The sequence below is a fragment of the Pseudomonas sp. S12(2018) genome, assembly GCF_024355235.1.
Lineage (GTDB): Bacteria > Pseudomonadota > Gammaproteobacteria > Pseudomonadales > Pseudomonadaceae > Aquipseudomonas > Aquipseudomonas palmensis.
The window spans coordinates 569574-626431 of the sequence record NZ_QLAD01000002.1 but is presented as its reverse complement, the minus strand read 5'-3'; the positions used below and the strand labels follow the sequence as shown (position 1 = coordinate 626431).

48 protein-coding genes (1 of these 48 only partly in view) are annotated in these 56858 nt (G+C 65.5%); 28 read left to right on the top strand and 20 right to left on the bottom strand.

Annotation, left to right across the window (positions count from 1 at the left end; translation table 11 throughout):
- From DN388_RS06715 to DN388_RS06685, 7 genes are all read left to right on the top strand, one after another.
- Positions 1 to 1698, top strand: the 3' portion of a protein-coding gene (locus DN388_RS06715; protein WP_054916227.1) for a LuxR C-terminal-related transcriptional regulator. It extends 1023 nt beyond the left edge of the window; 1698 of the gene's 2721 nt are visible here — the last part of the coding sequence; the start codon falls outside the window, past its left edge; the stop codon is at positions 1696 to 1698.
- Positions 1699 to 1949: 251 nt separating this feature from the next.
- Entirely contained in the window at positions 1950 to 3557 is a 1608-nt protein-coding gene (locus DN388_RS06710) for a tetratricopeptide repeat-containing response regulator (RefSeq protein WP_043864364.1), read from the top strand.
- The gene (locus tag DN388_RS06705) at positions 3554 to 4246 is read left to right on the top strand and encodes a sensor histidine kinase KdpD (RefSeq protein ID WP_054916226.1); all 693 of its coding nucleotides are present in this window, start codon (positions 3554 to 3556) and stop codon (positions 4244 to 4246) included. The genes DN388_RS06710 and DN388_RS06705 overlap by 4 nt, the downstream gene beginning before the upstream one ends.
- Positions 4247 to 4402: 156 nt before the next feature.
- Positions 4403 to 5710, top strand: a complete 1308-nt coding sequence (locus DN388_RS06700; RefSeq protein ID WP_254997863.1) for a carbohydrate porin — start codon at positions 4403 to 4405, stop codon at positions 5708 to 5710.
- Between the two features lie 130 nt (positions 5711 to 5840).
- Positions 5841 to 6245 carry a hypothetical protein gene (locus DN388_RS06695; protein WP_078481528.1) on the top strand — a complete coding sequence of 135 codons (405 nt, stop codon included), beginning with the start codon at positions 5841 to 5843 and terminating at the stop codon, positions 6243 to 6245.
- 52 nt (positions 6246 to 6297) lie between these two features.
- On the top strand, positions 6298 to 6804 hold the full coding sequence (locus tag DN388_RS06690; RefSeq protein WP_054916224.1) for a GNAT family N-acetyltransferase: 507 nt from the start codon (positions 6298 to 6300) through the stop codon (positions 6802 to 6804).
- A 193-nt stretch (positions 6805 to 6997) separates the two neighbouring features.
- Positions 6998 to 7690 (top strand): OmpA family protein, encoded by a 693-nt coding sequence (locus tag DN388_RS06685; protein WP_254997858.1) that lies wholly within the window; start codon positions 6998 to 7000, stop codon positions 7688 to 7690.
- A 74-nt stretch (positions 7691 to 7764) separates the two neighbouring features.
- Here the strand turns inward: DN388_RS06685 and DN388_RS06680 are convergent, their stop codons facing one another.
- From DN388_RS06680 to DN388_RS06670, 3 genes are read right to left on the bottom strand one after another with little or no spacing between them, the layout of a single operon-like run.
- On the bottom strand, positions 7765 to 8658 hold the full coding sequence (locus tag DN388_RS06680) for an acyltransferase (RefSeq protein WP_054916274.1): 894 nt from the start codon (positions 8656 to 8658) through the stop codon (positions 7765 to 7767).
- 2 nt (positions 8659 to 8660) lie between these two features.
- A complete protein-coding gene (gene pta, locus DN388_RS06675; RefSeq protein WP_043864370.1) occupies positions 8661 to 10757 on the bottom strand; it encodes a phosphate acetyltransferase in 2097 nt (698 codons plus the stop codon).
- 33 nt (positions 10758 to 10790) lie between these two features.
- Complete coding sequence (locus tag DN388_RS06670) at positions 10791 to 11099, bottom strand: DUF3565 domain-containing protein (RefSeq protein WP_043864371.1); 309 nt, start codon at positions 11097 to 11099, stop codon at positions 10791 to 10793.
- Here DN388_RS06670 and DN388_RS06665 point away from each other — a divergent pair.
- The 3 genes from DN388_RS06665 to DN388_RS06655 all read left to right on the top strand — a co-directional run bounded on the left by DN388_RS06665 (position 11098) and on the right by DN388_RS06655 (position 13500).
- Entirely contained in the window at positions 11098 to 11583 is a 486-nt protein-coding gene (locus DN388_RS06665) for a peptidylprolyl isomerase (RefSeq protein WP_043864372.1), read from the top strand. The genes DN388_RS06670 and DN388_RS06665 overlap by 2 nt on opposite strands.
- A 164-nt stretch (positions 11584 to 11747) precedes the next feature.
- Positions 11748 to 12230, top strand: coding sequence for a glutathione peroxidase (locus tag DN388_RS06660; protein WP_254997853.1), 483 nt, complete (start codon positions 11748 to 11750; stop codon positions 12228 to 12230).
- Between the two features lie 166 nt (positions 12231 to 12396).
- Positions 12397 to 13500: an NADH:flavin oxidoreductase gene (locus DN388_RS06655; protein ID WP_104572941.1), complete on the top strand. Its 1104-nt coding sequence runs from the start codon at positions 12397 to 12399 to the stop codon at positions 13498 to 13500.
- Here the strand turns inward: DN388_RS06655 and DN388_RS06650 are convergent.
- The gene (locus DN388_RS06650) at positions 13469 to 14689 is read right to left on the bottom strand and encodes a glycosyltransferase family 1 protein (RefSeq protein WP_254997850.1); all 1221 of its coding nucleotides are present in this window, start codon (positions 14687 to 14689) and stop codon (positions 13469 to 13471) included. The two genes, DN388_RS06655 and DN388_RS06650, sit on opposite strands and share 32 nt — an antisense overlap.
- Before the next feature lie 175 nt (positions 14690 to 14864).
- Here DN388_RS06650 and DN388_RS06645 point away from each other — a divergent pair, with 175 nt between their 5' ends.
- Positions 14865 to 16181, top strand: coding sequence for a PAS domain-containing methyl-accepting chemotaxis protein (locus DN388_RS06645; protein WP_043864376.1), 1317 nt, complete (start codon positions 14865 to 14867; stop codon positions 16179 to 16181).
- 51 nt (positions 16182 to 16232) lie between these two features.
- Here the strand turns inward: DN388_RS06645 and cysZ are convergent, their stop codons facing one another.
- Positions 16233 to 16961: a sulfate transporter CysZ gene (cysZ, locus tag DN388_RS06640; RefSeq protein ID WP_054916276.1), complete on the bottom strand. Its 729-nt coding sequence runs from the start codon at positions 16959 to 16961 to the stop codon at positions 16233 to 16235.
- Between the two features lie 336 nt (positions 16962 to 17297).
- On the opposite strand from cysZ, the gene trxB reads away from it, so the two are divergent.
- Positions 17298 to 18260, top strand: coding sequence for a thioredoxin-disulfide reductase (gene trxB / locus DN388_RS06635; RefSeq protein WP_043864378.1), 963 nt, complete (start codon positions 17298 to 17300; stop codon positions 18258 to 18260).
- A 97-nt stretch (positions 18261 to 18357) separates the two neighbouring features.
- Here trxB and nadC read toward each other — a convergent pair whose 3' ends face one another.
- Positions 18358 to 19206 carry a carboxylating nicotinate-nucleotide diphosphorylase gene (nadC, locus tag DN388_RS06630; RefSeq protein WP_054916277.1) on the bottom strand — a complete coding sequence of 283 codons (849 nt, stop codon included), beginning with the start codon at positions 19204 to 19206 and terminating at the stop codon, positions 18358 to 18360.
- A 249-nt stretch (positions 19207 to 19455) separates the two neighbouring features.
- Between nadC and DN388_RS06625 the strand changes: the two genes are divergently transcribed.
- From DN388_RS06625 to DN388_RS06610, 4 genes are all read left to right on the top strand, one after another.
- Positions 19456 to 21630 (top strand): DUF1631 domain-containing protein, encoded by a 2175-nt coding sequence (locus DN388_RS06625; RefSeq protein WP_254997831.1) that lies wholly within the window; start codon positions 19456 to 19458, stop codon positions 21628 to 21630.
- 79 nt (positions 21631 to 21709) lie between these two features.
- Positions 21710 to 22270 (top strand): 1,6-anhydro-N-acetylmuramyl-L-alanine amidase AmpD, encoded by a 561-nt coding sequence (gene ampD / locus DN388_RS06620; RefSeq protein WP_043864381.1) that lies wholly within the window; start codon positions 21710 to 21712, stop codon positions 22268 to 22270.
- Complete coding sequence (gene ampE, locus DN388_RS06615) at positions 22267 to 23100, top strand: regulatory signaling modulator protein AmpE (protein WP_254997828.1); 834 nt, start codon at positions 22267 to 22269, stop codon at positions 23098 to 23100. Before ampD ends, ampE begins: the two co-directional genes overlap by 4 nt.
- Before the next feature lie 180 nt (positions 23101 to 23280).
- Positions 23281 to 25299, top strand: a complete 2019-nt coding sequence (locus DN388_RS06610; protein ID WP_054916280.1) for a methyl-accepting chemotaxis protein — start codon at positions 23281 to 23283, stop codon at positions 25297 to 25299.
- 41 nt (positions 25300 to 25340) lie between these two features.
- On the opposite strand, the gene DN388_RS06605 is transcribed toward DN388_RS06610, so the two are convergent.
- Complete coding sequence (locus DN388_RS06605; RefSeq protein ID WP_054916281.1) at positions 25341 to 26117, bottom strand: TatD family hydrolase; 777 nt, start codon at positions 26115 to 26117, stop codon at positions 25341 to 25343.
- A gap of 2 nt (positions 26118 to 26119) precedes the next feature.
- Positions 26120 to 27115 (bottom strand): catabolite repressor/activator, encoded by a 996-nt coding sequence (gene cra, locus DN388_RS06600; protein WP_054916282.1) that lies wholly within the window; start codon positions 27113 to 27115, stop codon positions 26120 to 26122.
- A gap of 284 nt (positions 27116 to 27399) precedes the next feature.
- Between cra and ptsP the strand changes: the two genes are divergently transcribed.
- The 3 genes from ptsP to DN388_RS06585 are packed head-to-tail and all read left to right on the top strand — an operon-like array spanning position 27400 to position 32950.
- A complete protein-coding gene (ptsP, locus tag DN388_RS06595; RefSeq protein WP_254997823.1) occupies positions 27400 to 30258 on the top strand; it encodes a phosphoenolpyruvate--protein phosphotransferase in 2859 nt (952 codons plus the stop codon).
- Positions 30258 to 31214, top strand: a complete 957-nt coding sequence (pfkB, locus tag DN388_RS06590; protein ID WP_196932705.1) for a 1-phosphofructokinase — start codon at positions 30258 to 30260, stop codon at positions 31212 to 31214. Before ptsP ends, pfkB begins: the two co-directional genes overlap by 1 nt.
- A complete protein-coding gene (locus DN388_RS06585; RefSeq protein WP_254997820.1) occupies positions 31211 to 32950 on the top strand; it encodes a PTS fructose-like transporter subunit IIB in 1740 nt (579 codons plus the stop codon). The genes pfkB and DN388_RS06585 overlap by 4 nt, the downstream gene beginning before the upstream one ends.
- On the opposite strand, the gene DN388_RS06580 is transcribed toward DN388_RS06585, so the two are convergent.
- Positions 32951 to 33181 carry a DUF3820 family protein gene (locus tag DN388_RS06580; protein ID WP_043864478.1) on the bottom strand — a complete coding sequence of 77 codons (231 nt, stop codon included), beginning with the start codon at positions 33179 to 33181 and terminating at the stop codon, positions 32951 to 32953.
- Positions 33182 to 33384: 203 nt separating this feature from the next.
- On the opposite strand from DN388_RS06580, the gene DN388_RS06575 reads away from it, so the two are divergent.
- A complete protein-coding gene (locus DN388_RS06575; protein ID WP_254997817.1) occupies positions 33385 to 33861 on the top strand; it encodes a PA2169 family four-helix-bundle protein in 477 nt (158 codons plus the stop codon).
- On the opposite strand, the gene DN388_RS06570 is transcribed toward DN388_RS06575, so the two are convergent.
- The 7 genes from DN388_RS06570 to DN388_RS06540 form a co-directional block, all read right to left on the bottom strand.
- Positions 33858 to 35360 (bottom strand): diguanylate cyclase, encoded by a 1503-nt coding sequence (locus tag DN388_RS06570; protein ID WP_043864390.1) that lies wholly within the window; start codon positions 35358 to 35360, stop codon positions 33858 to 33860. The two genes, DN388_RS06575 and DN388_RS06570, sit on opposite strands and share 4 nt — an antisense overlap.
- A 176-nt stretch (positions 35361 to 35536) precedes the next feature.
- Complete coding sequence (locus DN388_RS06565) at positions 35537 to 36862, bottom strand: OprD family porin (RefSeq protein ID WP_254997815.1); 1326 nt, start codon at positions 36860 to 36862, stop codon at positions 35537 to 35539.
- Positions 36863 to 37066: 204 nt separating this feature from the next.
- A complete protein-coding gene (locus tag DN388_RS06560) occupies positions 37067 to 37288 on the bottom strand; it encodes a hypothetical protein (RefSeq protein WP_043864392.1) in 222 nt (73 codons plus the stop codon).
- A gap of 208 nt (positions 37289 to 37496) precedes the next feature.
- Positions 37497 to 38879 carry a heavy metal sensor histidine kinase gene (locus DN388_RS06555; protein ID WP_253086819.1) on the bottom strand — a complete coding sequence of 461 codons (1383 nt, stop codon included), beginning with the start codon at positions 38877 to 38879 and terminating at the stop codon, positions 37497 to 37499.
- The gene (locus DN388_RS06550) at positions 38854 to 39528 is read right to left on the bottom strand and encodes a heavy metal response regulator transcription factor (protein ID WP_043864394.1); all 675 of its coding nucleotides are present in this window, start codon (positions 39526 to 39528) and stop codon (positions 38854 to 38856) included. Before DN388_RS06550 ends, DN388_RS06555 begins: the two co-directional genes overlap by 26 nt.
- 9 nt (positions 39529 to 39537) lie before the next feature.
- Positions 39538 to 42639: a multidrug efflux RND transporter permease subunit gene (locus tag DN388_RS06545; RefSeq protein WP_254997810.1), complete on the bottom strand. Its 3102-nt coding sequence runs from the start codon at positions 42637 to 42639 to the stop codon at positions 39538 to 39540.
- A complete protein-coding gene (locus tag DN388_RS06540) occupies positions 42636 to 43814 on the bottom strand; it encodes an efflux RND transporter periplasmic adaptor subunit (RefSeq protein ID WP_254997808.1) in 1179 nt (392 codons plus the stop codon). Before DN388_RS06540 ends, DN388_RS06545 begins: the two co-directional genes overlap by 4 nt.
- Positions 43815 to 44025: 211 nt before the next feature.
- On the opposite strand from DN388_RS06540, the gene DN388_RS06535 reads away from it, so the two are divergent.
- A complete protein-coding gene (locus DN388_RS06535; protein WP_058541383.1) occupies positions 44026 to 45609 on the top strand; it encodes a PAS domain-containing methyl-accepting chemotaxis protein in 1584 nt (527 codons plus the stop codon).
- A 7-nt stretch (positions 45610 to 45616) separates the two neighbouring features.
- Here DN388_RS06535 and DN388_RS06530 read toward each other — a convergent pair whose 3' ends face one another.
- The 4 genes from DN388_RS06530 to norR all read right to left on the bottom strand — a co-directional run bounded on the left by DN388_RS06530 (position 45617) and on the right by norR (position 49342).
- Positions 45617 to 46378 carry a YkgJ family cysteine cluster protein gene (locus tag DN388_RS06530; protein ID WP_254997806.1) on the bottom strand — a complete coding sequence of 254 codons (762 nt, stop codon included), beginning with the start codon at positions 46376 to 46378 and terminating at the stop codon, positions 45617 to 45619.
- The gene (locus DN388_RS06525) at positions 46357 to 46662 is read right to left on the bottom strand and encodes a hypothetical protein (RefSeq protein ID WP_043864399.1); all 306 of its coding nucleotides are present in this window, start codon (positions 46660 to 46662) and stop codon (positions 46357 to 46359) included. The genes DN388_RS06530 and DN388_RS06525 overlap by 22 nt, the downstream gene beginning before the upstream one ends.
- 151 nt (positions 46663 to 46813) lie before the next feature.
- Positions 46814 to 47713, bottom strand: a complete 900-nt coding sequence (locus DN388_RS06520; protein WP_043864400.1) for a chemotaxis protein — start codon at positions 47711 to 47713, stop codon at positions 46814 to 46816.
- Positions 47714 to 47794: 81 nt separating this feature from the next.
- Positions 47795 to 49342: a nitric oxide reductase transcriptional regulator NorR gene (gene norR, locus DN388_RS06515; protein ID WP_254997802.1), complete on the bottom strand. Its 1548-nt coding sequence runs from the start codon at positions 49340 to 49342 to the stop codon at positions 47795 to 47797.
- 155 nt (positions 49343 to 49497) lie between these two features.
- On the opposite strand from norR, the gene hmpA reads away from it, so the two are divergent.
- The 7 genes from hmpA (at position 49498) to cyoE (ending at position 56752) form a co-directional block, all read left to right on the top strand.
- Positions 49498 to 50679: an NO-inducible flavohemoprotein gene (hmpA, locus tag DN388_RS06510; RefSeq protein ID WP_254997800.1), complete on the top strand. Its 1182-nt coding sequence runs from the start codon at positions 49498 to 49500 to the stop codon at positions 50677 to 50679.
- Positions 50680 to 50860: 181 nt separating this feature from the next.
- Positions 50861 to 51367: a disulfide bond formation protein B gene (locus DN388_RS06505; RefSeq protein WP_043864403.1), complete on the top strand. Its 507-nt coding sequence runs from the start codon at positions 50861 to 50863 to the stop codon at positions 51365 to 51367.
- 562 nt (positions 51368 to 51929) lie between these two features.
- Complete coding sequence (gene cyoA / locus DN388_RS06500; protein WP_043864404.1) at positions 51930 to 52871, top strand: ubiquinol oxidase subunit II; 942 nt, start codon at positions 51930 to 51932, stop codon at positions 52869 to 52871.
- Positions 52872 to 52874: 3 nt separating this feature from the next.
- Complete coding sequence (cyoB, locus tag DN388_RS06495; protein ID WP_043864405.1) at positions 52875 to 54893, top strand: cytochrome o ubiquinol oxidase subunit I; 2019 nt, start codon at positions 52875 to 52877, stop codon at positions 54891 to 54893.
- 3 nt (positions 54894 to 54896) lie between these two features.
- Positions 54897 to 55520: a cytochrome o ubiquinol oxidase subunit III gene (cyoC, locus tag DN388_RS06490; RefSeq protein WP_043864406.1), complete on the top strand. Its 624-nt coding sequence runs from the start codon at positions 54897 to 54899 to the stop codon at positions 55518 to 55520.
- Positions 55521 to 55853 (top strand): cytochrome o ubiquinol oxidase subunit IV, encoded by a 333-nt coding sequence (gene cyoD / locus DN388_RS06485; protein WP_043864407.1) that lies wholly within the window; start codon positions 55521 to 55523, stop codon positions 55851 to 55853.
- Positions 55854 to 55864: 11 nt separating this feature from the next.
- Positions 55865 to 56752: a heme o synthase gene (gene cyoE, locus DN388_RS06480; RefSeq protein WP_043864408.1), complete on the top strand. Its 888-nt coding sequence runs from the start codon at positions 55865 to 55867 to the stop codon at positions 56750 to 56752.
- The last annotated feature ends 106 nt before the right edge of the window (positions 56753 to 56858 follow it).

The window sequence follows — 56858 nt, the reverse complement described above, 5'->3', positions numbered from 1 at the left end:
CACCACCTGTTCTCCGACCTGCTGCGCACCCGCCAGGCCAGCCAGCCGCTGGCCAGCCTGCACCTGCGCGCGTGCCGCTGGTTCCACGCCCAGGGCCTGCTCGACGAGGCGGTGGAGCAGGCCCTGCGCGCCGGTCACCTGGACGTGGCGGCCAACCTGGTGCAGAACCTGTCCGAAGAGCAACTGCTGGCCGAACAGAACGTCGGCATGCTGCTGCGCTGGAAGATGGACCTGCCCGACAGCCTGCTGATCAGCACCCCGCGCCTGATCGTGCTGTACAGCTGGGCGCTGGGGCTGGCCTGCCAGCTGGATGCGGCCGAGGAACTGGTCAGCCACCTCAGCCGGTTCCTGCCGGCGCCTTCGGCCACGGCGCAGAAGTCCATGCTGGCGCAATGGCTGGCCCTGAGCGGAATCATCGCCCGCGGTCGCGGCGACCGTCTGAAAACCCGCTCGTACTGCCAGCAGGCGCTGCGCAGCCTGCCCACCAAGCGCTACGGCCAGCGCCTGATGTGCCTGTCCACGTTGTCCAACCTGGCCATCGCCGAGGGCGATTTCTGGCACGCCCGTGGCTGGAACCGCGAGGCGCTGGAGCTGGCACGGCGGGTCGGCAACCCGTTGTTCGAGGCCCTGGCCCACTACGATCGCGCGCGGGTGCTGCATGCCCGTGGCGAGGTCCTGCGTTCGATGGAGGAGGTGCGCCACGGCCTGCAACGCCTGCAAGGGCTGTCGGCCCAGCGCCTGTACGCGGCGCGTGCGCGCCTGGCGCTGTACGAAGGCTACCTGCTGGTCGCCGGGCTGCAGCCCCAGGAAGGGCGTGCGCGCTTGCGCGCCGGGCTGGTGGAAGCGCGTGCCTGTCGCGACATCAGCGTACTGATCGGGCATTGCGTGCTGGCCACCCTGGACGGACGCGAGGGGCGTTTTACCGAGGCCTTCTGCGAGCTGGCCGAGGCCGAGCGCCTGATGCATATCTGGGACGTGCCGCCGGTGTTCTACCTGGCCATGATCACCCTGGTCAAATGCGAGCTGTGGCTGGCCCAGGGGCGCATGGACCTGGCCGAATCCTGGCTGCTGCGCCTGGGCCAGACCTACGGTGGCGAACGTGCCGCCGCCGCACCGGAGTTCCACCCGCTGCTGCCTTTGCACATCGAACTGCAGCAGGCCCTGCTGGAGCAGGCCCAGGGGCGTACCGCACAGGCCGCACAACGCCTGCAGGCGCTGACCGAGCACGGGCGCAGCAATGGCGGCCAGCTGCTCGGCACCACCGCAGTGTGTCAGCATATCGGCCTGTTGCTGGCGAGCGGTGCTGCAGAGGCGGCCGTGGTGTTGCTGCCCCAGGCCCTGGAGGCCGCGCAGGGGGGCGTGCTGCAACCCTTCCAGCGGCTGCTGGAAGATCACCCCGAGTGGATACGCGAGCAGTTGCTGGCCCAGCCGGCGGGGCCGGTGCAGGCGCGCCTGCTGTCGCTGTTGCCGGTGGTTGATACCCCGCCGGCCCCCGGGGCGGGCACCGAGGCCCTGAGTGCGCGAGAGATGTCGGTGCTCAAGCTGATCGCGCTGGGGTGTTCCAACCAGCAGATCAGCGAGCAACTGTTCATTTCGTTGCACACCGTCAAGACCCACGCCAGCCACATCAACAGCAAGCTCGGCGTCGAGCGCCGCACCCAGGCGGTTGCCCGGGCCAAGGCGCTGGGCCTGTTGTAGCACGGCAGTCGGCCAAGTATGATGGCATCGCGCCATCACGCTTGGCGCGTTGGCTTCGTGCCGCATGCTTGCGGCGCCTCAAGCAAAGTGCACGTGCTGCCGATAGCCTTTCCGAGGCCTGCAGCCGTTGACGTTGCTTGCCAAGCAGCATGCGCTGGCGATGATCGTCGCGCTGCTTGCGTCCTGAAGCCGAGCCTGTCCCTGTAGGCGCCTTGGCGCCGCTCTTCTTTCTTCCAAGTCAGGTTTTGTGGATGTTGGTGTATAGCCAAAAAAGTTTTCTGATCGTCGATGACTTCACCGACTTCCGCACGTCCGTGCGTTCGATGTTGCGGGAAATGGGTATACGCGACGTCGATACTGCCGAGAGCGGCGAGACGGCGATTCGCATGTGCGGGCAGAAGCGCTATGACTTCATCCTGCACGACTTCCACCTGGGCGACGGCAAGAAGAACGGCCAGCAGGTGCTGGAAGACCTGATGATCGACAAGCTGATCAGCCACGAGGCGATCTTTGTCATGGTGACGGCCGAGAGCAGCCAGGCGGTGGTGCTCAGTGCCCTGGAGCACGAGCCGGACGCCTACCTGACCAAGCCCTTCAACCGCCTGGGGCTGACCCAGCGCCTGGACAAGCTGGTACAGCGCAAGACCCTGCTCAAGCCTATCTTGCAGGCGTTGGACCGTGGCCGACCGGCCGAAGTGCTGCTGGCCTGCGACAACCTGTGCAAGCAGGACCCGCGCTTTGCGCCGCTGTGCCTGCGCTACCGTGCCGACGCCCTGGGTGCCCTCAACCGGCATGAAGAGCTGGAGCGCTTTCTCAAGGCGATCCTGGCCAATCGCCCTACGCCATGGGCATACGCGGCGCTGGGCAAGCTGCTGTTCAAGCGCGGCCAGGCCGTCCAGGCCAAGGAAATCTACGAACAGGCGATCAAGGCGTTTTCGATGATGCCCGGCCTGTACGACGGCTTGGCCGACGTGCTGGCTGCCGCAGGTGAAACCCGCCGTGCCCAGTCGGTGCTCGAAGAGGCCGTACGCCTGTCGCCGCTGGCGGTCCGCCGGCAGATGCAACTGGGCAAGCTGGCCCTGGGCAACGCCGACTTCGACACCTCGTCGCGGGCCTATCGCCAGGCCGTGAGCCAGGGCCAGAATTCGCGTTTCAAAGACCCTGAAAGCAACCTGGGCCTGGCCCAGGCGCTGATCCAGAAGAACGTGGGCAACGGCCTGGATGCACGCACACGGGTGGAGCTGAACCAGGTGCTGGGCGATGTGGCCAAGGAGTACACCGACGACCAGGGCCTGCAGGTACGTGCGCGCTTGATCAAGGCCACCGGCCTGGCGCAGGCGGGCGATGCCGAGACGGCCGCCAAGCTCACCGAGGCGGCGGTTGCGCGGCTGGAGAACATGGACCAGTTCTTCTCGGCCGAAACCGCCCTGGCAGTGGCTGCGCAGTTGCAGCAACTGGGCCAGGAGGCGGCGGGCACGGCCATCCTCAAGAACTGCGTGGAAGTCTACGGTGACGACGCGAGCGTGATGCAGAGCATCGCCAAGCTGACCGACGACCCGACGATTCTAGGCGCCGGCAACGAAGCCGTCGACCTCAACCGCCAGGGCGTGCGCAGCTATCAGGCCGGCAAGGTCGGCGAGGCGCTGGAGCAGTTCCGTCGCGCGCTGGCGTTGCAGCCCAAGAACATCAGCATTGCGCTGAACACTGCCCAGGCGCTGCTGCGCATGGCCGGGGAAAACCCCTCGAGCGCCGCGCTGGAGGAATGCCGCGCGTGCCTGGCCAAGGTGGCGGGCATTCCCAATACCGATCCGCGCTACGAGCGCTATCGAAAACTGCGTATCCGGGCGGTGGGCTCATGAGCAACGATTCCCAGGGGCTGGATTTTTCCACGGTGATCGCCTCCACCGTACACGACATGAAGAACTCCCTGGCGATGCTGATGCAGGCGCACAGCCAGTGGCTGTCGCGCCTGCCGGCCGCCCAGGCGCAAGGCCCGGAGCAGGCGGTGGTGGAGCACGAGTTCGCGCACCTCAACGGCATGCTCGTGCAGCTACTGGGGCTGTACAAACTCGGGGTCAATCAGTTGCCCATGTGCCCCGACTACCATGACCTGGACGACTTCATCGGCGGCCTGCTGGCGTCCAATCAGCCGATCATCGACAGCCGCGAGATCATTGCGCGCTACGAGATCGATGCCTTCAACCCGCTGGGCTTCTTCGACCGCGAGCTGGTCGGTTCGGTGATCTCCAACGTGATCAACAACGCCATCCGCTATGCCGGGCACGCCTTGCTGGTCACGGTGGCGGAGCAGGGCGAGCAACTGGTGCTGAGCATCAATGACGACGGCCCGGGTTATCCACAGGGCATGATCGACCGTCAGGCCGACTACGTGCAGGGCATCAACCTGCACACCGGCAGCACCGGGTTGGGCCTGTACTTCGCTGAACGCATTGCTGCGCTGCACGAGCGCAACGGTGTGCGCGGGCGCATCGAGATCGCCAATGGCGGTGCCCTGGGCGGCGGCCTGTTCCAGCTGTACCTGCCCTGAGCCAGCCGCCGGTCGGCCAGGGCGTTGCACCAAAGTCTACAAATTAAACGGTTAGTACATAAAATCCCGTAACATAGGCCACCTGCATTTCTTGTGTCCCGGTTCGCGTCTTCGTCGCTGACCGGGTGGTGATCTATTGTCTTTCGGGAGGGCCGTTTGAGCCTCTTTTCGCGTTTTCCGTTCAGCCCCCTCGCGTTTGCCGTGGGCCTTTCTTCCAGCCTGCTGGCGTGTGCGGTGCAGGCCGATGCATTCGACAACCTTGTCGACAGCCCGACCCTGACCGGCGACTGGGGCGGCAGCCGCTCACGCCTGGAGGCGAGCGGCGTCAAGCTCACCGGCGAATATGTGTCGGAAACCATGGGCCTGGTCAGCGGTGGCCTCAAGCACGGTGCGCGCTATGCGCAGCAGGTCCGCCTGGGCGCCACCTTTGACCTCGAGACATTGCTGGACGAGGCGGATGCAGGCACGGTCCAGCTGACGATCAATGACCGGCGCGGCAACAGCGCCTCGCAAGACCTGGTGGGCAACCGGCTGCCGGTGCAGGAGATCTATGGCGGGCTGTACACGCGCCTGAGCGAACTGAGCTATGCGCGCAGCCTGTTCACCGACGACCTGAACATCAAGCTCGGCTGGATGGCCATGGGCAATGACTTCGGCGGCATGGGCATCCTCACCAACTTCGTCAACGCAGGTTTCTGCGCGCACCCGCTGAGCATGTCCGGTGGCAGTGGCTGGGGCAACTACCCCACGGCGCACTGGGGCATGGAGCTGAAATACCGCATCAGCCCCGAGTGGACGGTGCAGACCGCCTGGTTCAACGTGAACCCCGAGACCAACAGCGCCTCGTCCAAGGCCTTCGACCTGACCTCCAGCGGCACCACCGGGGCCATCCTGCCGGTGGAGCTGATCTACAACAACCTGGCTACCTATGACGGGCAGTACAAGTTCGGCTGGTATTACGACACCTCCGACACTGCGCGCATCGGCCAGCCCGACAGCAAGGCGGCGGGGCGTCACGGTGCCTATGTCCTGGTCGATCAGATGGTATGGCGTTCGGATTCGACCCGGGGGCGCAGCGTACGCCTGTTCGCGCAGGCCACCGACACCGACACGGCCACTTCGCCGTTCTCGCACTGGTACGCGGCCGGAGCGGTGCTGAGCCGACCGTTCGCTTCGCGCGAGCATGACAACGTGGGGTTGGCATACGGCCGTGCGGTGTTCAACTCGCGCAGCCGCGATGTCCAGATCGCCAACCTGGAGCGCGGTGGCGACCTGGCCCAGGCGCAGAGTGTCAGCAACCTGGACATGGGCGAGCAGTTGGTGGAACTGAGCTACACCGCCCAGGTAACCCGCTGGCTGACGGTGCGCCCGAGCGTGCAGTACGTGATGGAGCCGGGTGCATTTTCCGGCAAGGACACCCAGGACGCGTTGCTGGCCGGCGTACAGGTGAAGGTGCAGTTCTGATGGAGTGAGCGCGATGCGCTTGTTCGCCGGGAGGCTGACCCCTGCACAGGACTGTAGGAGCCAGCCTTGCTGGCGAAGAGGGGTGCATGACATCATCCCGCGCCCAGATCGCCCAGGATGGCCTGCCTTCATGCTTCGCACTTCACTGCTTGCCCTAGCTCTGTTCTCCTTCCCGGTTTTCACCTACGCAGCCCCTTCGGCCTCGGACAAGAGTTGCAGCGGTGACGATTATGTCTGCCCCGACTGGATGCCGACCCAGGGCCAGGTGCAAGACGCCATGGCTGACTTCACCCGCAAGCTTCACGCCAGTGGCCGGATGACGTCGCCGATCAAGGTGCTGGGCCGCATAGAAGTCTCCACTGTCTCTTGCGCATCGATGGGCCCGGACCGCGATTCGAACTTCATCTGCGGTGCCGAAGTACGCCTGCTCGGCGACGGCGGGCAGACCCACCACGTGCAATCGTCCTACACCATGCGGCTTTCCGAGTCGAACCGGTTCAGCGTCTACTCGCAGGGCGAATGGGTTGAGTTGTGACGCGAATCGTGGCTGACTGCGCGCTCTTTTTCATCGAGCCCCTGCCGTAGCCATGAGTGAACTCACCGTCGAACTGATCCCGACCGGCCCTGAACACATCGAGCTGATCCGCAACCTCTACCAGTTCTATGCCTACGAGTCCTCGGACTGGGAGCAGGAAGACGTCGAGGTGGACGGCCGTTTCTACATCCACGACGAACACCTGGCCCGCTACTGGCAGGAGCCGCAGTGGAGCGCCAACCTGATCCTGGTCGATGGCTACATCGCCGGCTTCCTGCTGGTCGAGCGCAGCGAACTGGCCGGGCTGGACGCACAGGAGCTGGCCGACCTGTTCATTCTCAAGCGCTACCGGCGCAAGGGCATCGGCCAGGCATTGGCTACCCAGGTGCTGATGAGTGGGGAAGGGGACTGGCTGGTGCGCTTCTATGACCAGGATGAAACCTCACAGGCGTTCTGGCGCAGCGTGCTCGACAACCTGCCGCGGCCGGTGCAGGCCATCGAACTGGATGATGAGGGCGAGTTGCTGAGCTTTTTGATTACGCGGGCGGTCATGCACTGAAGCCGCTGATAGCCTGGTCCGACACGGTGGTGCCTGTTGCCTTCGACCAGCAAGGGCGCGCATTGCTAAAACCAGGGCTCCTGCAATGAACTACAGTTTGTCCCGAGGGAATTTTTATCGCAGCTCGCGTTCCAAGCCTGGCAGGGAACCGCCGTCGGTCCGCTGCATACACGAATTCTGTAGGAGCTTGTCCATGTTCACCATGCGTCGTCTGATTATCGTCGCTTCTGCTGCTGCCCTGATGACTGGCTGCGCCAGTCAGAACCCCTATGACAACCAGGGCCAGGCGCAAGGCTCCACCGGGATGAGCAAGACCGCCAAGTACGGCGGCCTGGGCGCATTGGCCGGTGCCGTTGCCGGTGCCGCCATCGACCACAACAACCGTGGCAAGGGTGCGTTGATCGGCGCCGCCGCGGTGGGCGCCGCCGCCGCCGGCTACGGCTACTACGCCGACCGCCAGGAAGCGGCACTGCGCGAGAGCATGGCCAACACCGGTGTCGAAGTGCAGCGTCAAGGCGACCAGATCAAGCTGATCATGCCGGGCAACATCACCTTCGCCACCGACTCGGCGAGCATTGCACCAAGCTTCTACGCGCCGCTGAACAACCTGGCCAACTCGTTCAAGCAGTTCAACCAGAACACCATCGAAGTGGTCGGTTTCACCGACAGCACCGGCAGTCGCCAGCACAACATGGACCTGTCGCAGCGTCGTGCACAGGCCGTGAGCACCTACCTGACCTCCCAGGGCGTCGACCCTTCGCGCGTGAGTGCGCGTGGCCTGGGCCCGGACCAGCCGATCGCGAGCAACGCCGATGCCAACGGGCGTGCGCAGAACCGTCGGGTGGAGGTGAACCTCAAGCCGATTCCTGGGCAGCAGTACCAGTAAATCTTTTCGCCAGCAATGCTGGCTCCTACAGGGGGCTCACGCCGTTGTAGGAGCCGGCCTTGCCGGCGAAGGGCTCACTGCTGGCGCATCCGCTCCAGCCGTTCATCCTTCTCTTCCCACAACCGGTTGATCCACTGCTGGAACGCCAGCCTGTAGGCTTCATCCTGGTCGTAGCTGCGTCCCAGGAATTCCTTGGGAATCGCCAGCGCCTCGAACGTCACCTCCACCCGCGCCACTCGCCCGCACAGCAGGTCCCAGAAGCCCGGTGTGCCCTGCGGGTAATGGATCGTCACGTTGATGATCGACTCCAGTTGCTCGCCCATCGCATCCAGCACGAAGGCAATGCCGCCCGCCTTGGGTTTGAGCAGGTGCCGGAACGGCGAACCCTGTTCGGCATGCTTGGCGGGGGTGAAACGCGTGCCTTCGGCAAAGTTGAAGATCGCCGTGGGCTTGCCACGGAACCTGGCGCAGGTACGGCGCGTGGTCTGCAGGTCCTTGCCCTGTTTTTCTGGGTGCTTGGCCAGGTAGGCCTTGCTGTAGCGCTTCATGAACGGAAAGCCCAGCGCCCACCAGGCCAGGCCGATCACCGGCACCCAGATCAGCACCTGCTTGAGGAAGAACTTGAGCGGTCGGATACGCCGGTTGAGCACGTATTGCAGCACCATGATGTCCACCCAGCTCTGGTGGTTGCTGGTCACCAGGTAGCTGTGCTGGTAGTCCAGCCCGGCCAGCCCCTCGATGTCCCAGCGGGTGCGCCCGACCAGGTTCATCCAGCCCTTGTTGTTGCTGATCCAGGCTTCGTGGATGTGCCGCATCAGTTCGTCGGTGACGCGCTGCGCGGCGGCAAAGGGCAGGCACAGCTTGAACAGGCTGACGATGAACAGCGGTGTGCAGCACAGGATGGTGTTGGCGGCCAGCAGCAGCGAGCCGATGACTCCGCGCACGGGCGCGGGCAGAAAAGCGAGCATGGTCAGTTATCCAGCGAGCGGTTGGCCTGAATCGCGGTCAGGGCAATGGTGTAGACGATGTCGTCGACCTGGGCGCCACGCGGCAGGTCGTTGACCGGCTTGCGCAGGCCCTGCAGCATCGGCCCCAGGCTCACGCAATCGGCGCTGCGCTGCACGGCCTTGTGGGTGGTGTTGCCGGTGTTCAGGTCGGGGAACACGAACACCGTTGCGCGTCCGGCCACCTTGCTGTTGGGCGCCAGCTGGCGGGCGATGTCCTGGTTGGCGGCGGCGTCGTACTGCAACGGCCCATCGATCTGCAGGCCACGCTGGGTTTCCTGGGCCAGCAGGGTGGCCTCGCGCACCTTCTCGACCTCTTCGCCGCTGGCCGAATCGCCACTGGAATAGCTGATCATCGCCACCCGCGGGGTAATGCCGAAGGCTTCGGCCGAATCGGCGCTTTGCAGGGCAATTTCGGCCAGCTCGCCGGCAGTGGGGTGCGGGTTCATCACGCAGTCGCCATACACCAGCACCTGCTCGGGGAACAGCATGAAGAACACCGACGACACCAGGCTGCAGCCGGGGGCGGTCTTGATCAGTTGCAGGGCCGGGCGGATGGTGTTGGCGGTGGAGTGCACCAGGCCCGAGACCAGGCCGTCGACCTCGTCCAGGGCCAGCATCATGGTGCCGATCACCACCGGGTCTTCTAGCTGCTGCTCGGCCATCGGCGCGTTAAGGCTCTTGCTCTTGCGCAGGCTGACCATAGGCTCGACGTAGCGCTCGCGGATCAGGTCCGGGTCCAGAATCTCCAGCCCCTCGGGCAGGCTGATGCCCTGGGCGCGGGCCACTGCCTGTACGTCCTCGGGCCTGGCCAGCAGCACGCAGCGGGCGATGCCACGGGCCTGGCAGATGGCGGCGGCCTGCACGGTCATCGGCTCGGCGCCTTCGGGCAGCACGATGCGCTTGTTGGCCTGCTGGGCACGCTGGATCAGCTGGTAGCGGAACACCGCAGGCGACAGGCGCATCTCGCGCGGGGTGCCGCAGCGCTGGTTGAGCCAGTCGGCATCCAGGTGGCTGGCCACGAAGTCGGTGATGATCTCCGCGCGCTCGCGGTCGTCCACCGGGATTTCCTTGTTCAACTGGTTCAGCTGGTTGGCGGTGTCGTAGGAGCCGGTACTCACCGACAGCACCGGCAGGCCGGCCAGCAGGGCGCCCTGGCACAGTTCGAGGATGCGCGGGTCGGGCTTGCTGTCGCTGGTCAGCAGCAGGCCGGCCAGTGGCACACCGTTGATCGCCGCCAGGCTGACGGCCAGGATGATGTCGTCGCGATCACCCGGGGTCACCACCAGCGTGCCGGGCTTGAGCAGCGGCACGGTGTTGGCCACGGTGCGGGCGCAGATGATGATCTTGTTCATGCGCCGGGTTTCGTAGTCGCCGGCGTTGAGTACCTGGGCACCGAGCAGCTCGGCCACGTCGCGGGTGCGCGGGTCGTTGAGCCCGGCCTGGAACGGGATGCAGCCCAGCAGGCGGAACTCGCCGCTGCGCAGCAGGGGCGAATGCTCCTGCAGGCGGCTGGCGAAGGTGTCCATCGGTTCGTCGCTGCGCACCTTGTTGAGGATCACGCCCAGCACCTTGGGGTCGCGCGGGCCGCCGAACAGCTGAGCCTGCAGCTCGACACGGCCCGACAGCTCGGCCAGCACGTCGTTTTCCGGCGCCGACACAAGGATCACCTCGGCGTCCAGGCTCTTGGCCAGGTGCAGGTTGACCCGTGCGGCGTAGCTGGCATGGCGGGTCGGCACCATGCCCTCGACCACCAGCACGTCCTTGCCGATGCAGGCCTGCTGGTACAGGGTGATGATCTCTTCGAGCAGTTCGTCCAGCTGGCCATCGCCGAGCATGCGTTCCACATGCGCCAGGCTCAGCGGTTGCGGCGGCTTGAGGCCGTGGGTGCGGGCGACCAGTTCGGTGGAGCGTTCCGGGCCGGTGTCGCCGGGGTGGGGCTGGGCGATCGGCTTGAAGAAGCCGACCTTGAGTCCGGCGCGTTCCAGTGTGCGCACCAGGCCCAGGCTGATGGAGGTCAGGCCGACACCAAAGTCGGTCGGCGCGATGAAAAATGTCTGCATGCGAGCTTCTCGAAGTGAGCTGTTGCAAAAGAATCAATTGCCAAGGGTAGCGCTATCGACCCCCTGAGCGCACCAGCCGCAGGCAAATGGCTGGCCGATTCGTTGCTGGCGCAGGTCTGCGTCCAGCACCCAGCCACGCGACTGCCACGGCGGTTCGTGGCGCAGGTGCTGGGTATGCCCGCACGACAGTTCGACCACCCAGTGGCCATGCTCGTCCTGATGAAAACCCAGCACCCGGCTGGGAAAAGCGGCTTCCCGTTTGTCCGGGTTGCGTTCGCTTTCAGGCGATGCGTTGGTTACACTTGTTCGTTCTACATTCTTATGCAAAAGGTCTCGCCCCATGCCGATCGCCGCCAACAAGGCTGTCTCCATCGACTATACCCTGACCAACGACGCTGGTGAGGTCATCGATAGCTCCAACGGCGGCGCGCCGCTGGTTTACCTGCACGGTGCAGGCAACATCATTCCGGGCCTGGAAAAAGCCCTGGAAGGCAAGGATACCGGCGCCGAGCTGGACGTTGCCATCGAGCCGGAAGACGCCTACGGCGAATACCTGGCCGAACTGGTCAGCACCCTGAACCGCAGCATGTTCGAAGGTGTCGACGAGCTGGAAGTGGGCATGCAGTTCCACGCGTCCGCGCCTGATGGCCAGATGCAGATCGTGACCATCCGTGACCTGGACGGCGACGACGTGACCGTCGACGGCAACCACCCACTGGCTGGCCAGCGCCTGAACTTCAAGGTCAAGGTCGTTGCCGTGCGTGATGCCAGCGAAGAAGAAATCGCCCATGGTCACGTGCATGGCGAAGGTGGCCATCAGCACTGATTTCTGCGCTAAGCTCAGAAGGTCGCTAAGGCGCCCGGGCAAGTCTGTCGTGTTCTCCCAGGAGGCAGACGGCTTGGCCGGGCGCTTTTTTAGTGGGCAGCATTTGTTGCGCCAGCCGGGACCGATGCCGGTAACTGGCCGGGAACTGGAAAGGGGAGTACGTCATGAGTGCATTTCACGACCTGAAATTGCAGGCGCTGGATGGCCAGGAGTTGCCATTGGCGCCGTTCAAGGGGCAGGTGGTGCTGGTGGTCAATGTCGCCTCCAAATGTGGCCTGACCCCGCAATATGCGGCGCTGGAGAATCTCTACCAGCAGTACAAGGACAAGGGCTTCAGCGTGCTGGGCCTGCCGTGCAACCAGTTTGCCGGGCAGGAGCCGGGCAGCGAGCAGGAGATCGCCCAGTTCTGCAGCCTGAACTACGGGGTGAGTTTCCCGCTGGGCAGCAAGCTGGAGGTCAACGGCCCGGAGCGGCATCAGCTGTACCGCCTGCTGGCCGGTGAAGGCGCCGAGTTCCCGGGGGATATCACCTGGAACTTCGAGAAGTTTCTGGTAGGCAAGGACGGCCGCGTGCTGGCGCGCTTTGCGCCGCGTACTGCGCCGGATGATGCCACGGTGGTGCAGGCTATCGAGAAAGCCTTGGCCTGACGTGCCCCTTCGCCGGCAAGGCCGGCTCCTGCAATGGATGCACCGTCGTATGCAGGAGCCGGCCTTGCCGGCGAAAAATCCACCCCGATCACCGCTATCAATAGTACTGGGGTCAGCGACAATCCCGCCCTATGCTCAGGCGCCATCCCTTTCCCAGGAGCGCCGAATGCCTGCTCAAGCCCTGTTCACCCCCTTCAAGCTGGGCGCCCTCGAGCTGCCGACCCGTGTGGTCATGGCACCGATGACCCGAACCTTCTGCCCCGGCGGTGTGCCTCATGCGCAGGTGGTGGAGTATTACCGCCGCCGCGCCGCTGCCGATGTCGGCCTGATCATCACCGAAGGCACTACCGTCGACCACCCGGCCGCCAACGGTTACCCCAACGTGCCGCGCTTTCATGGTGAAGATGCCCTGGCGGGCTGGAAGAAGGTCGTCGATGCCGTACACGCCGAAGGCGGCAGGATCGTGCCGCAACTGTGGCACGTGGGCAGCGTGCGCCGCCTGGGTACCGAGCCGGACGCCAGCGTGCCGGGTTACGGCCCCAGTGAAAAACTCAAGGATGGCCAGGTGGTGGTGCACGGCATGAGTCATGCCGACATCCGCGACGTGATCGAGGCGTTCGCCCAGGCTGCCCGCGATGCCAAGGCCATCGGCATGGATGGCGTCGAGATACATGGCGCACACGGCTACCTGATCGACCAGTTCTTCTGGGCCGCGAGCAACCAGCGCAGCGATGAGTACGGCGGCGACCTGGCCGGCCGCTCGCGCTTTGCCATCGAGCTGGTGCAGGCGGTACGCGCCGCCGTAGGCCCGGACTTCCCGATCATCCTGCGCTTCTCGCAATGGAAGCAGCAGGACTACAGCGCCCGCCTGGTCGACAACGCCGAGGCGCTGGGCGAGTTCCTGCGCCCGCTGGCCGACGCCGGCGTGGATATCTTCCACTGCTCCACGCGTCGCTTCTGGGAGCCTGAGTTCGAAGGCTCGGAGCTGAACCTGGCTGGCTGGACCCGCCTGCTCACCGGCAAGCCCACCATCACCGTGGGCAGCGTGGGCCTGGATGGGGAGTTTCTGCAGTTCATGGTCGACACCGACAAGGTGGCGCAACCGGCCAGCCTGGAGAAACTGCTGCAGCGCCTGGACGACCAGGAGTTCGACCTGGTGGCCGTAGGGCGTGCCTTGCTGGTGGATGCCCAGTGGGCGGCCAAGGTGCGTGAGGGGCGCGAGCAGGACATCCTGCCGTTCAGCCGCGAGGCGCTGACGAGCCTGGCTTGACCAGCAGCGCCGCATCGACGCGGCGCTGAGACGGTGCCGGTGCCTGTTCGCAGGCGCCGCGCAGGTGCGCCTCGAACTGTTCGACGATGGCCGGCCAGCCCTGGCGGCTGGCATGCTGGCGGGCATTGAGGCGCACCCGGCGCAAGGTCTCGCTGTCTTCCAGCAGCCAGCTGGCGGCATCGATGAAGGCCTCTGCATCTCCCGGCATGGCCAGTGCGCCACTGTGCCCATGACGAATGTGCTGGGCTGCTGCGGCCTCGTCGTAGGCCACCACCCCAAGGCCGGAGGCCAGCGCCTCCAGCACCACGTTGCCGAAGGTTTCGGTCAGGCTCGGGAACAGGAAGATATCCCCCGAGGCGTAGTGTTCGGCCAGGCATTCGCCGCGCTGTACCCCGCAGAACACTGCACCTGGCAACTGCTGCTCGAGTGCGCCGCGCTGCGGGCCGTCCCCCACCACGATCAGGCGCAGGTTGCGCAGGGGGTAGGCCTTGCGCAGGGCGTCCAGGCACTGGCCGAGCAGGCCCAGGTTCTTCTCGCTGGCCAGCCGCCCCACATGCAGCAGGGCGATGTCGTCGGGCCCAAGGCCCCACTGGTCGCGCAAGCTCTGGCGGCGCCGGGCCGGGTTGAACAGGCTGCTGTCGACCCCGCGCGACAGCAGGGTCAGGCGTTCGAAGCCGCGCCGCTGCAGCTCCAGGCGCTGGCTGACGCTGGGCACCAGGGTGCTGTGGCAGCGATGGTGGAAGCCGCGCAGGTAACGGGTGACCAGCCGCGTGAGCAGGCCGAAGCCGTACTGGCCGGAGTACTGCTGGAAGTTGGTGTGAAAGCCGCTGACCACCGCGATGCCCAGGCGCCGCGCCGCCCGCAGTGCACTCAGGCCCAGTGGCCCCTCGGTGGCGATGTACAGCACGTCCGGGCGGTCGCGGCGCCAGCGGCGCAGCAGCTTGTGCATCGACACCTGGCCCCATTGCAGGCCGGGGTAGCCGGGCAGGGGCCAGCCACGGCACAACAGCAGGTCGGCCTGCGCAGGGCCGGCGGCATCGCCGGCCTGGCGCGGGCGCACCAGCTCCACCCGGTGGCCGCGCAGGCGCAGGCCTTCGTGCAGGCGGCCAAGGGTGTTGGCCACGCCATTGATTTCGGGTGGGAAGGTTTCGCTGACAAGGGTTATGTGCAGGGCGGCGGGACTGGTCATGGGAGGATTTTCCGAGGTGCCGATTGCGCCCGGATGACAGCAAAATGACGGATACATGACGCCCGATCATTGGCGCTTTTGCGCTGTGAAAATAAGCTTGGCCAGCGCCTCAAGAATGCCGCATCGCCAGCCGATGAAGTTGCATTCGAATGAGACTTTCGCTCCAGGAGCGGTGATGTTCAACAGCAAACTGAAACAAGAAAATGCCAGGCTGCGCGAAGAGCTGATGACCATGGAGCAGGTCAAGTGCAGCCTGGACAGCGAGATGCTGGTGCTGCAACTGGACCCCCAGGGCCGCATCGAAGCGGTCAACGGCAACTTCGAGAAAGAGATGCGCTATAGCAGCCAGCAGCTGCTGGGCCGCAACATCGAAGAGATCGTGCCGGCGCATGTAAAGCCGCTGGATTTCTACCAGCGCATGAAACAGGCGATCAACCGCGGCGAGCACCTCAACGGCGCGTTTCGCCTGCTGCGCGGCAACGGCGAGGAAGCCTGGCTGCGCTCGATCCTGCAGCCGGTCAAGGGCAGTGACGGGCGCCTGCGCTACTTCACCCTGCACTCCAGCGACCTGACCCGCACCATCGAGACGTCACGCGAGCACGAGAGCCTGATCAAGGCCCTGATGCGCTCCACGGCAGTGATCGAGTTCAACCTCAATGGCGAGGTGCTGGCTGCCAACGACCGCTTCCTCAAGACCATGGGCTATTCCCTGGAGCAGGTGCGCGGCAAGCACCACCGCATGTTCTGCGAGCCGGAAGAGTACAACTCGGCGCATTACCAGCAGTTCTGGGAAAAACTGCGTCGTGGCGAGTTCGTGGCCGAGCGCTTCAAGCGCATCGATGCCCATGGCCGCGTGGTCTGGCTGGAGGCGTCGTACAACCCGATCATCGACGCCCATGACGTGCTGTACAAGGTGGTCAAGTTCGCCACCGTGATCACCGACCAGGTCAACCAGGAAGCGGCGGTGGCCCACGCCGCCGACATCGCCTACACCACGTCCCTGGACACCGACTCCAGTGCACGTCGCGCCACCGAGGTGGTGACCCAGACGGTCGAGGTCATGCGTGGCCTGGAGACGTACATGCAGCAGGCCGCCGATGGCATCGAGGCGCTGGACAAGCAGTCCCAGGTGATCGGTTCGATCATCAAGACCATCAGCGACATTGCCGGGCAGACCAACCTGCTGGCGCTCAATGCGGCCATCGAAGCCGCGCGTGCCGGCGAGCAGGGCCGGGGTTTTGCGGTGGTGGCCGACGAGGTGCGGCAACTGGCCTCGCGCACCAGCACCGCCACCGAGGAAATCGCCCGGGTGGTGCAGCAGAACGCCCAGTTGGCCAAGGCGGCGGTCGACATCATCGACAACAGCAAGCGCCAGGCCGAAGAGGGCCTGTCGCTGGCCGGGCAGACCGGTACGGTGATCGTCGAGATTCAGGACGGGGCGCAGAAGGTGGTGGACGCGGTCGGCCAGTTCTCCAACCAGCTGGCGCCCTGACGGCGCGGTGGCGGCGGCCTTGCACCGTCGCCACCGTCGCCCCGGCAGCCGTCAGCCGCGTTCGCGTACCCAGAACAGCGTGGCACCGGCGATGGCGGCAGGCATCATCACGATGTTCACGAACGGGATCAGCAGCACCAGGTACACCGAGCCGCCAAAGCCCAGGCTCTGCCAGCGCTTGGCACGCAGCCAGGCGAGCATGTCCTGCCAGCTCATCTTGTTGTTGTCTGCCGGGTAGTCGATGTACTGGATGGCCATCATCCAGACACCGAACAGCAGCCACAGCGGCGCGGCCACGATGTTGACCACCGGGATCCACGACAGGATGAACAGCGCCAGGGCGCGCGGCACGAAGTAGCCCAGCTTGCGCAGTTCGCGGCTCAGGGTGCGCGGCACCATGGCGGCCAGTTCGCCCCAGCTGAAGGCCGGGAACGGGTCGGTGCCACGTACCACCACCTCGACCTTTTCGGCCAGAAAACCGTTGAACGGTGCCGCGATGATGTTGGCCAGCATGGTGAAGGTGAAGAACACCATCAGCACCACCAGCACCACGAACAGCGGCCACAGCACATAGTTGAGAAAGCTCAGCCAGCCCGGCAGGGTCGGGATCAGCGAGTCCACCCACAGGCTGAACTGGTGACCGGCAAAATAGATCAGGCCCACGAACAGCAGCAGGTTGACCGCCAGCGGCAGCAGCACGAACAGGCGCAGGCCCGGGCTCAGGACCAGTTTCAGGCCCTCGCGCAGGTATTGGGGGCCGGACAGGACAGGGGCTTGCATAAAAGGCTCCGAGCGGTGGTAAACGCGCCGACCTTACCGAGTTTGACGCCTGGGCGAAAGCGCGGCGAAATGCGCGCAACCCCCGGTAACAAAACCCTGTCGATCATTTAATAGGCAAAGCGGCCGGTGCTCGGCAGGTGAATAGAGGTCGTCTATAAGGTGGATTGTCTAAGGATATTTCCTTAATCTCTGCCTCCTCGTTACAGTCGCACCAATTTCACGGTTTCCAGAACCTGCGGCCAATAGCCTTCCCCAAGTGCTTCGCGGGTTCTTTTTTATTCCAGCCGGTGCCCCCGGCGTCATGTGGCTGGCTCGCCAGCTCGACAGGAGCGTTTCATGTCTGAAGTTCGTCATTCGCGAGTGATCATTCTCGGTTCCGGCCCTGCCGGTTACAGCGCCGCCGTGTACGCGGCCCGTGCCAACCTCAAGCCGCTGCTGATCACCGGCATGCAGGCTGGCGGCCAGCTGACCACCACCACCGAAGTCGACAACTGGCCGGGCGATGCACATGGCCTGACCGGCCCTGCGCTGATGCAGCGCATGCAGGAGCATGCCGAGCGTTTCGAGACCGAAGTGGTGTTCGACCACATCAACGCCGTGGACCTGGCCAACAAGCCGTTCACCCTCAAGGGCGACAGCGCCACCTACACCTGCGACGCACTGATCATCGCCACCGGCGCCAGCGCGCGCTACCTGGGCCTGCCGTCGGAAGAGGCGTTCATGGGCAAGGGCGTTTCGGCCTGCGCGACCTGTGACGGGTTCTTCTACCGCAACAAGCCGGTGGCCGTGGTCGGTGGTGGCAACACTGCCGTCGAGGAAGCCCTGTACCTGGCCAACATCGCCAGCAAGGTGACCCTGGTGCACCGCCGCGAGACCTTCCGCGCCGAGAAGATCCTGATCGACAAGCTGCACGCCCGCGTGGCCGAAGGCAAGATCGAGCTCAAGCTCAACGCCACCCTGGACGAAGTGCTGGGCGACAACATGGGTGTGACCGGTGCGCGCCTGAAGAACAACGACGGCAGCTTCGATGAAGTGAAGGTCGACGGCGTGTTCATCGCCATCGGTCACACCCCCAACACCTCGCTGTTCGAAGGCCAGCTGGCGCTCAAGGATGGCTACATGGTGGTCAACGGCGGGCGTGACGGCAATGCCACCGCCACCAGCATCGAGGGCGTATTCGCCGCCGGCGACGTGGCCGACCACGTGTATCGCCAGGCAATCACCTCGGCCGGTGCCGGCTGCATGGCGGCACTGGATGTCGAGCGTTACCTGGACGGCCTGCAGAACGCTTCGTTCTGAGGACTGTTGGGGCTGCTTCGCAGCCCTTCGCGGGTCAAGCCCGCTCCCACAGGGATCACTGCTGTCCTTGTGGGAGCGGGCTTGACCCGCGATGCTTTCAAAGGCTCAGGCGCATCGACAGGTCCACTGCCTTCACATCCTTGGTCATTGCCCCGATCGAGATGTAGTCCACCCCCGTCTCGGCAATTGCGCGCAACGTGCTTTCGCTGATCCCGCCGCTGGCTTCCAGCTTGGCCTTGCCGGCATTGAGGCGCACCGCCTCGCGCATTTCGTCCAGGTTCAGCTCGTCGAGCATGACGATGTCGGCCCCGGCCTCCAGCGCCTGCTGCAGTTCATCCAGGCTCTCCACCTCGATTTCCACCGGCTTGCCCGGCGCAATGCGGCGCGCCGCAGCGATCGCTTCGGCAATCCCGCCGCTGGCGGCAATGTGGTTTTCCTTGATCAGAAACGCGTCGTACAGGCCGATGCGATGATTGTGGCAGCCGCCGCAGGTCACTGCGTACTTCTGCGCCAGGCGCAGGCCCGGCAGGGTCTTGCGCGTATCCAGCAGCTTGACCTGGGTATCGGTCACCAGGTCGGCCAGGTGCCGCGCATGGGTGGCCACCCCCGACAGCAGCTGCAAAAAGTTCAGCGCGCTGCGCTCGCCGGTCAGCAGCGAGCGGGCCGGCCCTTCCAGGTGGAACAGTGCCTGATTGGCCGTGGCCCGGTCGCCGTCCTTGACCTGCCAGTGCACCGCCACCCGCGGGTCGAGCTGACGAAACACCGCGTCCACCCAGGCCGTGCCGCTGATCACGCAGTCGTCGCGGGTAATGATGGTGGCCTTGGCCAGGCGCTCGGCAGGAATCAGCTGGGCGGTGATGTCGCCGCTGCCGACATCTTCGAGCAACGCACGGCGCACGTTGGCTTCGATTTCGGCGGTCAGGTCGGCGAGGCGTAGATTCGGCATGGTGGGCTCCACAAGCTAGGTGGCCGCGATTATAGGGCAGCCCGGGGCGGGCGTGCAGCAATCCGCCTTTGGTCGCAGCAAATGAGCATTTGCGCCCCATGGCGGTCTATCCACAGGCTGGCCGAAACGTACTGCACAGTTCGCTGGCAGGCCGCGCGTTTTTGCCAGATAATGCGCGCCTTGTAATTGGCGTCATGACTTTGACAGCCATTCAATCCACTTCGTAGCCAACCCAGCAAGGAGACCGGGATGCCCAATGACGGGAAGGTGGTGCCGTTCAAGGCGGCCACCGATCAGGCGTCACGCACGCCGTTCGCTCGTCTGCCGGTCATCCTGCTGCAAGTGCGCGACAAGGCAGCGCAGCACCTGCGCCAGGCGCTGCAGGGGCTGTTCGACAACGCCGACGACACGCTCTTCGAAATGGCCGACACGGCCGCCGACAACCATGACCGCAGCCTGTTCTTCGAAGCGATGCGCGACCTGCGCCTCAAGCGCAAGAGCATCGAGCGTGCCTTGCTCGACCTGTTCTATGACGCCTTCATCGATATTGCCGGCAACGACCCGACCGCGCCGTTGGCGCGCCGTGGCTACGACAGGCAGGCGCTGATGGCCGACGATGCGCGTGAGCGGGCCCAGGCCGTGGAGACGATGGTGGCCCGCGTGGCCACGCGTGACGGCTTCGCCCTCGGCCAGCTGACCCTGCGCATGAACAGCCTGATCAGCCAGCGCCTGGACGATCGCGCCAACCCGCTGGGGCCGGCGCTGCTGTGCGAGTACTTTCTGCAGGCCGGGCGCAGCCTGGGCGTGGGCATCAAGGTCAAGCTGATACTGCTCAAGCTGTTCGAGCGTTACGTGCTGTGCGACGTCGGCCAGTTGTACGGCGAAGCCAACCAGCTGTTGAGCGCCACCGGGATCCTGCCCGACCTCAAGAGCGCGCCGGGCTGGCGCACCCCGGCGGCCGAACCGGCGCACCCGGCCGGCGATCCGGAGGTCAAGCCAGCCCCGCTGATGGCCGATGCCGGGGCGCAGGCCGCCTTCGCCTCGCTGCAGGTGCTGTTGTCCCCGGTGCGCGGTCGGGTGGCCCCGCGCCTGGAGCCCTATGACCGGGTGCAGCCGATCAGCAGGCAGGATCTGCTGCGCCTGCTCTCGCACCTGCAGCAGTTCGTGCCGGCAGCGGGGGAGGTGCAGGACTTCGACCTGCGCCACCAGCTGGAGCAGCTGCTGACCCGGGCCAGCGTGCAAAGTGGCAAGTACCGCAGGGTCGAGGTGATCGATGAGGATGTGATCAACCTGATCGCCATGCTCTTCGACTTCATCCTCGGCGATCGCAACCTGCCGCATTCGCTGCGCCAGTTGATCGCACGCCTGCAGATCCCGATGCTCAAGGTGGCGCTGCTCGACAAGAGCTTCTTCAGCCGCGCCACCCACCCGGCGCGCCGCCTGCTCGACGAGATTGCCGCAGTGGCGATGGGCTGGGGCGCGCGTGATGACGTGCAGCGCGACGAGCTGTACCTGCGGGTCGAGGCCATCGTGCAGCGCCTGCTCACCGATTTTGCCGACGACCCGCAGATCTTCGCCGAGCTGCTGGCCGAGTTCCTTGCTTTCAGTGCCGATGAGCGCCGCCGTACCGAGTTGCTCGAACAGCGCACCCGCGATGCCGAAGAGGGCCGGGCACGCACCGTGCTGGCGCGCCAGCAGGTTGAAAGCGAACTCAACCTGCGCCTGCTCGGCAAGTGCCTGCCGCAAGGCGTGGTACGGGTGATCGAGCAGGCCTGGAGCCAGGTGCTGCTGCTGGCCTGCCTCAAGCATGGGCGGGGTTCGACCCAGTGGCAGGGCGCGCTGGCCAACATGGACCTGCTGCTCTGGAGTGTCGAGTCACACACAGGCGACGACCGTGCACGGCTGCTGGAGCAGGTGCCGGGCCTGCTCAAGGCCCTGCGCGAGGGGTTGACCCGGGTTGCCTACGATCCCTTTGCCACCAGCGAGTTCTTCGCCCAGCTCGAAGCGCTGCACCTGCAGGCTGTGGAAGGGGCAGGGCACCCCGGCCAGGCGCGTATCGAGCGGGTGTTGGTGCGTGATCGCATCGTGCTGCTGGGGCCGGAGTCGGTGGCGGCGGGCGGACTGTGCTCCAGCCTGCCCGACGACGACCCGGCGCTGCACCAGGTGCGCGACCTGCGCCCGGGGGCCTGGATCGAGCTGCGCGACGAGGATGACGAGCCGGTGCGCGGCAAGCTGATCGCGATCATCGACAGCACTCACACCTATGTGTTCGTCGACCGTACCGGGCGCAAGCTGCGCGAATGGTCGCAGCAGGGGCTTGCCGGGGCGTTGAGTCAGGGCCAGGTACGCCTGCTCGATGCCACCCAGCTGTTCGAACGTGCACTGGGTTCGGTGGTCAGCCAACTGCGCCAGCGCCAACCCTGAGCGCCCGCACTTTTTAACGATACAACCGTCGATTCCTCGGGGCATACTGCGCCAGAGCCCTCATGCTTCAGGATCTTCTATGCAACTTGACCACGCTACTGGCTGGGTCGCTGGCGTCACCCATTGCCCTTCCCCCAACTTCAACGCGCGCCCCGAGGGCGAAGCCATCAGCCTGCTGGTGATCCACAACATCAGCTTGCCGCCCGGGCAGTTCGGCACCGGCAAGGTGCAGGCGTTCTTCCAGAACCGCCTGCCCATCGCCGAGCATGCGTTTTTCGAGCAGATCAAGGACCTGCGTGTATCGGCGCACTTTCTGATCGAGCGTGACGGCAGGGTCACCCAGTTCGTCTCGTGCCTGGACCGGGCCTGGCATGCCGGGGTATCGCGCTTCGAGGGCCGCGAGGGCTGCAACGACTTTTCCGTGGGCATCGAACTCGAAGGCACCGATCAGACGCCGTTCACAGACGCCCAGTACACTGCCCTGCAACACCTGACCCTGCAACTGCAGGCTGCCTGGCCCATCGCGGGGCGAATCCGCGGCCACAGCGACATTGCGCCGGGGCGCAAGACCGACCCGGGGCCGGCGTTCGACTGGGAACGCTATCGCGCCAGCCTGCACGTCAACGAGGACAGATCATGAGTTTTCTGGTGTTACTGCTGGTGCTGTGGGTCGAGAAGTTCTCGGCGCTGCGCCAGCGCCTGCAACGCGACGGCTTTTTTCTCACCGAACTGGCCCGCCTGGAGCGCAGGCCCAAGGCCGACCCCTGGTGGGTGCTGGGCATTCTGGTGCTGTTGCCAGTAGTGGTACTGGCGCTGCTGCTGCACGTGCTCGACCCGGTCGCCTATGGCCTGCTGGCCCTGCCGGTGCACCTGCTGGTGCTGATCTACAGCCTGGGCCGGGGCGATGTGAAGGCGGCGCTGGGGCCGTTTCGCGATGCCTGGCGACGCGGTGATGAACAGGCGGCCGTGCACGTGGCCGAGCGCGATCTGGGGGTGACGGCCGACGACAGCCAGGGCCTGATCCAGAAGGTGCAGGGGCACCTGCTGTGGCAGGCCTACCAGAGCTTCTTTGCGGTGATCTTCTGGTATGTGCTGCTGGGCCCGGCTGCAGCGCTGGCTTACCGGCTGCTGGCGCTGACGGGCGAGCGGGCCGGCAACCCGGCGGTACAGGAACGCGCCCGGCAGTTGCGCCACGCCTTCGACTGGGCGCCGGTGCGGGTACTGGCCGCCAGTTTTGCACTGGTGGGCAACTTTGTGGCGGTCAGCCGCATGATGCTGCACGAGCTGCTCAACTGGCACATCGGCGCGCCGCGCCTGGTGGAGCAGGCGGGCACGGCAGCGGCGGAGATTCCCGCCGACGTCGAGGCCGGCCCGCAAGGCCTGGCCGGGCTCGACAGCCTGTGGGAACTGCTGCTGCGTGCCGCAGTGCTCTGGTACGCGGGCTTTGCCCTGTGGACCGTGCTCGGCTGACTCACAACGTGTAAACGGGCTGCCGCAACGGCGGCTCGTTCCTACAGGCCGCCGCTACTGGTGGTTAACCTTAAGTTACAAAACTTCCCTTCGATATGCGCTATACAGAGGCTGCTGACGATCGCCAGTGGCCTAGTGCTATTGCGCAGAAAACAATAAGAAATCGAAAGGAGACGACCCTTGAAGCGCCTCTTGTATCCGGCAATCGCATTGATGAACCGGCTGAGCTTCGGCATGAAGTTCAGCCTGATCAGCGTGCTGTTCTTTCTGCCCATGCTGGTCACCAATTTCTATCTGGTGCGCGACGCCTATGCCAAGTTCCACGCCACCCGTGTGGAGCTGCACAGCCTCGGCCTGCTGAGCGAGAGCCTGGCCGTGCGCGGTGATCTGGAGAGCCTGGGCAACCTGGTGCAGATCAACGCGGTGCTGGGGCAGTCCGGCAAGGCCGACGACCTGGAGGCGCGCATCGATGCGCTGGAACAGCAGGTGGCAAAGCGCGTGGCCGCGCTGGCCCCGATGACCGAGGACCCGGCCCAGGTGCAGGCCTTCACCGCCCGGCGCGACGAGTTGCTGGCAGGGCTCGAGGCGGCGCGAGCCGACTCCTCGCTGCAGACCCGTGCAGCCCTGTACGACGCCCTGCTGGCGCAGGCGCAGCTGCTTGGCAAGCTGGTGGTCAGCCAGTCGGGCCTTGGCCAGGACAGCGATGCCGGCGTGCGCCAGATGGGCGAGCTGCTGACCACGGTCACCGCCCAGGTCACCCAGACCCTGGGTGAAGGCCGCGCAATCGGGGCTTACTCGCTGGGCCAGGGGTTTCTCAACTCATCGGCCAGTACCCGTTTCGAAGAACTGCTCAAAAGCCTCGACAAGCTGTCGGCCGACTACGCCATTCGCCTGCAGGACGCCCTGGGCGACGAGCCGCGGCTGGCCAGCCAGGCCGCCAGCAGCCAGGCGTCGCTCAAGCAGGCCAGCGAGCTGCTCGAAGACCAGGTGGTGATGGCCGATACCCTCGATGCGCCGTGGCCGGCGTTCTACCAGCAGGTCAGCGGCCTGATCGAGCAGACCTACCTGCTCAATGGCGCCACCCTGCAGGTACTCGAACAGCAGTTGCAGGCGCGCCTGGGCGACTACCGCCAGCACATGGTGCTGCTGGTGCTGGCCCTGGCGGCGGTGTTCATGCTGATCGGCTACCTGTATGGCGGCTTCTATGCCTCCACCCGCAGCACCCTGCGTACCCTGGGCAAGGTGATGGACAAGGTGGCCGGGGGCGACATGACGGTGACCTTCCAGGCCCGCAGTCGCGACGAGCTGGGCGAGCTGGGCGAGGTGTTCAACACCACGGTGCGGCGCATCCATGACCTGATCGAGCGGGTCGGGCAGACGGTGGCCGAGGTGGAACACCAGGCCGAGCAGGTGCATGCGGTATCGGCGCGCAGCAACCAGGCGGTAAGCGGCCAGCGCGGGCAGATCGAGCAGGTGGCCACGGCCATGAACCAGATGTCGGCCACTGCCCAGGAAGTGGCGCGCAGCGCTGCGGCAGCCGTGAACAGCGCCCACGGGGTCAACCGCGAGACGGTCAGCGGGCGCGAGCTGGTGGAGTCGCAGCAGGGCAGCATTGCCGGGCTGGCGGCCGAAATCGACCAGTCGGTGGGGGTGATCAACCAGCTGGTCAGCGACAGCCAGCAGATCAGCCAGGTGCTGGAGGTGATCAAGAGCATCGCCGGGCAGACCAACCTGCTGGCGCTCAACGCCGCCATCGAGGCGGCGCGGGCCGGGGAGCAGGGGCGTGGCTTCGCGGTGGTGGCCGACGAGGTACGCACGCTGGCCAAGCGCACGCAGCAGTCGACCGAGGAAATCGACCAGATGATCTCACGCCTGCAGGGCGGGGTGGAGGCGGCGGTGCGGGCGATGGACAGCAGTCACCAGATGGCGGCGGGCACCGTGGGGCAGTCGCAGCAGGTGCAGCAGGCGCTGGTCAACATTCTGGGGGCGATGGGCAGCATCGTGGAGCAGAACCAGCAGATTGCGGCGGCGGTGGAGCAGCAGACGGCGGTGGCGCATGACATCGACCTGAACATCGTGCAGATCAATCGCGCGGCCGAGCACACCACCGAGGGCGCGCACCAGACCGAAGATGCGAGCCGGCAGCTGTCGGCGCAGGTGATGGAGTTGAAGCAGTTGATCGGGGCGTTCAGGGTCTGAGCGAGGGCTGGGCCCTTCGCCGGCAAGGCGCAGGGGCGGTATTACCAGCCAAACAGCTCGCAGGCATTGCGCGTGCTGGCCTCGGCCAGCACCTGGGGCGCAACTCCCATCACCTCAGCCAGTGCCACGGCAATCTGCGGCAGGTGCACAGGGCTGTTGCGCACCCCGGCGTACATCGCCGGGGCCATGTCCGGCGAGTCGGTCTCCAGCACCACGCCGTCCAGCCCCAGGCGCGGCAGCACCTTGCGCAGGCGCAGCGCCTGGGGCCAGGTGGCCGCCCCGCCCAGCCCCAGCCTGAACCCGAGGCGGCGGTACTCGCGGGCCTCCTCGTAGCTGCCGGCAAACGCATGCACGATGCCGCCACGCGCCAGCTTGAAGCGCTTGAGCCGGGCGATCACGTCGGCATGGCTGCGCCGTACATGCAGCAGCGCCGGCAGGTCGAAGTCCACCGCCAGCTGCAACTGGGCCTCGAACAGCGCCTGCTGGCGCTCGCGGTCCAGCTCGGCCACGTAGTAGTCCAGGCCGAACTCGCCCACCGCGCACAGCTGCCGGTCGCCACGCAGGCGGCTCAGCCAGTCGCCCAGCGCCAGCAGGTGTTCCGGGCGATGCTGTTCCAGGTACACCGGGTGCAGGCCGAACGCCGCATACAGCTGCGGATCGCTCTTGACCAGCTCCCATACCCGCTGCCAGTTGTCCTGGTACACCCCCAGCACCACCATGCGCTCGACCCCGGCGCGGCGCGCCTGCCCCAGCACTTCGCTGCGGTCGGCATCGAAGTCGGGAAAGTCCAGGTGGGTGTGGGTGTCTACCAGGCGCATGGTCAGGCCTTGAAGAGGCGTTGCTTGAAGGTGCGCGCCACCGCGTGCACACCCGGCGTGTAGTGCTGCTTCTCCACCGCCTCCAGCGCCAGGCGCAAGGCGGTTTCGGCCATCAGGCCGTGCTGCTGGGCCATGGCGTTGACCGGCAGGGGCAGGAAGTCCAGCAACTGGTTGTCACCGAAGGTGCCCAGGTGCAGGCTGCGCGATGCTGGCGGGCGGGTCTGCAGCACATCGAACACGCCTTGCAGCAGCACATAGGAGGTGGTCACCAGCGCGTCGGGCAGGCGCCCCAGGTCGGCCAGCAGCTCGCTCATCAGGCGACGCCCGCACTCGCGGCTGAAGGCTTCGCCCTGGTGCTGGCTGGCCCGTCCGTCGAAGCCTTGCAGGGCCTGGTCGAAGCCACGTGCGCGAGCGCGGCTGACGCTCAGCTCAGGGCGTGCGCCAATCAGTGCGATATGCGCCGGGGCGCTGTCGAGCAGGCTGCGGGTCAGGTGCAGGCTGGCATGCTCGTCGTCGCTGACCACCGAGCAGAACTGCGCCGGGTCCAGGCTGCGGTCGATGCCGATGATCGGCAGGCCGTTGGCCTGCAGCGTGCGGTAGCTGTCGTCGTCTTCGGGCAGGCAACTGGCGACGAACAGGGCGTCGCAGCGCCGTGCGCGAAACAGCTGCTGCAACTGGCGCTCGCTGTCGGGCTGGTCGTCGCTGCTGGCGATCAGCAGCTGGTAGCCCTGGGCCCTTGCGCCTTGCTCCAGTTGCTTGGCGATGCGCGCATAGCTGGGGTTTTCCAGGTCTGGCAGGATGAAGCCAAGGGTGCGCGTGTGACGGCTGCGCAGCCCGGCCGCCTGCGGGTTGGGCGTGAAGCCATGGGCCTCGACCACCGCACGCACACGCTCTACCGTGCTGCTGCTGATGCGTTGCTGTTCGGCCTTGCCATTGATGACATAACTGGCAGTGGTAACGGACACACCGGCCAGACGGGCGATATCGCTGAGTTTCACCGAATTTTCCTTGTTATTACCGGGGTTGGCTGCAGAGCCTGACCGGGTATTGTCGCCGATTGCGAAGCATCGGCGCAGACGACCATTGTCGCAATTGTCCGACAAAATGGGGCTTTCATTGTTCGCAGGTTATCGAGTAACGTGCACGCTATTCTAGGTTAAACGATTCAGCAGGCGATTTTTCTGCCGTGGCCTTCGCCTGCGCCCGGCCCTGCGAAGTGTCGGGTGCTGCTAAATTCACAACAATACCTCGGCGCCGGCCCGGCGCTGCAAAGGAGAGGTTCATGCTCGAGCTCACCATAGAGCAGATTTCCATGGGCCAGTCGGCCGTGGACAAGACCGCCGCGCTGCAGCTGCTGGCCGAGCGCCTGGTGGCCGACGGGCTGGTGGCCGAGGGCTACCTGGCCGGGCTGCAGGCGCGTGAAGCCCAGGGCTCGACCTTTCTCGGCCAGGGCATCGCCATCCCCCACGGTACCCCGCAGACCCGCGAGCTGGTGCATGCCACCGGCGTGCGCCTGTTGCAGTTCCCCGAGGGCGTGGACTGGGGCGACGGGCAGATCGTGTACCTGGCCATCGGCATCGCAGCGCGCTCCGACGAGCACCTGCGCCTGCTGCAATTACTCACCCGCGCGCTGGGCGAGACCGACCTGGCCCAGGCGCTGCGCCGGGCCGGCAGCGCCGAGGCGTTGCTCAAGCTGCTGCAGGGGGCGCCGCAGGAGCTGGCACTGGATGCACAGATGATCGGCCTGGGTGTGCCCGCCGAGGATTTCGAAGAGCTGGTATGGCGTGGCGCCCGCCTGCTGCGCCGCGCCGATTGCGCCGGCAATGGCTTTGCCGCCGTGCTGCAGCAGGTCGAGGCGCTGCCCCTGGGCGATGGCCTGTGGTGGCTGCACAGCGAGCAGACCGTGCGCAAGCCGGGCCTGGCGTTCGTCACCCCGCAGCAGCCGCTGCGCTACCTGGGCCAGCCGCTCAACGGCCTGTTCTGCCTGGCCAGCCTGGGCGCGGCGCACCAGGCCCTGCTCGAACGTCTGTGTAGCCTGCTGATCGAAGGTCGGGCGCAGGAGCTGTTTCGCGCTACCAGCAGCCGTGCGGTGCTGGAGGTGCTGGGCGGCGAGCTGCCGGCCGACTGGCCCAGCGTTCGCGTCGGCCTGGCCAATGCCCACGGCCTGCATGCGCGCCCGGCCAAGGAGCTGGCGCAACTGGCCAAGGCCTTCGAGGGCGAGGTGCGCGTGCGCGTGGTCGACAGCGGCGAGGCCGCCGTGTCGGTCAAGAGCCTGAGCAAGTTGTTGAGCCTGGGCGCACGCCGTGGCCAGGTACTGGAGTTCATTGCCGAGCCGAGCGTTGCCGACAGCGCGCTGCCGGCGTTGCTGGCGGCGGTGCAGGCCGGCCTGGGCGAAGCGGTCGAGGCGCTGGCACCGGTGAGCGAGGTAGCGGCGCCCCAGGTGCTCGAGCCGGTGCTGAGCGCGCCGCTGCCGGGCACGCAGGTCCAGGGCGTGGCCGCATCGCCGGGCATCGCCTGCGGCCCGGCGCATGTGCAGGTGCTGCGCCATTTCGACTACCCGCTGCGGGGCGAGTCGCCGGTGATCGAGCGCGACCGCCTGCAACGTGCCCTGGCCGCGGTGGCCAGTGAGCTCGAAGCGCTGATCCGGCGCAGCCCGGCCAAGGCCATCCGCGAGATCTTCGTCACTCACCAGGAAATGCTCAGCGACCCGGGGCTGGGCGATGAAGTCGAGCTGCGCCTGCTTCAGGGCGAAAGCGCCCCAGCGGCCTGGATGACCGTGATCGAGGCCGCAGCGCGGCAGCAGGAGGCCTTGCACGACGCCCTGCTGGCCGAACGCGCCGCCGACCTGCGCGACGTGGGCCGCCGTGTGCTGGCCACCCTGTGCGGGGCCGCCGAGGTGGCGGAGCCGCAACAGCCCTATGTGCTGGTGATGGACGAAGTCGGCCCGTCCGATGTGGCGCGCCTCGATCCGGCGCGGGTGGCCGGGATTCTCACCGCACGGGGTGGCGCCACCGCGCACAGCGCGATCGTGGCGCGGGCATTGGGCATCCCGGCGGTGGTGGGGGCCGGCGCGGCGGTGCTGCTGATCGCCGCCGGCACCGAGCTGTTGCTGGACGGCCAGCGTGGGCGCCTGATCGTGGCCCCGGCGGCGGACGAGCTGCAGCGCGCCCTGGCCGAGCGCGAGCAGCGCGAACAGCGCCTGCAGGCGGCCCGGGCGCGTCGCCTGGAACCTGCCGTGACCCGCGACGGGCATGCCGTGGAAGTGTTCGCCAACATCGGTGAAAGCGCGGGTATCGAACAGGTGATCGACCTGGGCGCGGAAGGCATCGGCCTGCTGCGCACCGAGCTGATCTTCATGGCCCATCCACAGGTGCCCGACGAGGCCACCCAGGAAGCCGAGTACCGCCGTGTGCTCGACGGCCTGCAGGGCCGGCCGCTGGTGGTGCGCACCCTGGATGTGGGCGGCGACAAGCCGTTGCCCTACTGGCCCATCGCCAAGGAGGAAAACCCGTTTCTGGGGGTACGCGGCATTCGCCTGACCCTGCAACGGCCGCAGGTCATGGAAAGCCAGTTGCGCGCCCTGTTGCGCGCGGCGGGCGAGCGACCGCTGCGCATCATGTTCCCGATGGTCGGGCAGGTGGAGGAGTGGCGCCAGGCCCGAGCAATGGTCGAGCGCCTGCGCCAGGAGATACCGGTCGGCGACCTGCAGGTGGGCATCATGATCGAGGTACCTTCGGCCGCGCTGCTGGCACCGGTGCTGGCGCCGGAGGTGGACTTCTTCAGCGTCGGCACCAACGACCTGACCCAGTACACCCTGGCCATCGACCGCGGCCACCCGAGCCTGTCGGCCCAGGCCGATGGCCTGCACCCGGCGGTGCTGCAGCTGATCGACATCACCGTGCGCGCCGCGCATGCCCACGGCAAGTGGGTGGGCATCTGCGGGGAACTGGCCGCCGACCCCCAGGCGGTGGCGGTGCTGGTGGGGCTGGGCGTGGATGAACTGAGCGTGGCGGCGCGCAGCATTGCCGAGGTCAAGGCGGTGGTGCGCGAACTGAATTTTGAACAGGCCCGGCAACTGGCGCGTGATGCGCTGGTGCAGGGCAGTGCCGCCGATGTGCGCGCACGGGTGGAGATGCATTGATGGCACGGATACTCACACTGACCCTCAACCCGGCGCTGGACCTTACCGTCAGCCTCGCCACCCTGCAGCCCGGCGCGGTCAACCGCAGCCACGCGCAGCACAGCCACGCGGCGGGCAAGGGCCTGAACGTGGCGCAGGTGCTGGCCGACCTGGGGCATTCGGTGACGGTGGGCGGCTTCCTGGGCCAGGACAACCTGCAGCCCTTCGAGGCCCTGATGGCCCGTCGCGGCTTTGCCGATTGCTTCGTGCGGGTGCCCGGCGAAACCCGCAGCAACCTCAAGCTGGTGGAGGGCGATGGCCGGGTCACCGATATCAACGGCGTGGGCCCGCAGGTCGACGAACACGCCCAGGGCGAGCTGCTGGCTCGCCTGCAGCACCTGGCCAGCGGGCATGACGCGGTGGTGGTGGCCGGCAGCCTGCCGCCGGGTGTGAGCCCGCAGTGGCTGCAAATGCTGCTGGCGTGGTTCAAGTCGCTGGGCCTGAAGGTGATCCTGGACAGCAGTGGTGCGGCCTTGATCGCCGGGCTCAAAAGCGCGCCGTGGCTGGTCAAGCCCAATACCGACGAACTGGCCGAAGCGCTGGGCCGCCCGCTGCACAGCATTGCCGAGCAGCAGGCCGCTGCCCGCCAGTTGATCGACCAGGGCGTCGAGCATGTGGTGGTGTCCCAGGGCGAGCAGGGGGTGATCTGGTTCCGGCGCGACGGCGCCCTGCAGGCGCTGCCGCCCCAGGTGATGGTGGCCAGCACGGTGGGCGCGGGCGATTCGTTGCTGGCCGGCATGCTGCACGGCCTGCTCAATGCCGAGCCTGCCGCGCAGACCTTGCGCCGCGCCACCGCGATTGCCGCCCAGGCCGTGACCCAGATCGGCTTCGGCATCGGCGACCGCGTGCAACTGGCGCAGCTCGAAGATGCCGTCCGGGTGCAGATTCCCCACGCTCGACAAGAGGGTGAACAATGAAGATCGCCATCGTCACCGCCTGCCCCAACGGCCAGGTGTCCAGCCTGCTCAGCGCGCGCCTGCTGGATGCGGCCGCGCAGCGCCAGGGCTGGAGCACCAGTGTCGAGGTGCACGATCCCGACCATCCCGAGCGCCAGCTTTCGCCGGCAGTGATCGCCGCCGCCGACTGGGTGCTGGTGATCAGCACCGGCCCGTTCGACCTGCAGCGCTTTGCCGGCAAACGCCTGTTCCAGAGCACTCCGGCCCAGGCCCTGCAGGATGTGGAGAGCTTTCTGCGCCTGGCCGCCGAACAGGCCCAGGTGCACCACCCCGAAGCCGTGGCGCCTGCGCCGGCCGCAGCGGGGGCGGTGAAGAAGATCGTTGCGGTCACTGCCTGCCCCACCGGGGTGGCGCACACCTTCATGGCCGCCGAAGCCTTGCAGCAGGCGGCGCGGCAACTGGGTTATCAACTGGCCGTCGAAACCCAGGGCTCGGTGGGGGCACGCACCCCGCTGAGCGCCGCGGCCATCGCCGAAGCCGACGTGGTACTGCTGGCCGCCGATATCGAAGTGCCCACCGAGCGCTTCGCCGGCAAGCGCATCTACCGCTGTGGCACCGGCGTGGCCCTCAAGCAGGCCCAGGCCACCTTGAACAAGGCGCTGGCCGAAGGTCGCGAAGAGCGTGCCGCCGGCAGCGCCGGCACCGCACCTGCACGCAGTGAAAGGGCTGGGGTGTACAAGCACCTGCTGACCGGGGTGTCGTTCATGTTGCCGATGGTGGTGGCAGGCGGGTTGCTGATCGCCCTGGCATACATGTTCGGGCTCGATGCCTACAAGGAGCCGGGCACCCTGGCCGCCGCCCTGCGCCAGATCGGCGAAGACGCCGCATTCAAGCTGATGGTGCCGCTGCTGGCCGGCTACATCGCCTATTCGATTGCCGACCGCCCGGGCCTGGCGCCGGGCATGATCGGCGGGCTGCTCGCCAGTTCGCTGGGCGCCGGCTTCATCGGCGGCATCGTCGCAGGCTTCGTGGCCGGCTACGCGGCCAAGGCGATCAGCCACTGGGTCCGCCTGCCCAGCAGCCTGGAGAGTCTCAAGCCGATCCTGATCATCCCGCTGCTGGCCAGCCTGTTCACCGGCCTGGTGATGATCTACGTGGTGGGCAAGCCGGTGGCCGGCATGCTCGATGGCCTGACGCATTTTCTCGACAGCATGGGCACTGCCAACGCGGTGCTGCTGGGCATACTGCTCGGCGCCATGATGTGCGTGGACCTGGGCGGGCCGGTGAACAAGGCCGCCTATGCCTTCTCGGTGGGCCTGCTGGCCAACCAGAGCATGGCGCCGATGGCCGCGACCATGGCCGCCGGCATGGTGCCGCCGATCGGCCTGGGCATCGCCACCTTCCTGGCGCGACGCAAGTTCGCCCAGAGCGAGCGCGAGGCCGGCAAGGCGGCGCTGGTGCTGGGCATGTGCTTCATTTCGGAGGGGGCGATCCCGTTCGCGGCCAAGGACCCGCTGCGGGTGATCCCCGCCAGCGTGGTCGGCGGCGCACTGGCCGGCGCGCTGTCGATGTATTTCGGTTGCAAGCTGATGTCGCCCCACGGCGGGCTGTTCGTGATGCTGATTCCGAACGCGATCAACCACGCCCTGCTGTACCTGCTGGCCATCGCCGCCGGCAGCCTGCTGACCGCTGTGGTGTACGCGGTGCTCAAGCGCAGGGACGTGGCCGAGCTGGCACTGGAGCCGGCCAAGGTCTGATCAGGGGCGTGGGCGCGGGTGCTTCTTACGCAGCGGTTCGAGCAGGTCGGCCAGGCCGTTGTGGTCGACCTCGTGCATCAGCGCCAGCAGCCCGCCCAGTTCGCCCTTGGGAAAGCCCTGGCGGGCGAACCAGTTGAGGTAGTGGCCGGGCAGGTCGGCGATCAGCCGGCCCTGGTACTTGCCATAGGGCATTTCGCGGGTGACCAGCAGTTCGAGTGTCTCGGGAGTCATGGGCTCGGCGCAGCAGTGCAGGAAAGGCCCGACAATACATGCAATCTGCACGAGACCAAAGGTCCGTTCATGCAAAACGCTGCTTGGGGAAGGTTCAAAATTTTTATAAGTTGTTGATTTTAAAGGATTTAATTTTTACAGAAAAGCTGGCATGAACACTGCTCCTGTACTACGCAACCACCCTCATGCAAAGGAGCACTGTCATGACCAACGTGAACAAAGACGTTATTTCGGTTCTGAACAACCTCATCGAGTACAGCAAGGATGGCGAGAAGGGCTTCAAGACTTCTGCCGAGGATGCCAAGAACCCGGACCTGAAGGCGTTCTTCCTGCAGCGTGAAGGCGAATGCCGTAGCGCCGCCGCAGATCTGCAGCAGCACGTGCGTTCCCTGGGCGGCGACCCGGAAACCACCACCAGCCTCAGCGGTGACATGCACCGCGCCTGGGTCAACCTCAAGTCTTCGCTGACCAGCAACGACGACAAGGCGGTGCTGGAAGAAGTGGAGCGCGGTGAAGACCACGCCCTCAAAGCCTACAAGGATGCCCTGGAAAAACTGGCCAAGCTGAATGTACCGGCAGTTGACCCGGCATATGCCCTGGTCGAGCGCCAGTACCATGGCGTGCAGCGCAACCATGACCAGGTCAAGGTGCTGCGCGACGCGGCCCGCGCACGTTCCTAACCGGCGTACACCTCTACCCGGTTGCGCCCGTTGCGCTTGGCGCAATACAGCGCATCGTCCGCACAGCCCAGCAAGGTCGAAAGATCCTGCTGGGCTTCTGGCGTCTGCAGGCCCACGCCAATGCTGACGGTCACCGGGTGCTGGTCGTCGCCGAACGGCGGCAGTGCCTCGACGCTGCTGCGGATACGTTCGGCCAGGGTCAGCACGCCGTTGAGGTCGGTCTCGGGCACGATGACCAGAAACTCCTCCCCGCCATATCGCGCAGCCAGGTCCGCCGGGCGGCGGATGCTGTGCGCGATCGTCGTCGCCACCTGGCGTAGCGCTTCGTCCCCGCCCTGGTGACCGTGGCGTTCATTGAACGCCTTGAAGTGGTCCACATCCACCATCAGTACCGCCAGCGGCCGCTGGCTGCGCTGGGCACGTGCCCATTCGCGGCGCAGTACCTGGTCGAGCTGACGACGGTTGGCCAGCCCCGTGAGGCTGTCGGTGGCTGCCAGTTCGGCCAGGCCCTGCTCGGCGCTGTGGCGCCTGCGCAATTCGCGCCCCAGCAGCAACGACAGCCAGAGGATGCCGATGCACAACAGGCCGGTAGCGATACTGACCACCAGTGCGGTACGCCGCCACGAGCCATAGACCTCGTCGGTGGACAAGGCCACCACCACCAGCAGCGGCAGGTCGTCCACCCGTGAAAAGGTGTACAGGCGATGCTTGCCGTCCAGGCTCGAACGCGCGGTGAAGCTGCCGTTGCCCTGGGCCATTGCGCGCTTGAAGTTGGGTTGCTCGGACAGGTCGGCGCCGATCAGCGGGTCGCTGGGCAGCGAAGGGTGGCGGGCGAGCATCACGCCGTCGCTGTTGAACAGGTTGACGCTGCTGTCGCGGCCGATGTCCAGGCGCTGGAACAGCTCGCTGAAGTAGGCCAGGCGCAGGGCGCCTGACGCGATACCGGCGAAGGCCCCATCGGCATCGTTGATGCGCCGGCTGAAACTGATGCACCAGTCCAGCTCGCCCAGGCGTGCCTTGAATGGCGGGCTGATGACCAGGCCCAGGCCGGGGTTGTCGCGATGGGCCTGGAACACCCTGCTGTCGGCAAAGTTGGCGCTGCGTGGCACCACGCTGGTGGAGTCGGCCGCCACGTTGCCGTTGCGGTCCAGCCACAGGATGTCGCCGCGTAACGGCACGGTGAAGGCCTGGTTGAACAGCAGTTGCTGGCGCAGCGGCGCGGCCACGCTGGCCAGCTCAGGGCGCTGGATGGCCCAGATCAGTCCGTGCAGCGACAGGTCGTAGAGCTCGACGTTGCGCACGATGTCGGTGTCGATCAACTGCACGATGTTGCTGGCCGAGCGTGCGGCCGCCTGGCCCACGTTGGCTTTTTCGCGTACCAGCAGGAAGGTCACGATGGTGATGATGGCCAGAACCGCCAGGCAACTGCCCAGGTTAAGGATCAACTCCGGATGAGTCCTGTACAGGGTCGGGCGCTGGGGCGGAAGGCGCGAAGGCATGATGGGGGTGATTCGTACCGCTGTCGTTGAAAGGGCAGGTGCGAGGCGGCGGTATTCTAGGCGGGTGCAGATTGTCGGACAAGCTGTTGCTGGTGCCGATTGATGTACGGCATCTTGGGGCTATTTGCAGGAAAAGAGCCTGCATCCTGCAGGCTCTTTGGCGCATGGCGGTGGGATCAGAAGACGTTGAGCGGGTATTCGACGATCACGCGGTATTCGTCCACATCGTTGTCGACCTGGGCGTAGCCCTGGCTGCCACGGTGCGAGGCCCAGCGCAGCAGCACGCTGAGGTCCTTGAGGGAACCTTGCTGGAACACGTAGGCCAGGTCCATGTCGCGTTCCCAGTGGCGCGTATTGTCGCCGTCGGCGCTGTACCAGTTGCTGTAGCCGGCGCTGGCCGGGTCGACCTTGCTCAGGTCCAGCTTGCCGCGCGAGTACGACACGGCGGTGGTCAGGCCGGGCATGCCGACGCCGGCGAAGTCATAGGCGTACTTGAGTTTCCACGAACGCTCGCCAGGCCCGTTGAAGTCCGAGTACATCTGCGAGTTGTCCAGGTACACGCTGTCGCCCAGGGTGATGTAGTCGAACGGCGTGTTGCCGTTGACCCGCTGGTACACCGCAGTGACGGTATGGTTACCCACGCCGAGCGCCAGGTGCAGGCTGTAGGTGTTGTTGTCGATGCTGCCCAGCAGCGCATCGCCGGTGTCCTGGGTGTGGTAGTAGTGCAGGCCGGGGTTGAGGCTGACGCCGTCGGCGAGCTGCCAGGTGTAGTCCAGGTCCAGGTAGTACTGGTTCCACACGTCCTTGAGTTCGGCGGCGTACAGGCTGCTGGTAAAACCTTCGACCGGTGCCCAGGCTGCGCCGGCCCAGTTCAGGTGACGGCTTTCGCGGTCATCTGGCAGGTTGCCGTAGGTAGCGCCGATGCGCTTGTGGCCGCTCTGGTTGTAGAGCTTGGTGAAGCTGGCCTGGCCGCCTTCCAGTTGCAGCCCGTCGATGCTGTTGTTGGTCAGGCTGACGCCGCGGAAGGTCTGCGGCAGCATGCGCGTCTCGCCACCGGCGATCACCGGGTTGGTCAGGAACAGGTCGCCGGCACGCAGTATGGTGTCGAAGGCCTTGAGCTTGATGGCAGCGCCGGCATTGGAGAACGAATCCGGGGCCTTGCCCAGTTCGCCATCGTCCTTGTAGTGGTAGGGCAGGATGCTCGAACCCGCCGTACCGCCACCGCCGTCCAGCTTGAGGCCGAGCATGGCATGGGCATCCAGACCAAAGCCCACGGTGCCCTGGGTGAACCCGGACTCGAACTTGCCGATGAAGCCCTGGCCCCATTCACGGTTGTCGTGGTTGCCGCGCTGCAGCTGGTTGCGGTTGAGGTAGTAGTTGCGGCTGAGCACGTCGAGGTGCGCACCTTCGACGAAGCCTTCGGCCTCGTCGGCCTGGGCGTGCAGGGGCATCGTTGCAGCCAGCGCAACGAACAGCGGGGTGAAGCGAAAAGCGTGGATCACCGGTGTGGACTCCTTGAGGTGAGGGATGCAGCTTTTTATTGTGCGAAGCGGTGTTTTCTTGTGAGGACACATCTCTGGCCGCAGAACCTTTTGTCCAGGCCAAAAAAAAGCCGCTGATAGCAGCGGCTTTGAAAGACGGCCACGCAGGCGAACACGTCGCCAGCGCAGCAGTCGAGGGAATAGGAGAGAGGCAGAGGCAGCGTATCAGCTGTCTTTGTCGGCACTCGCAGAACCTTTGGACGCGGTCTGCTCCAGGTTTTTGGCGTGGTCCTGCTGCTGGGCGAGGGCTTCGCGGCCTTGCTGCGCGGCAGCGGCGCGGGCGGCGTACTGCGCCACGAAAGCAGGGGACTCCTCGGCCATGGCCAGGGGCGAGAGCAATACGGACGACAGGACGAAAATACTGGCAATACCCATACTGTTGGACATTTGAAGCTACCTTCTTGCATAGCAAGCTATCTATTTGGTGTGGGTACGATAGTCCTCGGTGGGGGGTTGAAACAGAGGGGATTGGGCAATGCACTGTTGCATTTCGGGCAACAGTCGAGCGCAGCGTTTGGCCCATCGCGGGTCAAGCTCGCTCCCACAGGGTGTTCGCTGGCCCTTGTGGGAGCGGGCTTGACCCGCGATGGGGGCTTCAGGCCGGCAACAGAATCCCGAAGGTATTGGCCCCCGCCTGGCTGCGGGCAAACACGCTGCCGCCATGCATCAGCGCAATCGCCTTGACGATCGCCAGCCCCAGCCCATGGTTGCCCACGGCGCTGTTGCTGCGCGCGGCATCCACCCGGTAGAAGCGCTCGAACAGGCGAGGCAGGTGCACGGCCTCGATGGCCGGGCCCGGGTTGCTCACGGCAATGCATACCTGCTCGCCCTGACGCTCGATATGCACCTGGATCACCTGCTGGCGGGCCGTGTGCTGCACCGCATTGTTGAGCAGGTTGATCAGCGCCCGGCGCAACTGCGCCTTCTCGATGCGCGCCCGTGCATCGCCGCTGACCTGCACCCGTACCTGGGCGTCCTCGAGGATGTAGTCCAGGTAGTCCAGGGTGGTCGCCACTTCCTCGGCCAGCGAGCTGCTGGTCAGCGCGGTGGCCTTGTTGCCCTGGTCGGCACTGGCCAGGAACAGCATGTCGTTGACGATGCTGCGCAGCCGCTCCAGTTCCTCCAGGTTCGATTGCAGTACCTCGAAGTAATGTTCGGCGCTGCGACCGCGGGTCAGCGCCACCTGGGTCTGGCCGATCAGGTTGGTCAGGGGCGAGCGCAGCTCATGGGCCACGTCGGCATTGAACCCCTCCAGGCGTGAATAGGCCTGCTCGACCCGCTCCAGGGTGGCATTGAAGGTGCCGGCGAACTGTTGCAGCTCTGGCGGCAGGTCGGCCGCATACAGACGTGCGCTCAGGTGCGGTGGCGCCAGTTGCTGGGCCTCGGCCGACAGCGCCCGCAGCGGGCGCAGGCCGATGCGCGCGGCCCAGTAGCCCAGGGCCGAGGCCAGCAGCACGCCGATCACCGCCAGGCTGATCAATGCCCCCAGCAGGGTGTGCTGGGTGTGCCAGAAGGTTTCGGTATCGATGCCGAGCAGAAAGCGCAGGGCAGGGCGCCGGTCCAGCGCCGGCAGCTCGCTCACCAGCACCTTGTACGGGTACGGCCGGCCCTCCATCTGCAGGTCGCGCATGCCCAGCGGGCCGGCGGCAAAGTCGCGTATCGCGGCGTCGGGCTGGCCGTACTCGTAGTGCGCGTCGCCACTCACCACCCAGAAGCGGATACGCCGGTCTTCCTCGCCCAGCAGGTTGAGCTTGTTGGTGATCTTGGCCCAGTGCTCCCGGGTGCCATAGCGGGTCAGCGCCGATTCCAGCACGCTGTAGCGGGCGTCCAGCTCGGCCTCCGGCAGCAGGTCGAGGCTGCGGTCGACCTGTTTGTACAGGGCACCGCCGATCAGCAGGAACACGCCCAGCGCCACCAGGCTGAACAGCAGGCTCAGGCGCAGGGCGATGGAGTTAGTGCGCACGGCTTTCCAGTACATAGCCCATGCCTCGGATGGTGTGCAGCAGCTTGGTCTCGAACGGGCCGTCGAGCTTGGCGCGCAGGCGCTTGATGGCGACCTCCACCACGTTGGCGTCGCTGTCGAAGTTGATGTCCCACACCAGCTCGGCAATCGCGGTCTTGGACAGGATCTCGCCCTGGCGGCGCGCCAGCACGCTGAGCAGCGAGAACTCCTTGGCGGTCAGTTCCAGGCGCTGGCCGGCGCGGCTGGCCTTGCGGCTGATCAGGTCCACCCACAGGTCCGCGACCTGGATCTGCACCGGCTCGTGCCCGCCGCTGCGGCGGGTCAGCGCCTGCAGGCGCGCCACCAGTTCGAGGAACGAGAACGGCTTGCCCAGGTAGTCGTCGGCGCCTTCGCGCAGGCCGCGGATGCGGTCTTCGACGCGCTCGCGGGCGGTGAGCATGATCACCGGGGTCTGCTTGCGTGCACGCAGGGCGCGCAGTACGCCGTAGCCATCCAGGCCCGGCAGCATCACGTCGAGCACGATCACCGAGTAGTCGCCCTCGAGGGCCAGGTGCAGGCCCTCGATGCCGTCCGGGGCGAGGTCCACGGTAAAGCCTTGTTCGGTGAGGCCGCGATGCAGGTAGTCGGCGGTCTTCTGTTCGTCTTCGATAATCAGCACGCGCATGGTCGGCTCTCAGTTCTCGATCGGCCGGGCCGCCGGCAGGTCGTTGCGGCGGCGGTGGAACAGGCGCTCCAGGGCCAAGTATATGACCGGCGTGGTGAACAGTGTCAGCGCCTGGCTGACCAGCAGCCCGCCCACCACCGCGATGCCCAGCGGCTGGCGCAGCTCGGCCCCGGCCCCGGCGCCGAGCATCAGTGGCACCGCGCCCAGCAGGGCGGCCAGGGTGGTCATGATGATCGGACGAAAGCGCGTCAGGCACGCCTCGTGGATCGCCGCCTCTGGCGCAAGCCCGCGCTGGCGCTGGGCTTCCAGGGCAAAGTCGATGAGCAGGATGCCGTTCTTCTTGACGATGCCGATCAGCAGCACCACGCCGATCAGGCCCATGATGGTGAAGTCCTGGCCCATCAGCCACAGCAGCGCCAGTGCGCCAAGGCCCGCCGAGGGCAGGGTGGAGATGATGGTCAGCGGGTGCACGAAGCTCTCGTAGAGCACCCCCAGAATGATGTACACCGCCACCAGCGCGGCCAGGATCAACCACGGCTGGCTCGACAGCGAACTCTGGAAGGCCTGGGCCGCGCCCTGGAAGGTGCCGATGATCGAGGCCGGCATGCCCAGCTCGCGCTGGGTGCGTTCGAGGATGCTCACCGCATCGCCCAGGGCTACCCCCGGTGCCAGGTTGAACGACAGGTTGGCGGCCGGGAACAGCCCGTCGTGGCTGATCGACAGCGGCCCGGTGCTGGGCGCCGCGACCTTGGCCAGCGCCGCCAGCGGCACCATCTCGCCACTGAGGGGCGAGCGCAGGTAGAAGTAGGCCAGGCTCTCGGCCTTGCCACGCTGGCGTGCATCGATTTCCAGGATCACCTTGTACTGGTTGGTCTCGGTCTGGAACTCGCTGATCTGACGCTGGCCGAAGGCGTCGTACAGCGCCTGGTCGACGTCGGCGGTGGTCAGGCCGAAACGCGCGGCGGCCTGGCGGTCGATGTCGATGCGGGTCACGCTGGCGCCCAGCTGCAGGTCGTTGGACAGGTCGCGGAACGCCGGGTTGGCGTGCAGACGTTCGGTCAGGCGCTGGGTCCACAGGTTGAGTGCCGGGCCGTCGTTGCTCTTGAGCACGTACTGGTACTGGCTGCGGCTGGGCCCGGAGCTGAGGTTGATGTCCTGCCCGGCCCGCAGGTACAGCACCAGGCCCGGCACCTGGGCGGCCTTGGGGCGCAGCCGGTCGATGAACTCGCTGGCCGACACATCGCGCTGGGCAGGGTCCTTGAGGGCGATCCAGAAGCGCCCGTTGGCGATGGTCTGGTTGCTGCCGGTAACCCCCACCGAGTGCGAGAACGCGCGTACCGCAGGGTCGGCCTCGATGATCTTCGCCAGCGCCTGGTGCTTGCGCACCATGTCCGGGTACGACACGTTGGCCGCGGCCTCGGTGGTGCCGAGGATGAAGCCGGTGTCCTGCACCGGAAAGAAGCCCTTGGGAATGGCCACGTAGCCGCCGATGGCCAGGGCCAGGGTCACGAAGAACAGCCCGAGCATCAGCCGCTGGTGCGCCAGGGCCCTGACCAGCAGACGATCGTAACCGGCCACAAGGCGCTCGCCGAAGGTCGGTGCGGCGTGCTCGGGGTGTTGCGGGCGGCGCATGAACAGCGCGCACAGGGTCGGCGCCAGGGTCAGCGAGACCACCACCGAAATCAGGATGGTGGAGGTGGCGGTGAGGGCGAACTCCTTGAACAGCCGCCCCACCACGCCCCCCATGAACAGCAGCGGAATGAACGCGGCCACCAGCGAGAAGCTGATCGAGACAACGGTGAAGCCGATCTCGCCGGCGCCCTTGAGGGCAGCCGTGCGGCTGTCGTCGCCGGCCTCCAGGTGCCGGTGGATGTTTTCCACCACCACGATGGCATCGTCCACCACAAACCCCACGGCGATGACGATGGCCACCAGGGTCAGGTTGTTCAGGCTGAAGCCGAACAGGTACATCAGCGCGAAGCTGGCCACCAGCGATACCCCCAGCACGCTGGAGACGATCAGCGTGGCCGACCACTGGCGCAGGAACAGCGCCATGACCGCGATCACCAGCAGCACGGCGATCAGCAGGGTGATCTCCACCTCGTGCAGCGAGGCGCGGATGGTCTGGGTGCGGTCGCTGAGCACCGACACCTGCACCGATGCCGGGAGCATTTCCTCCAGGTGCGGCAGCGCCTGCATGACCCGGTCCACGGTGTCGACGATGTTGGCCCCGGGCTGGCGGAACACCACCAGGTTGAGGCCTTCCTGGTCGCCGGACCAGGCTTTGACATAGGCGTTTTCGGCGCCGTTGATGACCGTGGCCACGTCCTTGAGGTGTACCGGGGCGCCGTCGCGGTAGGCGACGATGAGCTGGGCGTATTCATCGGGGTGGAACAGCTGGTCGTTGGTGGCCAGGGTCGACACGCTGCTGTCGCCGTACAGCGCGCCCTTGGCCAGATTGAGGCTGGTCTGCTGGATGGCCTGGCGCAGGTCGGCCAGGGTCAGGCCGATGGCGGCGAGTTTTTCCGGCTGGGCCTGCACGCGAATCGCCGGGCGCTGCTGGCCGGTGATGTTGACCAGCCCGACCCCGTCGATCTGGCTCAGCTGGCGTGCCAGCAGGGTTTCGGCGTAGTCGCTCAGTTCGTTGGCCGGCATCTGCGCGGAGCTGACGGTCATGATCAGCACCGGGCTGTCGGCCGGGTTGACCTTGCGCCAGGTGGGCAGGCTCGGCATGTCCTGGGGCAGGCGCGAGGAGGCGGTGTTGATCGCGGCCTGGACTTCCTGGGCGGCGGTGTCGATGTTCTTGTCGAGGGTGAACTGCAGGATCAGGCTGGTGGAGCCCAGTGCGCTGCTGGAGGTCATCTGGGTCATGCCGGGGATGGCGCTGAACTGCACCTCCAGCGGTGTGGCCACCGACGAGGCCATGGTCTCGGGGCTGGCGCCGGGCAGCTGCGCGCTGACCTGAATGGTGGGGAAGTCCGCTTCGGGCAGCGGTGCCACCGGCAACTGCGGGAACGCCACCACGCCCAGCAGCACCAGGGCGAAGGTCAGCAGCAGGGTGGCCACCGGGCGGTCGATGCACCACGCACTGATCGAGCTGCGCCCGCTCATGGCTGCACACCGCTGCCGGCAACATCGTCGCCGACGGGCGCGGCGGGCGGGGCTGCCAGCACCTCGACCCGGGCGCCGGGCCTGAGCCGCGACTGCCCGTCGGCCACCAGCGTGTCGTTGACCGCTACGCCGCTGATCACGTTGAGGTTGCTGTCCTGGTACAGCACCTTGACCGGCACCACCGCGACCTTGTCGCCCTCGACGCGGTACACGAAGTGCTGGTCGATGCCCCGCTGCACCACGCCGGGGGGCACCACCAGCGCATCGCGCTGGATGCTGGTCTGGATCTTCAGGCTCACCAGTTGCCCCGGCCACAGGCGGGCCTGGGCATTGTCGAACGCGGCCTTGGCGCGCAGGGTGCCGGTGTTGGCGGCGATCTGGTTGTCGATCAGGCTCAGGTGCCCTTCACCCAGCAGCAGGCCGCCGCTGTCGCCGTTGCCTTCGAGGTAGGCACGGATCGGCGCCGGGGGTTCGGCGGCCACCAGCCCCTGCAGGGTCGGCAGCCATTGCTGCGGCACGGCGAACTCCACCGCGATGGGGTCGATCTGGGTCACGCTGAACAGGCCCTGGGCGTCGCTGGTGCGCACCAGATTGCCTTCGTCGATGTTGCGAATGCCCACCCGTCCGGTGACCGGCGAGCGGATCTGGGTGTACGACAACTGCACCTTGGCCGCGGCGATCGCTGCCTGGTTGCCGAGGATGCTTGCCTTGAGCTGGTTGACCAGTGCCTGCTGCTGGTCGAGGGTCTGGCGCGAGATGCCGTTGTCTTCGCTGAGCAGGCGGTAGCGCCTGAGGTCGACCTCGGCCACCTGCTGCTGGGCCTGGCTCTGGCCCAGTTGCGCCTGGGCCTGCTCGAGGCTGGCGCGGATGCTGCGGTCATCCAGGGTGGCCAGCAGGTCACCGGCCTGCACCGACTGGCCCTCCTTGACCAGGATCCGGGTCAGCACGCCCTCCACCTGGGGGCGGATCTGCACGCTGTGCAGCGACTGCACCGCGCCGATGGCGCTGAGGTAGTGCGGCACATCCTGCTGCTGCACCTGGATCACACTGACCGGGGTGGCCACGGGCATGGCCGGTTGGCTGGCCGTGTGGCGACCGAAAGTCAGGTACAGCGCCAGGCCCAGCAGCAACGCTATCAGGCCGAAAAAAAACACTCGAGAGCTGGAAATTCGCATGCGTGCACGGCGCCAGGGCAGAAAAAGGAGGGCTGTCAGTAGGTTATAGCTGCTACTGGGGGTCAGCAGTGTGACGCCCACCTGTCAGCGCTGTCAGCTGGCAGATGGCCAAGTGCCAATAGTCTGCGCTGGATCAAGGTTTTACTAAATGTTGCCCCGTAGAGTCTCTCGCCCTGCCGCCCCTCCACCTATAAAAACGCGAGCGCTTTCGATGAAGAGCAATCTGCCTGTGACCGGCCGCAATGTAGATTACCCCGGTGACGCGAATATCCTTTCCACCACCGATCTGACCAGCGCCATTACCTATGCCAACGAGGATTTTCTCAAGGTCAGCGGGTTCGAGCGCGACGAGCTGATTGGCCAGTTGCACCATGTGGTACGCCATCCCGACATGCCTTCCCAGGCCTTTGCGCAGATGTGGCAGACCCTCAAGGCCGGCCGCTCGTGGATGGGGCTGGTGAAGAACCGCTGCAAGAATGGCGACCATTACTGGGTCAGCGCATTCGTGTCGCCGGTCACCAGCCAGGGCCAGACGGTGGAGTACCAGTCGGTGCGCACCAAGCCCACCCCGGCGCAGGTGGAGGCCGCCGAACGTTGCTATGCACGCTTGCGCCAGCAGCGCCCGTTGCCCTGGTGGCAACGCCTGCCGCGCCCTGGCCTGGCGTTGCAGCTGGGGCTGGGCACAGGCCTGGTGCTGGCAGTGGTGCTGGGCACCAGCCGCCTGCTGTTGCCGACGCTGCCGTGGCAGTGGCTGCTGGAGCTGGTGGCCGCCGGTGGGCTCAGTGCGCTGCTGGTGTCGGTGCTGCTGCGCCCGCTGGAACAACTACGGGTGCGGGCGCAGTCGATTGCCGACAACCCGTTGAGCCAGCAGCTGTATACCGGCAAGGCGGGCGCCGTGGGGCAGATCGAGTTCGCCCTGCTGATGCTCGAGGCGCAGATCGGGGCGGTGGTGGGGCGCATTGGCGACACCTCGCAGCGCCTGGCCGGCCACACCGCAGAGCTGGCCCAGCACCTGCAGCACAGCCACACCACCACCCTGGGCCAGCAGGGCGAGGCCGATCAGGTGGCGGCGGCAATCAACCAGATGACCACCAGCGTGGCCGAGGTGGCCAGCAATGCCCAGCAGGCTTCGGAGGCCGCCGAGCATGCCGAGGATGCCACCCAGAATGGTCACCAGCTGGTGGACCGCAGCCGCAGCAGCATCCTCGAACTGGCCAGCGCACTGAGCGCTGCCACCGAGGTTATCCACACCCTGGAAGGCCACAGCATGGAAATTTCCGGGGTGCTGTCGGTTATCCACAGCATCGCCGAGCAGACCAACCTGCTGGCACTGAACGCGGCCATCGAGGCGGCGCGGGCGGGGGATCAGGGGCGTGGCTTTGCGGTGGTCGCCGATGAGGTGCGCGGCCTGGCCAAGCGCACGGCCGAGTCCACCGGCGAAATCCAGCGCATGATCAGCGCCTTGCAGCGCGGCACCCGCGATGCGGTGCAGGCCATGCACGAGAGCCGCGAGCATGCCGGGCAGAGCGTCGAGCAGGCGCAGCAGGCGGCGGTGGCGCTGGACGGCATCAGCCAGCAGGTCAACCAGATCAGCGAGATGAGCCTGCAGATTGCTGCGGCGGTGGAGCAGCAGAGCCTGGTCAGCGAAGACATCAACCGCAACATCATCAGCATTCGCCAGGCCAGCGAAGAGAGCGTGGTGGCCGGTCAGCACGGGCATGCCAACGCCAGCGACGTGGCCGGCCTGGCCGAAGACCTGCGGCGCCTGGCCGAGGAGTTCTGGCAGCGCCGTTAGGCGCTGCTCAGAAACCGATGAAGCTGTAGTGGCCAGCCGATGTGCTGCACACCCGGGCGCCAGCCTGATGCAGTTGCTCGACCAGTGCCGGGTTTTCCACGTGCAGGGTCCAGGGCACTAGCGCGGCGTTGCCCGGGGCGTGCAGGGCGGCGTGCAGCGCCCCGGTGTCGGGCAGGTAGGCGGTGAAGCCGTTGCCCTTGAGCGCGCTGGTGGTGATGCCTAGTTGCTGGCAGATCTGCACCTTGGCGTGGATATCGTCGCGGTCGGCCTGGCGCGAGCGCTCGATCAGCTCGGCCAGTAGGCGGTCCATCAGCTGGCTGCCGTGGATCAGTACCGGGCCGCGTTGCCAGGCTTCGGTCGGGCAGTCCTTGGCGTCGGGGCGCAACGGGATGTGCGGGTTGATTTCCATCGGGTAGATGCGGCACACCAGCGGCCGGCGCTCATAGATGCGACACAGGTTGTCGGCATCCAGATTGCGGCAGGCGCCGGGGTTGAACGCGGCGAAGGTGATGGCCACGTGTGCCTGGGTACTGCCGCAGGGCACGGCGCAGGCACGGCGGGTGGCGTGCTCGCGCTGGGCGTCGGGCAGGCCCTGGCCGTTGGCCAGAAAGGCTTCCACCAGCACGATGAGCTGGCCGCCATCTGCCACCCAGTGGCGCGCTTCGTCGAGGGTCAGGGGAACGTGGTGGCCATTGCAGCATTTGCCACAGCCGGTGCAGTCGAACTGGAGTGAGGTTGCAGCGCTGGTCACGGTTTGGCGGGGGTCCATTCGGTGATGAAGGCAGTCTTGCGCTGCTTGTCGAACAGGCACAGCTCGCTGCCTTTCTGGTTCTTCATGTGCTTTTGCGGGTAGTGGCCGCTGATCAGCAGGGCACTGTAGCCGACGCGGTCGTCGAACTCGGCCGGCTTGCTGGCGGGCCGGGCATCCTTGAACTGGCTGGCGGCGAGGCAGGCCCTGGTCAGGGCTTGTTCGTGGTCGGCCCAGGCCTGGTCGCTGGAGGCATGGGCGCCGAGGCTGAACAGGGCCAGCAGGGCGAAGGTGAGGGCTTTCATGATGGGCGGCTCATGAGGGGAGAGGCCGCTGATTATGCCAGAGCATCGGTTTTTGCAGGAGCAGGAGCGTTTCAGCGTTTGTCCTGGCCTCTTCGCCGGCAAGGGATCACGGCCCCTGTAGGCGCCGGCCTTGCCGGCGAAGGGGGTCGGCTCAGCGCTCGGCGAAAGCCACCGCCCGCGCGGCCACGATCAGGCAATCGGTGAGTTCCGGCGAGGAGAACTTGGTCAGCACCGCGTTCGCCCCTGCCAGCCGGGCTTTCTCGCTGTTCATCGCGCTGTCCAGCGAGGTGTGCAGCAGTACATAGAGGTGCTGGAAGTCAGGCGTTTCGCGCAGCGTGCGGGTGAAGGCGTAACCGTCCATCTCGGACATCTCGATGTCCGAGACCACCACGTTGATCTCCCGGTCGGTACCCTGCAGCTCCAGCAGGGTGTCGATGGCATCCTTGGCGCTCTTGGCGGTGTGGCATTCCAGCCCCAGGCCGCGCAGGGTCAGCACCGACTGGTGGAGTGCCACATGGCTGTCATCGACCACCAGTATGTTGGTGGCCTGCAGAACGGCGGCGTCTTCGGGGTTCAGCTCGCTGCTGCTCACTTCACGCGGCGGCGGCGCAATGCCGTGAATGACCTTTTCGATGTCCAGCACCTGCACCAGCGTGCCGTCCACCTGGGTTACCCCGGTGATGAATGCCTTGCTGCTCGACCCGTAGGGCGGCGGCTTGATGTCGGTACTCAGGCAATGCACGATGCGGCTCACCGCCTGCACGTGCAGGCCCTGCTTGGAGCGGCTGATGTCGGTGACGATCAGGCAGCCGCCGTTGGGGTCTTCCAGCGGGCGTTCGCCGATGGCGCGCGACAGGTCGATGACCGACAGCGAGTTGCCCCGCAGGGTGGCCACGCCTTTGACGTGCGGGTGCGATTCCGGGAGCTTGGTCAGGGGCGGGCAAGGGATGATCTCGCTGACCTTGAGCAGGTTGATTGCCATCAGCTTGCCGCTGCGCAGGGTGAACAGCAGCAGCGACAGCGAGTCGGCGCGGGCATTTTGCGAGGCCATAGGCACCTTCAGGGCAAAGAGAATAAGGGATCTGCCGGGTTATCGACCCGAGCACGCCAGGCTTTAATCCGCCACTGCACTTCAGCGTAGCCCCAGTCGGCGGGCCAGGCGGCTGAGGTTGGCGCGGTCCAGGCCCAGCTCGCGCGCGGCACTGGCCCAGTTGTGCTGGTGGCGCTCCAGGCAGGCCTCGATCAGCTGGCGCTGGTACAGGTCCAGGGCCTGGCGCAGGTCGGTGCCGGGCGGTGGTGGCAGTGGCGCCGCCACGCTGGGCGCTGCCCCCGGGCCGGCGCCGGGCAGGTCGAAGTCGCGGGCCTCCAGGGTCAGGATCTTCGGCCGCTCGGGGTGCTGGCCCAGCGCCTTGAGCGACGAGCGGCCGATCAGGTGCTCCAGTTCGCGCACATTGCCCGGCCAGTCGTACGCCAGCAGCGCGGCCTGGGCATCGCTGCTCAGGCGCAGGCTGTTCAGGCCCATGCGCGAGCGGTTCTGCTCCAGGAAGTAGCCGCTGAGCAGCAGCACGTCGCGCCCGCGCTCGCGCAGCGCCGGCACCCGCAGCGGGTACACGCTCAGGCGGTGGTAGAAGTCGGCGCGGTAGCGCCCGGCACGCACTTCCACGGCCAGGTCGCGGTTGGTGGCGGCAATCAGGCGTACATCCACCTGGTGCTCCTGGTCCGAGCCCAGGCGCTGCAGCTGTCCGCTTTGCAGCACGCGCAGCAACTTGGCCTGCACGGCCAGCGACAGTTCGCCCACTTCGTCGAGAAACAGTGTGCCGCCGTTGGCCAGCTCGAACTTGCCGCGTCGCTCGCCCACCGCGCCGGTGAAGGCGCCGCGCACATGGCCGAACAGCTCGCTCTCGACCAGGGTGTCGGGCAAGGCGGCACAGTTGAGGCTGATCATCGGCTTGTCGGCACGCGCCGACTGCTGGTGGATGGCCTGGGCCACCAGCTCCTTGCCGACTCCGGTTTCACCGGTGACCAGTACGGTCAGGTCGCTGCCGGCGACCAGGCGGATCTCTTCGAGCAGGTGCTTGTGGGCCTTGCTCTGGCCGATCAGTTCCTGGTGCTGCTGGCCGCTGGCCTGGCGGTAGATCTCGGCGCGCTGGTGTTCGTCTTCGGCGCGCAGGGCCAGGCGTTCGATACGTTGCGCCACGTTGACCGTGGCGGCGGCCAGGCTGGCGAAGGCCTGCAGGGCGTCCAGCTCGACCTGCTGGAAGCGCTCCGGGGCCAGCGCATCGAGGGTGATCAGGCCCCAGGGCCGTTCGTCGACGAACAGCGGGCAGCCCATGCAGTCGTGTACCTCCAGGTGCTGGTGCAGGCCCTCGACCAGGCCGTCGTAGGGGTCGGGCAGTTGGCTGTCGCTGGCAAAGCGGGTCGGCTCGCTGCGGCTGAGCAGGGCGGCGAAGCGCGGGTGTTCGCTGACCTTGAAGCGCCGGCCCAGGGTGTCGGGGCTCAGGCCGTCCACCGCCAGGGGGACCAGCCATTCGCCATCCAGGCGCAGCAGCGCGGCGGCGTCGCATGGCAACAGGGCGCGCATGGCTTCGAGCAGGCGACGGTAGCGTTCGCGTTCGGGAAGCTCGCGAGACAGGTCGCTGACCAGGGGCAGCAGTGCGGTAAGCAGGGATTTTGCGGTCATGATGACTCCTTCGAGTCTTTATGACTCTAGCAGGGTTGTGGTCAATTTGACTCAAAAATATTCAAGCTATTGATTTATATGGATTTAATAGTTGGCACGAAAGCTGAAACAACCCGGGCAGATTATCCAGAAGCCATAAGGCCCGGGAGTTACCCATGCTCAATGCCCAAGATCGTGCCATCGTCAAAGCCACCGTTCCGCTGCTTGAAAGCGGCGGCGAGGCGCTGACCACGCATTTCTACAAACTGATGCTCAGCGAATACCCCGAGGTGCGTCCGTTGTTCAACCAGGCCAACCAGGCCAGCGGCGACCAGCCGCGGGCGCTGGCCAATGGCGTACTGATGTATGCACGCCATATCGACCAGCTCGAGCAACTGGGCGGCCTGGTGAACCAGATCATCAACAAGCACGTGGCGCTGCAGATCCTGCCCGAGCATTACCCGATCGTCGGCGCCTGCCTGCTGCGTGCCATCGAAGAGGTGCTCGGCAAGGAGATCGCCACCCCCGAGGTCATCGCGGCCTGGGGCGCGGCCTACCAGCAACTGGCCGATATCCTGATCGGCGCCGAAGAGGGCCTGTACCAGCAGAAGGCCCAGGCGCCGGGTGGCTGGCGCGGTGCGCGGGCGTTCCGGCTGGCGGCGCGGGTGCAGGAGAGCAGCGAGATCGTCTCGTTTCACTTCGCCCCGTTCGATGGCGGCCCGGTTCTCAAGGGCGAGCCCGGTCAGTACCTGGGCCTGAAGGTGCAGATCGATGGCCAGGAGCACCGGCGCAACTATTCATTGTCGGCGCTGGGTGACGGCCGCGAGTACCGCATCAGCGTCAAGCGCGAGGCGGGCGGCAAGGTGTCCAACTACCTGCATGAGCAATTGCAGGTGGGTGATACCCTGGAGCTGTTCCCGCCGGCGGGCGAGTTCACCCTGAGCGCCAGCGACAAGCCGCTGGTGCTGATCAGCGGCGGGGTAGGGATCACCCCGACCCTGGCGATGCTCGACGCGGCCCTGGCCAGCGGTCGCCTGGTGCACTTCATTCATTGCGCGCGCAACGGTGCGGTGCATGCGTTTCGCGACTGGGTGGACGAACGCGCGGCGCGTCATCCGCAGCTCAAGCGCTTCTATTGCTACGCCGAGGATGATGGGGTGAGCCTGCCGGCCGACGCCGTGGGGCTGCTGAGCCAGGATCAACTGGCGCAGTGGCTGCCGGTCGAGCGTGACCTGGACGCGTACTTCCTGGGGCCCAAGGGCTTCATGGCGGCGATCAGGCGTCAGCTCAAGGCCCTGGGGGTGCCGGAGCAGCAGAGCCGCTACGAGTTCTTCGGGCCGGCGGCAGCACTCGAGTAAGGGCCGGGGCCTGTTCGCCGGCAATGCCGGCGCCTGCAGGTGCACGAATGTGCTGCAGGCGCCGGCTAAGCTGCCGACCTTAATCTTCTTTTAATCGGTTTAACCTTCACTCCCTGTGGTCATGGTCGGCGTGTAGAATTGCGCCCAGGCTTGAGCCACCTATCTAGTGAAGGGAACGGGAATGAACGATCTAACGCAGCGCCTGAATCGGGAACGGCGCTTTCTGGTACTGCTGGGCGCCATCTGCCTGGCGCTGATCGGCGGTGCCCTGTACATGCAGATCGTGCTGGGCGAGGCACCGTGCCCACTGTGCATCCTGCAGCGCTATGCGTTGCTGTTCATCGCCCTGTTCGCCTTCATCGGTGCGGCCATGCCCGGGCGGCGCAGCCTCACGCTGTTCGAGGCCCTGGTGGTGCTGAGCGCCATCGGCGGCATTGCTGCAGCGGGCAACCACGCCTACATTCTGGCCAACCCGGCCGTCAGCTGCGGCATCGACACACTGCAGCCGATCGTCGACGGCCTGCCGCTGGCCTCGGTGCTGCCGCTGGTGTTCCAGGTGGATGGTTTCTGCTCGACGCCGTACCCGCCGGTGCTGGGGCTGTCGCTGGCGCAATGGGCGCTGCTGGCCTTCGTGCTGACCGCCGTGCTGGTGCCGCTGGGCATCTACCGCAACCGTCGCCAGCGTTAGACAAAAGTCCCGTGTCGAGGCAAGTGCGCAGGGCTTGAGAATTTTCCGAAGAAGTCGCCTTCAGGTTGACCTGGATCAAGTCCCAACCCTTGCGGTACGGGCATTTCAGGGCTACAGCCAGGGGTGCGACAAACTGTCGCGAAATTGATTTTTGCTGCGCTATTGTTACGTTTTCTGTAAAGGACTGTTGCTCAATAAGTCATAGTCATGGCCATGTTACGTCACTACAATCGCCCCCAATTTCCGTTCGGCACCGCTTGCGAGTTGCAGGATTAAAGGAGCTCCGGCCCCTTTCGTGACTCTGACGAGCATCGCCTGCGGCGATGCCGGGCTGACCCCCCTCCCGTGATTTTCCGCACCAAATGGAATTGGTCTGTAAACAGGCCTGATTGCCTACGAAGTCAAAACAATAAGCACCGTTGCACACCGGTTCTGCCGAGCAGCCGCAGCTGAATTCCGGCGTGACCGTATTCGATCCCATAAATGCTGACGCTTGGCAGGACGAAGTGTTGGCGACCAAAACACAAATTGCATTGAAGCAAGCTGCTCTAGAGGTCGTGAGATGAGTAAAAAGCGTTACCCCAGACTGTTTGGCATTCTGCCCTTTTTAGGCATGCTTTTACTCAGTGGGTGCAACTGGACCCTGCTCGACCCGAAGGGCCAGGTCGGCATTGAGCAAAGGAACCTGATCCTGATCGCTACCGGCCTGATGTTGCTGGTGGTGATTCCTGTCATTTTCATGACGATCGCGTTCGCGTGGAAGTATCGCGCCTCCAACAAGGCTGCCACCTACACCCCTGACTGGTCGCACTCGACCAAGATCGAAGTGGCCGTATGGTCCATCCCGGTGCTGATCATCATCGCCCTGGGTTATGTCACCTACCTCTCCACCCACAAGCTGGACCCGTACCGTCCACTGGATTCCGACGTGAAGCCGGTGCAGATCGACGTGGTCGCGCTGGACTGGAAATGGCTGTTCATCTACCCGGAACAGGGCATTGCCACGGTCAACAAGATCGTCTTCCCGGCCAACACCCCGGTCAATTTCCGCGTGACCTCCGACGCCGTGATGAACTCGTTCTTCATCCCGGGCCTGGGCGGCCAGATCTACGCGATGGCGGGCATGACCACCAAGCTGCACCTGATTGCCAACCAGAACGCCGAGTTCGACGGGATCTCCGCCAACTACAGCGGTGCCGGCTTCACCGGCATGAAGTTCAAGGCGATCGCCACGTCCCAGGAAGATTTCGAGGCGTGGGTCAACGAGGTCAAGCAGTCGCCGCAACAACTGGACAAGGCCACCTACGAGGCTCTGGCCAAACCTAGCGAAAACAACCCGGTTGCGCTCTACAGCGTGGCCCCGGAAAACATGTTCCAGTCCATCGTCGACAAGTACGAGGGCATGAACCGTGGCAAGCCGGTGGTGCACGAGAAGAAAGAGCACAAAGAAGCGGCCGAAGCGATGGACGTGAGTATGCATTCAGCTGCTGGGGCAGAGGAGTAAAAGATGTTCGGTAAACTTAGTCTGGACGCGATCCCGTATCACGAGCCGATAGTCATGGTGACCCTCGCCATGATCGCGCTCGGCGGTCTCGCGTTGGTTGCTGCAATCACCTATTTCCGCAAGTGGACCTACTTGTGGACCGAGTGGCTGACGTCGGTCGACCACAAGAAGATCGGGGTGATGTACATCATCGTCGCGATGGTCATGCTGCTGCGCGGCTTTGCCGACGCCATCATGATGCGTACCCAGCTGGCCATGGCCACTGGCGGCGCCGAGGGCTATCTGCCTCCTGAACACTATGACCAGATCTTCACCGCTCACGGTGTGATCATGATCATCTTCATGGCGATGCCATTCTTCACCGGCCTGATGAACCTGGCCCTGCCTCTGCAGATCGGTGCACGTGACGTTGCCTTCCCGTTCCTCAACTCCCTGAGCTTCTGGCTGCTGGTGTCCGGCGTTGCGCTGGTCAACATCTCCCTGGGCGTGGGCGAGTTCGCCAAGACCGGCTGGGTGGCCTATCCACCGCTGGCGGGTATCCAGTACAGCCCTGGGGTCGGTGTCGACTACTACATCTGGGCGCTACAGATATCCGGATTGGGGACAACGCTGACCGGTGTCAACTTCCTGGCCACCGTGCTGAAAATGCGCGCCCCTGGCATGAAGCTGATGGACATGCCGATCTTCACCTGGACCTGCACCTGGGCCAACATCCTGATCGTGGCTTCGTTCCCGATCCTGACCGCGACCCTGGCACTGCTGACCGTTGACCGTTATCTGGACTTCCACATTTTCACCAACGAGCTTGGTGGGAACCCGATGATGTACGTCAACCTGTTCTGGGCATGGGGTCACCCTGAGGTGTACATCCTGATCCTGCCGGCGTTCGGCGTGTTCTCGGAAGTCATCTCGACCTTTACCGGCAAGCGCCTGTTCGGCCACAAGTCGATGATCTACGCCTCGGGTGCGATCTCGGTTCTGGGCTTCGGCGTATGGCTGCACCACTTCTTCACCATGGGTTCGGGCGCCAGCGTCAACACCTTCTTCGGTCTGGCGACCATGCTCATTTCGATCCCGACCGGGGTCAAGCTGTTCAACTGGCTGTTCACGATCTACCAGGGCCGTCTGCGCTTCACCGCGCCAGTGCTGTGGACCCTGGGCTTCATGGTGACCTTCTCGATCGGCGGCATGACCGGCGTACTGCTGGCCGTACCTGGTGCTGACTTCGTGCTGCACAACAGCCTGTTCGTGATCGCTCACTTCCATAACGTGATCATCGGTGGTGCGGTGTTCGGCTACATTGCCGGCTTCGCCTTCTGGTTCCCGAAAGCCTTCGGTTTCACCCTGAACGAGAAGTGGGGCAAGGCTGCCTTCTGGTTCTGGATCTCCGGTTTCTACGTGGCCTTCATGCCGCTGTACGCACTGGGCTTCATGGGCATGACCCGTCGTCTGAACCACTCGGACAACCCTGCCTGGGAACCGTACCTGTACGTGGCCGTGGTCGGTGCCGTGCTGATCCTGTTCGGTATCGCCTGCCAGCTGATCCAGCTGTACGTGTCGATCCGCGATCGCAAGGACAACATGGACGTCACTGGCGACCCATGGAATGCGCATACCCTGGAATGGTCGACCTCGTCGCCACCGCCGTTCTACAACTTCGCCACCATGCCGGAAAAAGTCGGCCTGGACGCATGGACCGAAGCCAAGCGCGCCGGTATCGCCTACAAGGCTCCGGCCCAGTACGCACCGATCCACATGCCGAACAACACCGCTACCGGTCTGTACATGGGCGCGCTGTTGACCGTCTTCGGTTTCGCCACCATCTGGCACATCTGGTGGTTGGCCGCGGTCGGCCTGATCGGCACCATCGCTGTCTTCGTTGCTCACGCTGCGCGTGACGACCAGGGCTACATGGTTCCTGCCGAGGAAGTGGCACGTATCGAAGGTGAGCGTCTGAAGCACCTCGGTCTGGCTACCGGCTCGCCAGTCGGTGCGCCTGTCGAATCGTTTGAACGGGTTTAATCAATGTCCAGTCATGTAATCAATGCTGATGCTGCTCATGGTCACGACCATGGGCACGAAGAACACCACGACTCGGGCCAGATGACCGTATTCGGTTTCTGGCTGTACCTGATGACCGACTGCATCCTGTTTGCGTCGATCTTCGCAGCCTACGCGGTGCTGTCCGGCAACTTTGCCGGCGGCCCGTCGGGTCACGACATCTTCGAACTGCCGTATGTACTGGCTGAAACCGCGCTGCTGCTGTTCTCCAGTATCACCTTCGGCTTCGCCATGCTGCAGATGTACAAGGGCAACAAGAACGGTGTACTGGCCTGGCTGGCAGTCACCTTCCTGCTCGGCCTTGGCTTCATCGTCATGGAAGTCAACGAGTTCCACCTGCTGATCAGCGAAGGCTTCGGCCCGCAGCGCAGCGGCTTCCTGTCGGGCTTCTTCGCCCTGGTCGGCACCCACGGTCTGCACGTGACCGGTGGTCTGATCTGGATGGCCGTGATGATGTACCAGATCCAGAAGAAGGGCATCACCGGTTCGGCCAAGACCCGCATGGGTTGCCTGAGCCTGTTCTGGCACTTCCTGGACGTGGTCTGGATCTGCGTATTCACCGTTGTCTATCTGCTGGGGGTTCTGTAAATGGCTAACGCACATAACGAGCACGCCGAGGGCAGCCACGGCAGCGTGAAGTCGTACGCAATCGGCTTCGTACTGTCGGTGATCCTGACGCTGATCCCGTTCGGTCTGGTGATGTACCCGACCTTGCCCAAAGACATGACCGTACTGATCGTGGTGGCCTTCGCGGTCATCCAGATCGTCGTGCACCTGTACTACTTCCTGCACCTGGACCGTTCGCCAGAGCAGCGTGAGAACGTCAGCGCCTTCCTGTTCACCGGGTTGGTCATTGCACTGTTGGTCGGCCTGTCGCTGTGGATCATGTTCAGCATCCACACCAGCATGATGGCGAAGTGAGGTAAGACGGCATGTCCTTTAAGCACTTTATCCAAATCACCAAACCGGGGATCATTTTCGGTAACGTGCTTTCTGTGGCAGGCGGTTTCTTCCTTGCCGCGCAAGGGCATGTGGACTTCATGCTGTTCCTGGCCACGGTGATCGGCACTTCGCTGGTGGTGGCGTCCGGTTGCGTGTTCAACAACTGCATCGACCGTGACATCGACATCAAGATGGAGCGCACCAAGAACCGTGTGATGGTTCAAGGGCAGGTCTCGCTGAAGATCGCGCTGGCCTACGCCACCCTGCTCGGGGTGGCCGGGCTTGGCCTGCTGTACGTGCAGGCCAATGCCCTGGCAGCGTTGTTCGGCCTGATCGGGTTCATCATCTACGTGGGTTTCTACAGCCTGTACCTGAAGCGCAAATCGGTGCACGGCACCCTGGTAGGCAGCCTGTCCGGTGCCATGCCTCCGGTGATCGGCTACTGCGCCGTGAGCAACAGCTTCGACCTGGCTGCGTTGACCCTGCTGGTGATGTTCAGCCTGTGGCAGATGCCGCATTCCTATGCGATCGCGATCTTCCGCTTCAACGACTACCTGGCGGCCTCGATTCCGGTACTGCCGGTCAAGCGTGGCATCCTGGTGGCCAAGAAACACATCCTCTGGTACATCGTGGCGTTCCTGGCAGCGACCCTGATGCTGACCATCGGTGGTTATGCCGGCATGAGCTACATGGCCGTGGCGGCGGCGATGGGCATGTACTGGTTGTACATGGCCTGGACCGGCTACAAGGCTGTGGATGATCGCCTGTGGGCGCGCAAGCTGTTCGTGTTTTCTATCTTCACCATCACTGCGTTGAGCGTGATGATGTCGTTGGACACCAAGGTGCCGACCGAGCTGCTGCTGACCTACGCGCATTGATCTGATGTGTTGAAAGAGACCCCGGGCCGAAAGGTGCCGGGGTTTTTTTTGCCCTTCAGAAACGGCTTCGCTCTTGCTCTTGCTCTTGCTTTTGCTTTTGATCTTT

What these genes read in the sequence shown, in the direction of transcription:
- DN388_RS06525 (WP_043864399.1), bottom strand. Translation starts at nt 46,662, where the DNA reads ATGAAAGCCCTCACCTTCGCCCTGCTGGCCCTGTTCAGCCTCGGCGCC.
- cyoD (WP_043864407.1), top strand. Translation starts at nt 55,521, where the DNA reads ATGGCTAACGCACATAACGAGCACGCCGAGGGCAGCCACGGCAGCGTG.
- cysZ (WP_054916276.1), bottom strand. Translation starts at nt 16,961, where the DNA reads ATGCAAGCCCCTGTCCTGTCCGGCCCCCAATACCTGCGCGAGGGCCTG.
- DN388_RS06605 (WP_054916281.1), bottom strand. Translation starts at nt 26,117, where the DNA reads ATGCGCCTGGTAGACACCCACACCCACCTGGACTTTCCCGACTTCGAT.
- DN388_RS06555 (WP_253086819.1), bottom strand. Translation starts at nt 38,879, where the DNA reads ATGTACTGGAAAGCCGTGCGCACTAACTCCATCGCCCTGCGCCTGAGC.
- norR (WP_254997802.1), bottom strand. Translation starts at nt 49,342, where the DNA reads ATGACCGCAAAATCCCTGCTTACCGCACTGCTGCCCCTGGTCAGCGAC.
- cyoC (WP_043864406.1), top strand. Translation starts at nt 54,897, where the DNA reads ATGTCCAGTCATGTAATCAATGCTGATGCTGCTCATGGTCACGACCAT.
- pfkB (WP_196932705.1), top strand. Translation starts at nt 30,258, where the DNA reads ATGGCACGGATACTCACACTGACCCTCAACCCGGCGCTGGACCTTACC.
- DN388_RS06545 (WP_254997810.1), bottom strand. Translation starts at nt 42,639, where the DNA reads ATGAGCGGGCGCAGCTCGATCAGTGCGTGGTGCATCGACCGCCCGGTG.
- DN388_RS06690 (WP_054916224.1), top strand. Translation starts at nt 6,298, where the DNA reads ATGAGTGAACTCACCGTCGAACTGATCCCGACCGGCCCTGAACACATC.
- hmpA (WP_254997800.1), top strand. Translation starts at nt 49,498, where the DNA reads ATGCTCAATGCCCAAGATCGTGCCATCGTCAAAGCCACCGTTCCGCTG.
- DN388_RS06705 (WP_054916226.1), top strand. Translation starts at nt 3,554, where the DNA reads ATGAGCAACGATTCCCAGGGGCTGGATTTTTCCACGGTGATCGCCTCC.
- trxB (WP_043864378.1), top strand. Translation starts at nt 17,298, where the DNA reads ATGTCTGAAGTTCGTCATTCGCGAGTGATCATTCTCGGTTCCGGCCCT.
- DN388_RS06660 (WP_254997853.1), top strand. Translation starts at nt 11,748, where the DNA reads ATGAGTGCATTTCACGACCTGAAATTGCAGGCGCTGGATGGCCAGGAG.
- DN388_RS06680 (WP_054916274.1), bottom strand. Translation starts at nt 8,658, where the DNA reads ATGCTCGCTTTTCTGCCCGCGCCCGTGCGCGGAGTCATCGGCTCGCTG.
- DN388_RS06645 (WP_043864376.1), top strand. Translation starts at nt 14,865, where the DNA reads ATGTTCAACAGCAAACTGAAACAAGAAAATGCCAGGCTGCGCGAAGAG.
- DN388_RS06655 (WP_104572941.1), top strand. Translation starts at nt 12,397, where the DNA reads ATGCCTGCTCAAGCCCTGTTCACCCCCTTCAAGCTGGGCGCCCTCGAG.
- DN388_RS06560 (WP_043864392.1), bottom strand. Translation starts at nt 37,288, where the DNA reads ATGTCCAACAGTATGGGTATTGCCAGTATTTTCGTCCTGTCGTCCGTA.
- DN388_RS06540 (WP_254997808.1), bottom strand. Translation starts at nt 43,814, where the DNA reads ATGCGAATTTCCAGCTCTCGAGTGTTTTTTTTCGGCCTGATAGCGTTG.
- DN388_RS06570 (WP_043864390.1), bottom strand. Translation starts at nt 35,360, where the DNA reads ATGCCTTCGCGCCTTCCGCCCCAGCGCCCGACCCTGTACAGGACTCAT.
- DN388_RS06650 (WP_254997850.1), bottom strand. Translation starts at nt 14,689, where the DNA reads ATGACCAGTCCCGCCGCCCTGCACATAACCCTTGTCAGCGAAACCTTC.
- DN388_RS06665 (WP_043864372.1), top strand. Translation starts at nt 11,098, where the DNA reads ATGCCGATCGCCGCCAACAAGGCTGTCTCCATCGACTATACCCTGACC.
- DN388_RS06550 (WP_043864394.1), bottom strand. Translation starts at nt 39,528, where the DNA reads ATGCGCGTGCTGATTATCGAAGACGAACAGAAGACCGCCGACTACCTG.
- cyoA (WP_043864404.1), top strand. Translation starts at nt 51,930, where the DNA reads ATGAGTAAAAAGCGTTACCCCAGACTGTTTGGCATTCTGCCCTTTTTA.
- DN388_RS06575 (WP_254997817.1), top strand. Translation starts at nt 33,385, where the DNA reads ATGACCAACGTGAACAAAGACGTTATTTCGGTTCTGAACAACCTCATC.
- cyoB (WP_043864405.1), top strand. Translation starts at nt 52,875, where the DNA reads ATGTTCGGTAAACTTAGTCTGGACGCGATCCCGTATCACGAGCCGATA.
- DN388_RS06685 (WP_254997858.1), top strand. Translation starts at nt 6,998, where the DNA reads ATGTTCACCATGCGTCGTCTGATTATCGTCGCTTCTGCTGCTGCCCTG.
- pta (WP_043864370.1), bottom strand. Translation starts at nt 10,757, where the DNA reads ATGCAGACATTTTTCATCGCGCCGACCGACTTTGGTGTCGGCCTGACC.
- DN388_RS06535 (WP_058541383.1), top strand. Translation starts at nt 44,026, where the DNA reads ATGAAGAGCAATCTGCCTGTGACCGGCCGCAATGTAGATTACCCCGGT.
- ptsP (WP_254997823.1), top strand. Translation starts at nt 27,400, where the DNA reads ATGCTCGAGCTCACCATAGAGCAGATTTCCATGGGCCAGTCGGCCGTG.
- DN388_RS06670 (WP_043864371.1), bottom strand. Translation starts at nt 11,099, where the DNA reads ATGGGGCGAGACCTTTTGCATAAGAATGTAGAACGAACAAGTGTAACC.
- DN388_RS06580 (WP_043864478.1), bottom strand. Translation starts at nt 33,181, where the DNA reads ATGACTCCCGAGACACTCGAACTGCTGGTCACCCGCGAAATGCCCTAT.
- DN388_RS06625 (WP_254997831.1), top strand. Translation starts at nt 19,456, where the DNA reads ATGCCCAATGACGGGAAGGTGGTGCCGTTCAAGGCGGCCACCGATCAG.
- DN388_RS06505 (WP_043864403.1), top strand. Translation starts at nt 50,861, where the DNA reads ATGAACGATCTAACGCAGCGCCTGAATCGGGAACGGCGCTTTCTGGTA.
- DN388_RS06530 (WP_254997806.1), bottom strand. Translation starts at nt 46,378, where the DNA reads ATGGACCCCCGCCAAACCGTGACCAGCGCTGCAACCTCACTCCAGTTC.
- cyoE (WP_043864408.1), top strand. Translation starts at nt 55,865, where the DNA reads ATGTCCTTTAAGCACTTTATCCAAATCACCAAACCGGGGATCATTTTC.
- ampD (WP_043864381.1), top strand. Translation starts at nt 21,710, where the DNA reads ATGCAACTTGACCACGCTACTGGCTGGGTCGCTGGCGTCACCCATTGC.
- DN388_RS06520 (WP_043864400.1), bottom strand. Translation starts at nt 47,713, where the DNA reads ATGGCCTCGCAAAATGCCCGCGCCGACTCGCTGTCGCTGCTGCTGTTC.
- nadC (WP_054916277.1), bottom strand. Translation starts at nt 19,206, where the DNA reads ATGCCGAATCTACGCCTCGCCGACCTGACCGCCGAAATCGAAGCCAAC.
- DN388_RS06695 (WP_078481528.1), top strand. Translation starts at nt 5,841, where the DNA reads ATGCTTCGCACTTCACTGCTTGCCCTAGCTCTGTTCTCCTTCCCGGTT.
- DN388_RS06710 (WP_043864364.1), top strand. Translation starts at nt 1,950, where the DNA reads ATGTTGGTGTATAGCCAAAAAAGTTTTCTGATCGTCGATGACTTCACC.
- ampE (WP_254997828.1), top strand. Translation starts at nt 22,267, where the DNA reads ATGAGTTTTCTGGTGTTACTGCTGGTGCTGTGGGTCGAGAAGTTCTCG.
- DN388_RS06585 (WP_254997820.1), top strand. Translation starts at nt 31,211, where the DNA reads ATGAAGATCGCCATCGTCACCGCCTGCCCCAACGGCCAGGTGTCCAGC.